Genomic DNA, 57,285 nt, shown 5'->3' on the forward strand with positions numbered 1-57,285 from the left:
GCAGGGTACGGTGCACGAACGTTCGTCGAAAAACCCCCAACTGCCTACTGGCGACATCGAAGTGCGACCCACCAGCATCGAAGTGCTCAATGCCAGCAAAACCCCGCCTTTTACCATCGAGGACAAAAGCGACGGAGGCGATGAGCTGCGCATGAAATACCGCTACCTCGACCTGAGACGCAATCCCTTGCGCCAAAACCTCGAACTGCGCCACCGCCTGGCCTTCGAAACCCGCAGGTATATGGACAGCCAGGGCTTCCTCGAAATCGAAACCCCTTACCTGATCAAATCCACACCCGAAGGCGCACGAGACTTCGTGGTGCCCTCGCGCATGAATCCGGGCGAGTTTTACGCCCTGCCACAGTCGCCACAAACCTTCAAGCAAATCCTCATGGTAGCCGGCTACGACCGCTACTTCCAGATTGTGCGCTGCTTCCGCGACGAAGACCTGCGCGCCGACCGCCAGCCGGAGTTTACACAAATCGACTGCGAGATGGCCTTTGTGACACAGGAAGATGTGCTCAACACCTTCGAAGGCCTTACCCGCCACCTCTTCCGCGAAGTCAAAGGCTTCGACCCCGGCCCGTTCATGCGCATGGACTATGCCACCGCCATGCAACGCTACGGCTCCGATAAACCCGACCTACGCTTCGGCATGCCCTTCGTCGAACTTAACCATCTGGCTAAAGATCAGGGATTTGCCGTGTTCGACCAGGCCGAACTCGTGGTCGGAATCAATGCCGAAGGTTGTGCCGAATTCAGCCGCAAACAGCTCGACGAGCTCACCGAGTTCGTGAAAAAACCCCAGATAGGCGCCAAAGGCCTGGTGTATGTGAAATACAACACCGATGGCACCCTCAAATCGTCGGTTGATAAATTCTTCAGCGAAGCCCAACTGCGCAGCTGGGCCGAAGCCTTCGAAGCCAAACCCGGCGACCTGATGCTTATCCTGTCGGGACAAACACACAAAGTGCGCAAACAACTCAACGAGCTGCGCCTCGAAATGGGCAACCGGCTCGGATTGCGCAATCCGGAACAATATAAACCCCTCTGGGTGACCGATTTCCCCTTGCTCGAATGGGACGAGGAAAGCGGCAGGTTTTTTGCCATGCACCACCCCTTCACCTCGCCAAAACCCGAAGACATCCACCTGCTCGACAGCAACCCGGGGGCCGTCAGAGCCAATGCCTACGACCTGGTCATCAATGGCGTCGAAATTGGCGGCGGATCCATCCGTATCCACGACCGCAGCCTGCAAAACAAAATGTTCGCCCTGCTCGGCTTCAGCCCCGAAGAAGCCCTCAGCCAGTTTGGCTTCCTGCTCAATGCCTTCGAATACGGCGCACCACCTCACGGCGGCATCGCCTTCGGATTCGACCGACTGACTGCATTGATGGCAGGTCACGACTCAATCCGCGACTTCATCGCCTTCCCGAAAAACAATGCCGGACGCGACACCATGATCGACGCGCCCTCGCCCATTGCCCAACACCAACTCGATGAACTGTTCCTGGAAGTAAAACCCTTCAACAAAGAAGCCTGACTTCCTGGTTTCCTGAGCCTTACCTGATCAGTTGATCAGTCAGGACCATAAACTGCTGCACTGAAACAACTGCATATGCTTTGCCGTCCGCAATAGCTATGCCTGCCTCAGCACGGTATCATGTGTTAATTTTTTGAAATTACATCGCAGGCGATATATTTTTAGCTTTCCTTTGTATCGCAAAAGATATAATCTATCACGACATGAAATCAACAAGTCCATTTTACGGGTTCAAGGCCCAAAGCATAGACGGAAAAGAAATTCCGATGCAACAGTTTGAAGGAAAGACCATCCTTGTGGTGAACACTGCCAGCAAGTGCGGACTCACCCCCCAGTTCGAAGGTCTGGAAGCGCTTTACCGCAAATACCGCGACCGTGGCCTGGTCATTCTGGGCTTCCCGTGCAATCAGTTTGCCAACCAGGATCCGGGTTATGAAAAAGAAATCGCGGAGTTCTGCCAGCTGAATTATGGCGTTAGCTTTCCGATGTTTGCCAAGGTGGACGTCAACGGCCCCCAGGCCCATCCGGTATTCAAATACCTGAAAAAAGAACTGCCGGGATTGCTGGGCAGCAAAATAAAGTGGAATTTTACCAAATTCCTGATCGATCCCACAGGGAAGCCGGTGAAGCGCTTTGCTCCCACCACCAAACCTGAGCAGATCGAATCGTACCTGTCAAAATATTTACCTACCAATGCCTCATGAGCATGGAATACGAACAACTTAAGCTGAGCAACCAGATCTGTTTTCCGGTGTATGCAGCTTCGCGGCTCATCATCAGGCAGTACCAGCCCCTGCTGGACGAACTCGGGCTTACCTATCCGCAATATCTGGTGCTGATGGTGCTTTGGGAACATGGTCCGCAAGCCGTGGGCGACATTAGCAAGCGCCTGATACTGAACACCAATACCCTGACTCCTTTGCTCAAAAGGCTCGAAAAACAAGGGTTGATCATCCGCCGGCGCGATGGCAGCGATGAACGCCGTGTGCTTGTTTCGCTCAGCCCGGAGGGCGAGCAGCTCAGGCATGCAGCCGCCCGCATCCCCCAGGCTCTGGTTGGCAGCCTGTCGGAAACCGAACTTGAACCCGAAAAACTCATTGAATTAAAACTTCTGCTGGAAAACCTTATCAGCCAGATAGTGAAGCACCAGCCTGAGGGGGCATAAACAGGAGAATCGCCCCACATTGTTTGCAAGGGCCGAAATTTGTAATTTTGCAGCCCACAGGCCTTCTTAGCTCAGTCGGTAGAGCAGCTCACTCGTAATGAGCAGGTCGCGGGTTCGAGTCCCGTGGAAGGCTCAGACAAAAAAAAACAGCACCGCTCCGGCAGTGCTGTTTTTTGTTTCTGGAGGTCCCGAGCGGATTCGAACCGCTGTAAACGGTTTTGCAGACCGGTGCCTAACCCCTCGGCCACGGGACCATTTGGGTTTGCAAAGGTAAGACATTTCGGTAAACGGGCAACTGATTATTTGCCACATACAGGCATTTAGTCCTGTTTTTCGGGACTGTTGGCAGACGAGCTGCCACTCCTTACATCAGTTTGGCCAAGCGCATGCACCACAGCCTCGAGACAGGCCGGACAAAGGCAGCCAGCCCAGCGTTCCTGCACATATTCAAGCACCTGCGGCGTGGTTTGCACCTCGAAACACCAGCATCGGGCCGATTTGCTGCAGTGAAACTCCTGACCGCACCTCGGGCAAAGGTCAGGCGCCGTTAGTCGTGGCTTTTCCATAGCTGCTCTCGATGGTCAGACTCACAAAATCCATTTTACCACCCAGCGGAGGGTTCATCTTACGCACCTTGACGCGGGCATGACGCACCTGAGGGAAGCTACGGCCCACCGCGTCGAGTATGCGCCTGCCTACGTGCTCGAGCAGTTTGGAGTTGATCTCCATTTCGCGCTTAACCAACTGATACACTTCAAGGTAGTTTACCGTGTCGTGCAGGTTGTCCGAAGCTTCAGCATTTGCTGTATCGGTTTCCAGAAACAGATCCACCACAAACCAGGTGCCTATGAGTTGTTCTTCGGAAAAGCAGCCGTGGTAGGCGTAAAACTCCATGCCTTCGATCGAGATGACTGACATAAAACTTTAGTGTTGCGGGTTATTGTGCTTACTGAGTCTTGCAAGGCCTGTGCGGATGCGGTTAAGGGTTTCTGTTTTGCCAATCAGGGCCATGATATCGGCCAGGTGCGGCCCTTTGGAAGCACCAACCAGCAAAAGCCTGAGGGCATTCATCACCGCACCCGTGTTCAGTCCGTTGGTTTGAATAAACTGTTGCAGGCAGGCGTCGATGCTTGCAATGTCGAATGTTGCGAGGGGTTCCAAAGCGGATGCCAGCGCCTCCATCATGGCTGGGGTATCTTCTTTCCAGCGTTTTTTGACAACCTGTTCGTCGTAGGCATCAGGCGCCTCGAAGAAAAATCGTCCTTCATCAAAGATCTCGTGCACAAAATGCACCCTGTCCTGCATCAGCCTGCAGATTGTGGTAAGCTTCTCTTTATCAACCTGCAAGCCCTTTTGCATAAGCATGGGCGCAAGTTCGTCGGCCAGTTGTTCGTCGCTGCGCCTGTGCAGGTATTGTTGGTTGAACCACCTGGTTTTGCCCGGATCAAACTTTGCGCCCGATTTGCTTACCCTTTCGAGGCTGAAGGCCCGGATGAGCTCTTCCATGCTGAAGATTTCCTGTTCGTTGCCGGGATTCCATCCCAGCAGGGCCAGCATGTTGACGAAAGCTTCGGGATAATAGCCCGATTCGCGGTAACCTGAGGTCTTCTCGCCCGTGAAGGGATCCGTCCAGGCCAGCGGAAACACCGGAAAACCCAGTCTGTCGCCATCACGCTTGCTCAGTTTGCCGTTGCCATCGGGCCTCAGCAGGAGCGGCAAGTGGGCAAACTGTGGCGCCTCCCATCCAAATGCCTGATACAAAAGCACATGCAACGGCAAAGAAGGAAGCCACTCCTCGCCACGAATCACATGCGATATCTCCATCAGATGATCGTCAACCACATTGGCAAGATGATAGGTGGGCATGCCATCCGACTTAAAAAGCACCTTATCGTCGAGCGTTTCGGTTTTGACCACCACTTTTCCCCGGATCAGGTCGTGCATCTCCACTGTGCTGTTTTCCGGAATCTTGAAGCGCACCACATAAGGTACGCCGGAAGCAAGGAGACTACTCACTTCTCCGGCCGGCATATTCAGGCTGTTGCGAAGCGATTTTCTTGTCAGCGGATTGTAAATAAAGTTTTCTTTTCGTGCCTCGGCTTCCTTGCGAAGGGCATCCAGTTCATCAGGCGTATCGAAGGCATAATAGGCATGCCCGCTTTCGATAAGTTGCTGACTATATTGCGCATAGATATGTTTGCGTTCGCTCTGGCGGTAAGGGGAATGAGGTCCGCCTTTTTCCGGGCTTTCGTCGAACTGGATACCACACCAGTTCAGGGCTTCAGCAATGTATTGTTCCGCGCCTGGCACATAGCGGGTCTGGTCGGTATCTTCGATACGCAAAATCATGGTGCCTCTGTGATGACGCGCAAACAAGTAGTTGTAGAGGGCTGTGCGAACCCCGCCCATGTGCAGCGGGCCTGTGGGACTGGGCGCAAATCGCACCCTGACGGCTGATGTCATAACATGCTGTGTTTTGGGCTGCAAAGGTAAGCAATGCCGGCCAAGCCGGCGACAGGGGGCGGCCAATTAGCGCATCAGCCAGGCAATGACATCATTGAAGTTGTACAACCCCATCAGTTGTGCCGAAGTGATCACGATGACAATGATGATCACCCAACGCACAAAGTTCACGCCCTTGCGCACTGCCAGCCTGCTTGCTATGAGCGCTCCGGCAATATTGCCCAGCCCATGCACCAGGCCATACAGCCAATCCACTGCCCCGTTGGCAAGAAAAACCGTGAGCGCCACCGGCGAATACAACAATACAATCCAGACCTTGAGGGCATTGGCTTTGACCAGATCGAGCCCGGCTCCCATGACCAGGGCAGCAAGCAGAAAATAGCCCACCCCAACCTGAATGAAACCGCCATAAAGCCCAATCAGAAAAAAGATGAAGAGGGTAAAAGGTTTCACGGGCTTGTCTTGTTCTTTCGGGCGCCCGTAGAGGTAATGCCTGGGATTTACAAACATGAGCAATCCAACCAACACCAATATCACAGCGAACGCATGTTCGACCATGGCTTTATCAATGTCCACCGCCAGTTGCGCCCCCAGCACCGAACCGATTACGGCAGGAATGGCCAGTTTGTTGGCATAAGAGAAGTTGATGAGCCCGCTGCGCCTGAAAGCCCCGACAGAGGTCAGGTTTTGCAACACAATAGCAATGCGGTTGGTGCCATTGGCTACATCGACGGGCAGACCAAGGAAAAGAAACAACGACAGCGAAATTACCGATCCGCCTCCGGCAAGGGTATTGATAAATCCTACCACAACGCCTGAAACAAGCAGAGCTATGGCTACTGAAACACTCATTGGTGCTCACTTTGAACTTTCGGCAGCTTCCTGCCCAGCAGCCGGATGATAAAAAACAACAGGATGGCTGCCATACCCATAAGCCACCAGGGCGACACAAAGCCATAAGCCGCAGGAATGGTGCCAACAAGCAGCGAAACCACGCCAACAGTGAGCGCATAGGGCATCTGCGTACGCACATGCTCGATGTGGTTGCAACCGCTTGATATAGAGCTGAGGATGGTGGTGTCGGAAATGGGCGAAACATGGTCGCCCAGGATGGATCCGGCCAGAACCGCCGAAACCACGCTATAGAAAATGGTGAGGCCGTGTGCAGTGTCAATCTCGGGATGCGCTTCGGTGAGCATCCAGCTGGCCGGAAGAATAAGCGGATAGAGTATGGCCATGGTGCCCCATGAAGTGCCTGTGCTGAAAGCCACCAGCGCCGCCATAACAAATGTAAATGCCGGAATAAGATAGGGCGAAAACGATATCCGCATCAGGGTGTGGGCAATGAAGTCGGCCGTGTGCAAATGCTCGGCCACCAATGCCACCGACCAGGCCAAGGTTAGTATTAATATGGCCGTGAGCATAATGCGAAAGCCGTCCACAATATGCTCCACTGCTGTCCTGAGGCTCATCAGGCGCTGAATCAGGGTGAGCAGCAAGGCTGTGAACAGCGAAGAAATCGACGACCACAACAGTGCGGTATAGGAATCGCCACGGCCAATGATATCGGACAACTTTTCGAAAGTGCTCAGATCGGTTCGTGCCCACTCTTCGGCGCTCCATCCTGTGTATAACAACCCTCCCAGCGTACCAAAGATAATGACAGCAACCGGAAGAATGGCATTAAGGGCGCGGGGGCTGTGAAATTTTTCAAGGTCTTGCACGGTCTCCTGCGCTGTCGGCAGCTTTAATCGGGCAGCCCGTTCTGCAGCCAGCATGGGGCCATATTCCCTGCCCTGAAAGATGATCATCAGCAGGAAAGCCAGCGTAAGGAAAGGATAGAAGCTGTATGCCAGCGAGTTAAAGAATACACTATAGGCCGACATCTGCAGGCCGATGGCATCGATACCGGCCTGAATATAGCTCAGTTCAGCGCCAATCCAGGTGGTAACAAAGGCAATGGCAGCCACGGGCGCAGCCGTAGAATCGACCAGATAGGCCAGTTTGGCGCGCGAAATACCCAGCCTGTCGGCAACCGGCCGCATGGTATTGCCCACCACAAGGGTGTTGGCATAGTCGTCGAAAAAAATAACCACACCCAGCAGCCAGGTGGTAAACTGTCCCAACCGGGCGTTGCGGGCCAGCCCCGACAGGCGGTTGACCACACCCTGCATGCCCCCGTTTTTTGAGATCAGATGTACCATTCCGCCGATGACCATCGAAAAGACAATGATGGACATATGCCCGCGATCGAGCAGCGAAGCCATGATATAGGTATCTATGACGGACAGAAAACCTTTGCCAAGGGCCGGAAAAAATCCGTTACCCTGGTAAAAGGCCATGATGAATGTGCCGGTAAGTATGCCGGTGAACAAAGCAAAAAACACCTCGCGCAGCAATAGCGCCAACAAAATGGCAACCAGCGGAGGCAATACCGACATCCACAAGGGAATGGGAGTCACATCCTTTTGCCAGACAAACTCACCGGCCTCGATACGCAGCGTTTCGTTGCGCGGAAAATCGTAGGCAAGCACAGCCTTATTGCGCTCGAAAACCACTTCGTACGGTTTACCATTGACCAGGATGGGAACCATCTGATGTTCGAAGCGGCCAAAAGCACTATCGGAAACTATCTGAAGGCTGATCTGCTGCTCAAGCTGTCGCATCACAACCACCGGCAACTCCACTTTCAGGCAACTGCTGCCAAGGCGCTGTTGGGCCTGCGCAGAAAACACCATCAGGCACCAAAGCAGTATGAGCAGGTATCGGTTCAACTGACAGCAGGTTTTGAGGCGGCTAATATAGGAGGAAAAGCAGCACAGATAGCGCTTTCATAAGTTTATCTATGCAGGATAACAACTTATAAGTATGAGGTTTGCTGCTTCGAAAAAAAACCAAATGAATAGATCCCCTTAAGATGAATGAAAAAATCATTCAAATGTTTTGGCTGAAAAATCAGAATTTCTCACCACTGCAATCCCATCCTTACACCGGCCACACCGATTACCCCGCTGTAGTCCTGATCGATGGTTGTGGGTTCGGGGTCGTTGTACAGATAGCCCTTTGGCCTTGAAGTTCCGGCATAGCGGATGCCTAAACCGAGGTATGCATCCAGAAGTATGTGCCTGTCTTCATAGATGTGCCTTCCGGCTGCCACGCGCAAAGCAAAAGCCTGGGTGGTGGTGTTCCAGTAAGACTCATCGTAGCGATAGTACAACATTCCATCCTCAACAAACCCCTCCCAGCGCTCGCCATAGCGCTTCCTTTGGTAAAATGTATAACCGCCACCGGCAATGATGTAGTTGCGCTGCCGGAACTGCCCGTCAGGATACCACTTGAGCCAGCCTTCGGCCGAGAAGCCTTTGCGGCCGTAAATGTTTCTGCTTCCGTATAGCCAGTGGTCAGGACTGTCTTTGTAATAAAGTGTTGGCGAAGCCACAATCCAGAGGTTCTCGTTAAGCTTTTTATCCACCTCGAACCTGAAACCACTGTTGAATAAATACTGCGGCACCCACATGACGCGCGTTTGCACCCCATCGTCCTGCATCTTCTGCGCATGAAGTATTGCAGGCACAACCATGGCTGTCAACAGCAAACAACAATATAGTTTTTTATACATCCCGATTTACTTTTTCCTGATGTTAACACCTATCCTTATCCCAGCAACGAGAGTTACGCCCGAGTATCCGTAGTCAAGTATCATGTCGTTGAAGGTCACGTCTTTGTCTCCGGACAAAAATGCCTGGCGAATGCCAGAGCCTGCAAAAACATCGAAAAAGAATGTGCCTCCTTCAAGTACGAGTCCGACCGTAAGATCGGCGCCCAGCCTGTTGATATTGCTGTGTTTGCGGGTACGTGCATTGCCGTTGTACAAACTGTAGTCGAGCGAGAAATGCTGCACTACAGGCCCCCAGGCCAGGTAAGGCCGCCTGTGTGTAAACGATGGCTCCGGATAGAAACGGTGATAGGCATGCAAGCCCACTCCTCCGAGCTTGTCGGCTGAGTTAACACTCATCTCCACATTGTTTCCGGCATAAAACACCGGTGCCAGCTGAATCCAGTGGTGGTCGCGCAGCGGCAGATCCACATCGAACCTGAAGCCGCTCTGAAATGCATATTGGGGCACCAGCGAAATCATTACCACCGTACGGTCTGTTTGTGCCTGGTCCTGTGCGGATGCCAATACCGGCATCAATCCCAGGAGAATGAAAATGGCCAATCGTTTCATCTGCTGTACATTTTGGGGCCTGTTCCAATCTGACTGAGCAAGGTAAGGCTGTTGTTTTCGTATTTATACTGCACCAGACCCTGTTCGGTGACCACGTAAAGATACGGGTTGTCGGGAATCACGTCTATTGCGGGGATGTTGAACCGCTGAAGCAGCGTCAGGTCGATGCCGTTGCTCACCTGAAACACTTTCAGACCGTCGTCGCACAGAAAGAGCAGATCGCCATCAATGCCCAGGCCCCTGGGGTTGGTCATGGCGTACTCCTTAACGCGCTGCGGATTGTAGAGGTTGCTGATATCGAAAATGTACAGGGCATTCACCCCGCCCATCATTCCTTCACCCGTGCGCAGGGTGACGTAGGCAAAATTGCCTTGCACCACCACCGGATCATAGCTCCGGAAATGCGGGGTAAAACTCTTTTTTTCGGGCCGCTCCGGATTGGCAATGCTGTAGATGTGCATGCCGTTCTGGTCGCCGATAAACAAATGGTTTTCGTGTGGATAAATTGTCTCGATCCCAAAGCCAAGATATTGCAAATTCAGCCGGCTTACATCCTGTGGGTTGTCAATCTTGAACGTGCTGAGTTTTTCGATATCCACGGCATAGAGGTAGTCGCCCTGAACCGTGAACCTGGCCATAGAACCTCCACGGCCTGCTTCGGAGCTATCCGTATCCTTGCGGCAGGCAATGAGGCTCAACACTAGGGCTACCCAGATCGAAATGTGAAGCGATATACTTTTCATGGCCTGGTACTTTTTTTGTTCCATCCCACAACCACTGTGCCTTCGGGCTTTCGGAAACCCCAATACCACATCATGTCGGGCGCCACAGGCTCGGGGAAAACGTCTTCTTCCCTGTCGAGCACCTCTATCTGCGGCAGGCGGCGCATATTGATGGCCACCAGGTCGATGGCGTTGTCGGCAAAGATGACGCTGTCGCGCACGGCCACATCGAGCACCCCGGGTATCAGGATAAATCCGGTTTTTTGCGGGTTGGTGCGGTCGGTGTTGTCAATCAGGTGGATGCCTTTATACAAATCCACAATCATGATGGTGGAACCGTAGATGTAGATCTTTCCCGGACGTTCAAACTCGCGTGCGCCTTGCCAGGCGATGCTGTTGCGCAGGTCGTCCTTGCGCATGAGCACAGGGGCATAGCCTGATGCACTGCGCCAGTCGGGCACCCAGTCGAAGGCCGTGAGCAACACCACCACAATCAGGGCCGATGCTGCCAATGTCCATTTGTACATGTCTTTCGGAATTTTGAAATATCTGGTTCAAAGTTACGCTAAGGCATATAAGACTGCACATGTGAACAAGCCGTTGCAGCTGAGGCAAAATTTATCTAAGGCGCACCGTCCGGTGCGATGTCAGTTTAAACTTATGTCAGGGTTCGCGCGACATCTCGAGCCTCAACCCGCCCTGGCGCAGGAAGAGTTTCCCGTCGCTGAAAGTGATACTCAGCCCGGCAGCATCGAACACAAAGGTGGATTCCGACCTGGCTTCAAATGGAAACTCAGGCTGGCCCGTGCCCTGACCAAACAAGCGGCCGTTGCGGTGGCGGATGGTGAGCTTCAGCGGAAAACCATCGGCAGCGTATGTCCCGACGTACGACTCCAACACCTGCTCACTCACTTCTATCTGATCAAAAACCGGCAGTTGCCACTTTCGCCCGAAAGCATGGCTGAGCATGGCAATCAATATTTCGTTCTGGTTGTAATTCAGCGCATTGCTGCAAATGGCAGCCCCTGTCCGACTTTCGGGAAAATACACTGCCACCGACCTGAAACCGTCGATGCCTCCCGTATGGCCATATCCCCGGAGGTCGTAGAATGGCATGAAAAACAGGCCATAACCGAAATTATCCTGCAAATCAGTCATTTGTGCCAGCGATTGTGCGCTTATCAACCTGCCGCTGAACAGGGCGTGATAAAAAACCAAAAGTTCCTGAGGGGTAGAACAGATGTTGCCCGCACCTCCCGGAATACTCATGTGGGTGGCTTCCTCCAGCTTCCAGGCTTGCCCTTCGGGGCTGTACGATCTGGCAGCTATGCCGTGGTGAGGCGCTTCGGCAAAGGTGTATTTCAAACCCAGAGGTTTGGCTATCCTACGCTGGAGTAGTTCGGCGAACGATAATCCGCTCAGGTCTTCGAGCAGCCACCCGAGCAGGAGGTAATTGGTGTTGCTGTATTCCATCCGGCTTCCCGGTTCGAATTGCAGGCGGTAAGTCGCAATGCGTTCGAGCAGCTGCCGGCGGGAATGGGCTTTGGTGTAAAATTCGGTATAGGCGCTGTCGCTGGTCAGACTGAACAGCCCCGAGCGGTGTCGCAGCATGTGATCAATGGTAATCCGGTCGGCCCCGTCCAGCTGCGGAAAAAACCTTGCCAGTTTGTCGTCGGGCGCCAGAAGTCCGGCTTCCATCATCTGCATTGCCATCACGGCCGTGAACGTTTTGCTCACCGAACCTATCCGGTAAACCGTACCCGAATCTGCCGGCACACTGTCCTCAATATTCGCATAGCCCCATGCGCCATGGTAAATCAGGCTGTCGGAGCGCATGATCGCGGCAGCGCCCATAAATTTCCTGTTATCAGACAGCAGGCGGAACAAACTGTCAATCCGTTGGGTATCCTGACCTCTTACGGACAGAAAGCATATCAAACCGTAGCATAAAATGAGCGGGAGGACAGTTTTTTTCATGGCATCATTATTCTGGTTACATCAATGACAAACTTTGTCAGACATAGTTGCATCCGTCATTCCGAAATTTTTAATTATCTGTATTTCAGTATATAAAATTACATTCACGGATAACAGGATGATTAAAAAGCATTAAAATTGATCCTTTTTTGACAAATGAGGTCTATTTTTGCACCGGTAGTGCACTGTTCAAAAGCTTGTGATGGAGTTCAAGATTTCGGTTTTATCGCTGATTTTTTCAGTATTGCTGATCAACATCAGCCTGAAGGCTACAGGGCAGCATGTTTCGCTTATGCCCGACACCCTTCAGGTGCTGCGATATCTCGAAGAGGCAGTAAAACCTATCCCTCCTGTACGCAACGATGTGGTATATCTGCCCAATGGCCTTCCGCTCGACAGCCTGATCAGCTATTCGCATTCCTACCTTGGGACGCCATACCGTTATGGTGGCCGTACCGAAAGGGGATTCGACTGCTCCGGCTTTGTGCGTCATGTGTATGGAAAGTTTGGCCTGGAACTGCCTCCCTCGAGCCGCTCCCAGGCCCAGGTGGGCGAGCCGGTGCCACTGGAAGCTGTGCGCAAGGGCGACCTGATATTTTTCAAAGGACGCAACCCGCGCAACAAAACCATCGGCCACGTGGGCATTGTGGTTGATGTGGACCCGGAATCGAGAGACATCCTGTTTATTCACAGCGCCACCCATGGGGGCCTTCGCCTCGACTGGCTCAACAAGGAAGAATACTACCGCAAACGTTTTGTGAGCACACGCCGGCCCTTTTCCCTGCCTGACCAGCCCTGATCAGCTCCCCTGCACAATCTGCCTTGCCCGTTCGAGGGCAGCCTGAATGTCGGGGCACACATTATCCGCGCCTACGAGGTTGATAATTCCGCCTTTTTCCAGTGCTTCCATCACTTTTGTATTGGCACCGCTAAGCACTACAACCACATTCTTGCGCTGGTTCATCCGGACAAAGTTGCGCAGGTTGTTCACCCCCGTAGCGTCCATGAAAGGCACCCTCCAAAGGCGGACAATGCGCACCTTAGGGGTACGGGTGAGGTTGCGCTCGGCTTCTTCGAACCGGCTGGCCACCCCAAAGAAAAACGGCCCGTTGACCTCGAACACATCCACACCCTCCGGCACTGCCAGTCGGGGCGCTTCTTCACCAGGCTCGGCACCTTCTTCAAGAATCTCGCGTTCGATGACTTCCACCCCTGTGGTTTCGATAATCCGACGCAGGAACAACAGTACAGCAAGCAGCAAGCCAAACTGGATGGCCACGGTGAGGTCGATGAGTACCGTGAGCAGAAAAGTGACCAGAAGCACGGCCACATCGAATTTATGGTTGCCAAGCAGCGCTTTGAACGAACGCCATTCGCTCATGTTGTAGGCCACCACAACCAGAATGCCTGCCAGGGTGCTCATGGGCACCAGTCTGGCCCACTTGCCGAAAAACAGCATGATCATCAGGAGGGTGAGTGCATGCACGATGCCTGCCACAGGTGTTTTGCCACCATTGCGGATGTTGGTCATGGTGCGGGCAATGGCTCCGGTGGCCGGAATACCGCCAAAAAGCGGGGTAATCACATTGGCAATGCCTTGTCCGATGAGTTCGGTGTTCGAACGGTGACGGCCACCGGTGGCACTGTCGGCCACCATGGCCGACAGCAAAGATTCGATGGCTCCCAGCATGGCAATGGTGAATGCAGGGGCCAGCAAAAGCCGGAAAGTCTCAAAATCAACCACAGGAAACGAGGGGGAGGGAATGCTGGCTTTGATTTCGCCAAACCGGCTTCCGATGGTCTCCACAGGCAGATCGAAAAAGGCAGTTGCAGCCGTGGTGAGCAGCAATGCGATCAGTGTACCGGGAATTTTTTTGTTCACTCTGGGCCAGAATGATATGATGAGGATCGTAACAAGTCCTGTGGCCAGGGCATAGGGGTTAATCACATCCAGGTGTGTGGCATAATAGGCCCATTTTTTAATAAAATCGGCAGGCACAGGTTCGGCGGTATTCATCCCAAGGAAATCGCGGATCTGGCTCGAGAAGATCACTACTGCAATACCACTTGTAAAACCCACTACGATAGGGTAGGGCATGAACTTGATGATTGAACCCAGGCGCAGCAAACCCATGGCTATCAGCATCAATCCGGCCATCAGCGTGGCTACCAGCAGCCCGTCCACTCCGTATTGCTGCACAACGCCATAAACAATCACAATGAAAGCACCTGTGGGGCCACCTATCTGTACCCGGGAACCACCCAGCAGCGAAATGAGAAATCCTGCAATGATGGCTGTGATGAGCCCCTGCTCCGGACTCACGCCCGAGGCAATACCAAAGGCAATGGCCAGAGGCAGGGCCACCACACCCACAATCAATCCTGCGGTCAGATCGCTGACGAATGTGGCGCGGTCGTAATTGCGCAGTGTTGTGATGATTTTTGGATGATATACCTCTTTAATGCTGAGCCTGATCTTTTCGCCGGGAGATATCATGACATTTCCGGTTTTGGGCTGCAAAAGTAGGTAATGCAGCAACAGCACATCCCAGGCATATCGCAAGGCAGCAGAATGAACATTCACCTTACCTTTGCGTTTTTGATGCATCATCAGTTGACAATACATTTTGAATCAATAGGCTCATGAAAAAGAATTTTTTCATATACCTGCCGCTACTCTTTTCGCTGGTCATGGCAGCAGGCATCTATATCGGTTTCAGCATTTCTTCCGGACGCAATCAGGGCGAGATGCCAACCATCCAGCTTGGCGGGTCCAGATCGGGCAAACTTGACCTGATACTCAACTATATCGAACGTGATTATGTGGATACCGTCAACCGGCGGCAACTTGAAAATACAGCCATCACAGGCATGCTCGAGAAGCTCGATCCCCACAGTTCGTACATCAGTCCCGAAATGTTTCACGAGATGAACGACCCATTGCTGGGCAGTTTTGAAGGCATCGGGGTATCGTTTCGCATCGAAAAAGACACCATCATGGTGATCAACCCTGTGAAAGGCGGACCATCGGAGCGGGTGGGCATCATGGCCGGCGATCGCATTGTGATGATCGACGACTCGCTGGTGGCCGGCGTTGGCATCACCAACCACGATGCCATGCGCAAGCTCAAAGGACCTAAAGGAACTCAGGTTAAGGTGAGTGTAAGCCGCAGGGGTGTTAAGGGGCTCAAAGATTTTGTCATCACCCGCGACGTCATCCCTACCTACAGCCTCGACATTGCCTACATGATTGACAATGAAACAGGTTTCGTGCGGCTCAACAAGTTTGCAGCCACCACCTACAAGGAATTTATCGAAGGCGTGCGCAAGCTCCGCCGCCAGGGAATGCAGCGCCTGATCGTGGACCTGAGGGGCAATGCCGGCGGATACCTGAAAGCTGCCACCGACCTGGCAGATGAGTTTTTGCCCGAAGGCAAACTCATCGTTTATACCGAAGGCAAAAACCGGCCCCGTTCGTACACCTTTGCCACACGCACCGGCATGCTCGAAGAGATGCCCGTGATTGTGCTGATCGACGAAGGCTCGGCCAGTGCCAGCGAAATTGTGGCTGGCGCCCTGCAGGACAACGACCGCGGCACCATTGTGGGCCGCAGATCGTTTGGCAAAGGACTGGTACAAGAACAGATGACCCTCCGCGACGGTTCGGCAGTGCGGCTCACCGTAGCACGCTACTACACCCCCACCGGCCGCAGCATCCAACGCCCCTACGATGGCGATTTCTCAAAATATCACCACGAACCCATCGACCGTTTTCTTAACGGTGAGGTAAGCAATCCCGACAGCCTCCACTTTGCCGATACCGTAAAGTTTGTCACTCCGGGGGGTAAGATTGTTTACGGCGGGGGCGGTATCCTGCCCGATATCTATGTGCCCCTGAAGCCCGACAGCAGCCTGGCATTTTTCACCAGACTGGCCAACAGCGGGTTGATTTTTCAATATGCCTTCGAGTATGCCGACGCCAACCGCCAGACCCTGCGCCAGTACAAAGACGTAAGCGACTTTATTGCACGCTTCCGCGTGACCGACGCCATGCTGCAAGCGCTTTACAGGCAGGCAGCCGAACGCGGTATCACAGCCCTTCCGGCCGAGCAAAACAGCAGCGCCAGGCATACGCGAATTCTGTTGAAAGCATACATCGGACGCAACCTTTACGACGACGAAGGGTTTTATCCCATCTATCAGGAAATTGACGAAGTGCTCCAAAAGGCGCTCGAAATCCTGCGCAAACCCAATGCCTAGGTCATGACGAGCATCATACTCATTGCGGCCTCCATGCTGCTCCGGCTGGCCACCTTTGCCGTGGTGATGAACTACTACAAAGACTCGCGCCACCGCTCGGCATGGCTGCTCATTGCCGCCGCAATGGTGCTGCTGGCCCTCGAAAACCTGTTTCAACTGCTGGCCATAGCCGGGGTGTCGAACCTGGCTCAAGGACAACTCATCCCCCACTCTGCCGGATTTGCCGTTTCGGTGCTCATGCTCACCGGAACCGCCATGATCAACACCATCCTGAAGCGACTGGCCGCAGCCGAAAGGCGAAAAGAAAGCATCGAAAAACGCTATCGCCTGCTCTTCGACACCACCAGCGACCTGCTTTTTGTGCTCCAGACCGACGGCCAGATTACCGAAGTAAACCAGGCCACTTGCGACCGACTAAAAATGAGCCGCCAGCAACTGCTCTCGAAACGCTTTGCCGACATCAAAGCCGGCGCCGCTGCCGAAGGCGTGATGGACCATCTGAACGACATCCAGAAAAAAGGCTATCACATCTTTGAAACCGAACTGCTTACCGGTCAGGGCCAGCGTTTTCCGGTGGAACTCAACTGCCGGCTTGTGGACATCGACGAAAACCAGCACATCACCTGCATAGGCCGATCCACAGCTCAGCGCCGCGAACTCGACAAAAAAGTACGCATCGCCATCATCGAAACAGAAGAGCGCGAACGCCGGCGCTTTGCCAAAGAAATACACGACGGCCTCGGACCACTGCTCTCCACCGTAAAACTCTATGTAAACGAGCTCGAAACCACCGCACCCGGCACCGACGAACACACCGAATACATCGGCCAGATCAACCACCTGCTCAACGAAGCCATCGACAATGCCCGCAACATAGCCAACAACATTACCCCACGCGTGCTGTCGGACTATGGCCTGCAAAAAGCCATAGAAAGCTTCGCCGAAACCATCAACAGCACCAAACTGCTCAAAATCAACACCAGGTTTACCAACATCGGACGCAACATCGGCGCCACCCTCGAGCTGATGTGCTACCGCATCATCAGCGAGCTGATCAACAACACCATCAAACACGCCAATGCCAGCACCATCGACATCGCGCTCGAGCTGCGCGATGGCAAACTGCATCTCGATTACCGCGACAACGGTCAGGGTTTCGACCTCCAGGATGCCATCGAAAAAGGCGATAACCACATGGGTGTGAAAAATATCATCAGCAGGGTGCGCTCGCTCAACGGTGTATTCAACTTTCGCAATACCTGGCCGGGCATCGAAATCCAGATCATCCTCGATGTGCAAACTGCCGGCCCACAGAGCTAAGCCTCATTTTCCGGTAAGAAGGCTTTCCACTACCCTTGGAAAGTACTGATATTCAAGCTCGTGAATCCTTCTGGCCAGGCTTTCCGGACTTTCCTCGGGAGGTATTTCCAGGCTCGCCTGAAAAATAATCTCCCCCTGATCGTATTGCTCGTTTACGTAGTGAATGGTGATGCCCGATTGTTTTTCGCCAGCGGCAATCACCGCTTCGTGCACGCGCATGCCATACATCCCCTTGCCACCATAGGCCGGCAACAAGGCCGGATGAATGTTCACAATTTTTCCGCTAAAGGCCCGGATGAGACCGGGAGGCAGCAGCCACAGAAAACCTGCAAGTATCAACATATCTGCCTGTTGCGTTCGCAGTTTTTCGATCAGCAGGTCAGGTTGGGCAAAATCGGCCCTTGTGATCATCAGCACAGGGATGCCAAGTCTTTCGGCCCGGGCAATGGCGCCAGCTGCGGGATTGTTGCACACCACAAGGCGGACGCGTGCCACTGTGGAAGCTGCAAAATATCGGGCAAGATTCTCCATATTGGTGCCTGAGCCCGAAACAAAGACCACAAGGTTTTTCATAAAGCAAAGATACATGCCGCAGCGAACATTGCCCAAATAAGTGCTTTCAGAAGGTTATTGATTATTTTTGCGGCATATGTCCGAATCGCAAGCCAACAACAGCACCAGGCGCAAAGCCCTCGAAATCAACCTGAATCCCACCATCTTCGGAAGTTTTGCCGAAATTGGGGGCGGACAGGAAGTGGCCCGGCATTTCTTTCAGGCCGGAGGGGCTTCGGGCACAGTGGCCAAAACCATCTCGGCTTACGACAAACGTTACAGCGACGCACTCTACTGCCGCGATAAATCGCTCAAGCGCTACGTATCGCGCGAACGACTCGAGCTCATGCTCGACACGGAATATGCCGAGCTCACCGGACTGCTCGCCGAAAATGCCTCGCCTGGCCTGCGCTTTTTTGCCTTTGCCGACACCGTTTCCACCCTCAACTTCCGCAAAGACAACATCGCCCACGGCTGGATGGGCGTGCGCTTCCAGCTCACCGAAGGAGGACGCCCCAACCAAGTGATCCTGCATGTGCGCCTGTTCGAAAACGACAATCTGCTGCAGCAGAACACTTTAGGAGTGCTTGGAGTAAACCTCATCTACGCATGTTTCTACTACTGGCAGCGCCCCAACGCCTTCCTTCAGTCGCTGCTCGACGAACTGGACACCGATAGGCTGGCCATCACCATGATCCACATGAGCGGCCCCGAACTCAGCTATGTGGATAACCGGCTGCTCGGGGTGCAGCTGGTGAAAAACGGCATCGCCCCGGCCATCATGTTCGACCGCAACGGGCAGGTGCAGGAGCCTGAAGACATGCTCTATAAAAAAAACATCCTGGTCTTCAGGGGAAGCTTTCGCCCTGTGACCTATGTGAGCGTGGATATGCTCAAGTCGAGTTTTGCCCTTTTCAAAAAAGACGAGGACTACGACAAGCACAACACCCTGCCCATGTGCGAAATAACCCTGAACAACCTGCTTCAGGAAGGCGAACTGGACGAACGTGACTTCCTCGACCGCGTGGACCTGCTCAACGAAATGGGTCAGAATGTGATGGTGTCGAATTTCAGGGAGTTCTACAAGCTGGTGGAATACCTCTCGCAGTTCCGCATTATCAAAATGCGCGTCGTGATTGGCATCGACACCTTCAAAAAGGTCATGGATCCGCAGTACTACCAAAACCTGAAAGGAGGCATCCTCACCGCATTGGGCAAACTCTTCCCCGACAACATGAAGATGTACATCTACCCTGCCCTGACCGACGACGGCAAAACCCTGTGCACCATCGGCATGCTGAGTTTTCCGGAACAAACCAGATACCTCTTCGAACACCTTCGTGCCAACCGCCTGATCCTCGACATCCCCGGATGCAACCCCAGATATATGCACATACAGGCCCATCAGGTGCTCGAGAAAATCCGCACAGGCAACCCAGGCTGGAAAAACGATGTGCCTGTGTTCATCTCCAAACGCATCATCAGCCGTAAGTTATTCGGATACAGCGAAGCTGGCGTCTGAATCCATATTGCCCCTTCCCGCTCAGCGGAGCAATTTCAGCCCAGTCCATAACGTTCCTGCACCACATACCGTGGCCCCTGCCGCAACAGGAAGCTCTCGTAAAGCACAATTTCGGTGGCCGTACCTTGCAGATAGCTTTGTTGCGGAATGCTGTCCACGATGGTTGAAAACAGCTTCCTGTCCGAAAGCTGGTGGATTCGGCCCAGCGTAAGATGGGGCACAAAGTTCTGTCTGTCACGCTGAAATCCAACACGATCCATGGCATCAATCACCCGTTCGGTCAGGTGGTCAAGCGCCGGGTTGCGCTCCTGCATGCCCAGCCACAACACCCGCGGGCTATGGCGGCTGCCAAACAAACCCGTCTTGTCGAATGTGTATTCAAACCGGCTTGCACCAGCGGTGGCTTCCAGCAAGGCTTGATTGATTTCCTGTAGCCTGAACCCGGGAGTTTCGCCCAGAAACTTTAGTGTAAGATGCATGTTTTCAGGCTTTACCCAATTGATACGCTCGTGGCTGAGCCGCTTTTGCAGGCTGCCAAGCAGGGCAAGCAACTGATCGGAAGGCTCGAGAGGCAGGGCGACAAACAATCGTTTCATGGCAGGCATACACACGAATTTTGCACGAAAATGCACAAAAGCTTGACAGGTTTGAAAAAGAATTGCTACTTTTGCCGCCTCAATGGGGCATTAGCTCAGTTGGCTAGAGCGTTTGACTGGCAGTCAAAAGGTCAGCGGTTCGACTCCGCTATGCTCCACAACCCAAAAAACCGCATCCTTCCCGGATGCGGTTTTTTTTGTGACTGGCAGGTGGATTGATAAGGGTGGTAAGAATGGGGAACTAGTTAGACTTCTGCTGAAATTGTCAAAGCAAGCATTTTACTGTCCGTTTAGCACCAAGTTTCTCAGATGCACTGCACTTGGTTACTATATCTGCCCACAATAAGGTAAAATATGATAAGCTGTTTTTACTTTTAAATTATTTCTTTCAGGTAATCAGTACTCCGTTCCACTTATGTTATACTTTTTAAAATTCTTTCATTCCTATTTGCTACCAAATATAATGTATAGTCTTTGTATTTCTTATACTCGTCAATTGTTTGTGGTAAAGGTGATCTATTGAAGTTGTCAAATTGATATGAATAATTTACAAGGTCTTGTGAATTTAAGAAGTCTTGCAAAAGAAAGAAGTCTATGTATCCTTTGAAGTCAACAAAAAGGACAAAGAAGTCAATATAATTTTTCAATGTTTTTGTCAGAGGGCTTTCTTCGTCCACGTAAAACCTTCTAATACACTCCAAAGTTAAGTCAAACCGATCACATATTTTTTTGTTAACGCCACTGGTTTGATTAATTGTGAACCCATTCCTTTATGTGCAGGAAAAACTATGTGACCACCAATTGTGCGTACTTTGAGTTTGAGTTCTTCTCGTTCATGGTGAGTAAGCCAACCTTGAAATTTATTGTTGTATTTGCTGTCTAAATTCTGACACATTCTAACGCTTGAGAAACTCATACAAATATTGTTTATTAGGAGCAGTCTGTTGTAGCTTCCACTTTAAATTTTTAAATTGACGCTCAACCTGTTTGGAAACATTTTGCTCCACAGCTTCTTATGTGCTTCATGCAATATTGTGCTATCAATATCAGGATCACCTCATTTACTGTCTTGCCGAAAGTCAAAATTTACATCAATTAATTCTGTTTTCTCATCGGTTTAGGATTTGTTCTATTCTGCTGTCCTACCCTTATCCACATCAACTGAGGGTTGCTGGATAGGGCAAGCGGAGCCCTGCTTTCATTATGAGAAATAGCGACTCGCTATGCGCTGCCCTGAACTCCTATCTATTACGGCTCTGATAAGCTATTCCCCTTGTGGCAGCTGGTAATTTTATAGACATTTGTAATTCAACAATTATCAAATTCGGTATTTCAATCAGATTCTTGTCATTAATATCAATTTTAAAATCTGCACGATCGTAAGAACTTTTATAAAATTTATAGTTCGATTTTATTTCTTTTAAATATCTTTTCTTTGTAAAATCGTCCAAATTTTCGATAATCGGGTTTGAGTCTTTGTCGTAAAATGTTAATCGATTCAATATATTTTCACATGAATCATGTATATGAATTGAGTATAACTCTTTATCTTTTTTATGTTTTTTATAAACTTGAAGAAAGGAATATTTTAATCCAGATGGTGTGCCAGAAATAACCGAGTCAATGTTTTTTGAAAACAGTTGATCTAAAACTTTACTAGCCTTTTCTCTGTAGACATTCATAGTTAAACACTCATCTTGAATTCTTTCTATTGGTTTTTTATAGTAATCCTGAATTTCTATATCCAAGTCAAAGAAAGAAAAACCCAAATTTTCTGCCAACATTTTTCCAATTGTTGTTTTCCCAACGCAACTTATACCAACTAAATATAAAATCATAGTTGCTTATAATAAAATTTTAAAACCACTCCAAAACGTCTTTAAACTCCATAAATCCGCTAGAGGCTTGGGTTGCAAAACATTGATTTAGAATGGTTTTCTATTAGGCTTTGGTGATAAAAATGATTATTATTTGCAAATTCTTAATTTTCGTACTGGGCTTAATCTTTGGACCAGCCACCCGTAACCCTTATCCCGCTCCTCATCCCCCAAAGGTCTTCGACATGGTTGGGTAGAGCAGCAGGGAGGTGATGATGTTTTTCAGCTGAACCTTGTCGAGTTGTTCGAACACTTCGTCGAGCCGGCGGCGTTTGTCGTCGGTGGTGCCTGCCCCTTGCAGAATCTGGCGGATGTTGCGCACCTGGCTGCCGGTAAGTTCGTCGGCAATGATGGCTGCCAGCGCTTTGATGGCTTCCGGTGGCAGCTGTTCTTCGGCCAGCCCGAATGCTTCGATCTCGAGCATGGCCGCATCGAGCAGTGCAGCTGCGGTACGTTTTACCCGTTCGGAATATGATCCGCTGCCCGAGGCATCGCGCAGGCTCCACGACGAAAACTCGAATTCGAGCTTTTCCACCTGCGCCGCCTTGTCGTCTTTTTCGCCAAAGATCCGCCTGAGCAGTGTAGCCGTTTGTTTTTTCCAGGGCTCAAGGTCGAAACCGGGCGCAAAGAGTTTTTCGCGTTGCGTCTGTATCAGTTTGATGGCTGCTTCTTTCATAGGGTCAATGTGTTGGGTGGTTCAAAACGTCTTCTCGGACTTTTGGCCCGTAAAGTTATCGCATTAGCACAGATGATGCTAACTTAGCGCTCCCATTTTGCACTATGATACCCCAGCAAACGGTTCGGAGCATACTCGAAACAGCACGCATCGAAGAGGTGGTGTCCGATTTTGTGAAACTCAAGCGCAGGGGCAGCAACCTGATCGGGTTGTGTCCGTTTCACAACGAAAAGACCCCTTCCTTCACCGTGTCGCCGTCAAAAGCCCTGTACAAGTGTTTTGGCTGCGGCAAGGCTGGCGATGTGGCCTCGTTTGTGATGGAGCACGAGCACATGACCTATCCCGAGGCCCTGCGATATCTGGCCAGACGCTACAACATAGAGGTAGAGGAACGTGCCCCCACACCCGACGAGATTCAGGCTCAAAACCTGCGCGAACGTCAGCTCAACCTCAATGCATTTGCCCAGCAGTATTTTGTGCAGCAGTTGTTCGACACCGACGAGGGAAAGGCCATAGGACTGAATTACTTCAGGGAGCGGGGGTTTCGCGAAGCAGCGGTACGAAAGTTTGGACTGGGCTACTCGCCACGGCAGCGCGATGCTTTTGTCAGGCATGCCCGCCAGCACGGCTATACGCCCGATTTGCTGCTGCAAACCGGTTTGGCTGCCGGAGCAGAGGATCGTTTGTTCGACCGTTTCCACGACCGGGTCATCTTCCCCATACACAGCCTCACCGGGCAGGTGATTGGTTTTGGCGGCCGCATCCTCGACAGCGACAAAAGCAAGGCCAAATACCTCAACTCGCCCGAATCGGAGGTATATAACAAGAGTAAGACCCTTTACGGCATCTTTTTTGCCCGCCAGGCCATTGCCCGGCTCGACAACTGTTTGCTCGTCGAAGGCTATACCGACGTGATTTCGATGCACCAGGCCGGCATCGAAAACGTGGTAGCCAGTTCGGGCACCTCGCTCACCACCGATCAGATCCGGCTCATCAAGCGTTACACAAAAAACATCACCATCCTTTACGACGGCGACCCTGCCGGCATCAAGGCATCCATGCGCGGGGTGGATATGATTCTCGAAGAAGGCATGAACGTGCGCGTATTGCTTTTTCCGGAAGGCGACGATCCCGACAGCTATGTGCGCAAACACCCCACAAGCGAGGTGGAAGCTTTCATCAAAACCAAGGCCACCGACTTTATCACCTTCAAAACCAGGATACTGCTCGACGAAACCGGACGCGACCCCATCCGCAGGGCCGAGCTGGTGAACGAAGTGGTGCAAACCATCGCACTGATCCCGGACCCCATTTTCCGCTCGGTGTATGTGAAAGAATGCAGCCGCTTGCTCGAGGTGGACGAAAACGTGCTGATGAATGCCCTGAACAAGTTGCTCAGGCGCAATCTCAGCAAAAAACTTCAGCAACCTCTGCCCGAAACCGAAACGCCTGCACCGGTAAGTCCACCACAGCCTGCGAAGGAAGAATTTCCACCAACTTACTTTCAGGAAAGGGAACTCATCAAAATCCTGCTCCAGTACGGGCAGATGGAACTCAGCGTGGAACTTCAGGACGAGCAGGGTAAGCCCGTTATTTACCGCGAGCCTGCTGCCAGCTACATCCTTTCGGACCTGCAGGCCGACAACCTCAGCTTTGAACATCCCCCACATCAGCGCATGCTCGAAACATTCATCAGGTCGGCCAACGAAGGCGAGATACCCACCGCCAGGCAAATCATGCAGCACGCCGACGAGGAGCTGGTGCAACTGACGGTCGATCTGATTACCAGCCCGTATGAACTGCACAACTGGGAACGAAAAAAAATCTTCGTCAAATCGGAAACCGATGTGCTCAGGCAGGCCGTCACCAACAGCCTCTATCGCTACAAAGACTCCATCCTGAAAGCACGTGCCGACGAAATTACCGAAAAGCTGCGCGAGGTGACCGAGCCCGAGGAGGTGGCCGCTCTGCAGATGGAAAAAATCGAAATCGACCGCATGCGCAGGATGATCAACCAGCAACTTGGCATCGTCATCACTCACTGAGTTTTTGGCTGCCGGAAGACGATTTTCCGTTTGCTTCCGGCGCATGATGCCTCCCACGGTATCGGATCATGTCAGACCGTTAAAAAGCTGCTGTATAGAGGCTGACACCCTGCCGTCTGCCTTAGGGAATTATCTTCCAGATGTTTGGGACTTTGAGTTTTATTGTACATTTGCACCCTGTTTTGAAAAACCTTAACCCAAGGAAGTAAAAGAACTATGGCCGTAATCGGAAAAATCAGACAACGCTCGGGGCTTTTGATCGCAATCATCGGTATTGCCCTGGCAGCATTTGTGCTTGGCGACTTTGCCAAAAGCAGCGGGAAGCGGGAGTTTCACATCGGTACCATTGATGGCGAAAACATCAGCATACAGGATTTCAACCGGAAATTCGAAGACAATGCCGAAGCCACACGTCAGCAGCGCCAGACCGAAAGGTTAAGTCAGGACGAGATGTTCAGCCTGCGCGAATCCACCTGGAACCAGATGGTTCAGCAGATCATCATGGAAAGGGAATACGAACGGCTTGGCCTGGTAGTAAGTGTTGAAGAATTGTTCGACCTGGTGCAGGGTCCCAATCCGCATCCGGCGATCATCTCCAATTTTACCAATCCTGAAACCGGGCAGTTCGACCGCAACCTGGTGCTCAACTACCTGCAAAACCTCGACAATATGCAGCCTGCAGCCAAGGAACAATGGCTCCGGTTTGAGCAATACCTCAAGGAAGACAGGCTGAGCACCAAATATCAGAACCTGATCAACAAGGCATACCACATTCCTTCGCCCATGGCAAAGATGATTTATCACGAAAAGAACGATAAAGCCGATGTGGATTATGTGGGTGTGCGCTATGCCAGCATTGCCGATTCGTTGGTCACCCTCACCGATGCCGACTACAAGGCATACTTCGAAACCCACAAGAAGATGTATGAGCGCGACGCCATGCGCGACATCGAATACGTGGTGTTCGACATCCTGCCATCGCCCGAAGACAACGAAGATGCCCGCAAAACCCTCGAGCGCCTGATCCCCGAGTTTACGACTACCACCAATGTGGAAGCTTTTGTGAATGCCAATTCCGATCAGCGCTACGACAGCACCTGGTTTGGCCGTGGAAAACTCTCGCCCTCCATCGAAGGCCTGATGTTCGATGCCGAACCCGGTTTTGTGTACGGCCCCTATTTCGAAAACGGCGCATACAAGGCAGCCCGGCTGGTTGATGTGTCTTTTAAATCGGACAGCGTACGTGCCAGCCACATCCTGATTGCTTACGAAGGCGCCATGCGCAGCGCTGCATCCCGCAGCAAGGAAGCTGCCAAAACCCTTGCCGACAGCATTCTGGCGGAAGTGAAGAAGAAACCCTCGAAAATGAAAGAACTGGCCATGCAGCTGTCCGACGATGCCAGTGCAGCCACCAATGCCGGCGACCTCGACTGGTTTACCGAGGGCACCATGGTGAAGCCTTTCAACGACTTTGTGATGAACAACAAGGTGGGCACCATTGGCATGGTTGAAACCGAATTCGGATACCACATCATCGAAGTGACCGGCAAAAAAGAACCTTCAAAACGCGTACGCGTGGCAATCATATCGTACCAGGTTAGTCCGAGCACCCGCACCTACCAGGATGTGTTTGCAAAGGCTTCCAAATTTGCCACCGAATCGAAAACCCGCGAACAATTTGATGCCACCACTGAGCGCGAAGGTTTGAGCAAACGACTGGCACCTGCTTTGCGCAAAACCACCAACCGCCTCCCCGGCATCGACAATGCCCGCCAGATCACCCGCTGGGCCTTCGACGAAAAAACCAACGTAAACGACGTATCGAACATCTTCGAGCTCGACAATATGTTTGTCGTTGCCGTGCTGACTAAGAAACTCGAAAAAGGCATCCCCACCCTTGACGAAATCAAGGAAACCATCGAACCTCAGGTGCGTAACCAAAAGAAAGGCGAGTATCTGCTGGCAAAATTCAAAGAAGAAGGTAACGACCTCAACCGTATAGCCTCGAAATACAGCGTGGAACCCATCAACCAGCCCGACCTCACTTTCGACACCCGTTTCCTCCAGAACTACGGTCAGGAAAACAAATTCGTCGGATATGTGTTTGGCGTACAAACCGGAGTGAACACAGCAGTGGCCGGTGCCAACGCAGCCTTTGTGCTCAAGGTGAACAACATTGCCAAAGCCGGCGAACCAAGCAGCTTAGACCAGATTCGTTCGGAACAGCGCATGAGTTTCGAAAGCAATGTGCGCAACAACGGAGCTTTCAGGGCACTCGAAAAGAAAGCCAATATTGTGGACAACCGTCTGCTTTTCTACTAAAAAAAATCATAAAAGCATTGAAAAGGCTGCTATTTGGCAGCCTTTTTGATTTGTGAAACCGTGATTTTTTCTTCCACTTAAAAATCATCACAAATAGGAGCAAAGGTTCACTTATTAATAAAACATAAATAAAAGCCGGCAATCAATAATTTCACCATTTTGCAGTTAGTTATCCGGAAAAAGATCAAACAATGAAAAGTTATCCAATGAGCAAAGGAATTGCCAGAATGATGCTGGTTATGCTGCTCCTTGCGGTTACCCTTGGCAGTACTACATCGTGCAAAAGCAAGAAAAAACTTGCCCGCGAACAGGCTGCAAAGGAGTATGCCATGAAAGTAGAGCAGGCCAAAAAAGACCTTTATGCCATCATTAACGACGAAACCAGCTGGTCGCTCGACGAAAAACAGCGTCGGGTTGACACCATTAAATCATGGCAGCTGGAGGACGAAGAGGTGAAGCGGCTCATCGAACTTGCAGAGCAGAAGCTGGCAGCCGAGCGAAGCCAGGCATTGCGCAAAGCCGAAGAGGAGCGCCTGCGCAAGGAGGAAGAGGAGCGCAGGAAACAGTCTTCGAACAAGTACAGTGTACTTGAGAACCATTTTGTTGCTATCGCCGGAGCACCCAGCTTATCAGCAGCCAACGAACGGATTGCCCAGGCATTGCAGCTCTTTGCCTCGCCCGATGTGCCCGTGCTGATCATTATCAGCCAGGTGGGAGGATTCAACGATTATGACCGGCCCACTACCATACGTCGCTACCTCGACTGGCTCAAAGACCACAAGGTATCGCCCAACCGGGTGGAGCAGGCCAAATACGACAGCAACGGCAAGATAACCGAACTTGAACTGATCAAACGTTAAGCCCATGAAAAGAACCATGCTTATACTGGCTTCGGCACTGATTATGCTGGCAGCCAACAGCCTGAAGGCGCAGGATTACATCAGCCCCGAACGCAAGGCGGCCATCGACAGCCTTGCACTCGAAAAAGTGCGCGACCTGGGCAAATACATCAGCATCATCGGCAACAAATCCACTCCGTGGAGCGAAGCCAACCGTGTGATCGACCGCGCCGAGGAGCTTTTTATGCAGGGTGCCGAGATAGGGGTTTCGTCGCTTTTCCGCAACGAAATTCAATACTTCATGGTGCGCACCTACTTTGAGCGCCTGATGCGGCTCAACTACGACCGAGTAGAAATTGAATGGTACAACATTGAATATGTGAGCGACCTGCAACGCCAGCCCGATGGCACATTTGTAGGCGTGATCACCATCTTTCAGCGCTTTAGCGGCTACGACCGCGAGGGTGGGCTGGTTTATCAGGATGTAACCAAAAAAGACATTACGGTTTATGTGCGCCGCAAAGAAACCCAGATCGGCGGGCGTTTGATCGGTTTCTGGGATGTGTTGCTCGGAGATATCCGTGTTAAAGAAACACGACAGCGCTAAAAGTTTGTTGTTCAGGAATATAAATCTTGCAGCCAAAAACCCCGCCCGGCTTCTTCCGGACGGGGTTTGGTGCTGTTAACATCAATAGGTCTGATACCCATGAACCGGCAGATGATACGTAATATACTGATTGTCATCATACTGATGGCAAACCTCACATCCATTGCCCAGCAAAGGCAGGTGGGCAGTTTTATCATCGACGAAACGGAGCTCTATGCCATGACCAAGCAGATGAGCCAGTTTTTCAGCCGATTCAACAATGAGGAAGACCAGTTTGGCAAAAAATATCACCCTGCCTCGGAACAATGGCGCAACAACGAGATCCGTCGTCGCATCCTGCCACTGCTTTTCGACCAGCAAAACCAGCGAACGGCTGGCACCCTGCGCGAATATTTTTTAGATGACCTCACCGCAGGAAAGGGTCATTTCCTGGAGTTTCTTGGCGGACGCTGGTATGCCGAGGTGTCGGCCACTTTCGAGTTCCAGGGCCGTCAGGTGCCCATCTCGCTCATCCTGATGATCCAGCGTTCGGGACTGGGATCAAAATGGGTGCTCACCAATGTGTATTTTGCACAGTTCAACCGCATGTTTCCGGCAGGCGAAATTGCCGAACGCGAAAAACACTTTCTGCATCCCATGAGCCATGAGCTCGATTTTATGAACATCCACAAAGCATTCCGCCAGCCGGAAGTCATTGAATATTACGCCAGCGACGACTTTCAACCCGATTACCTGAGCATCTTTTTCTATGAAGTCAAGCTCGGGAGAATGAAATTCGTGAGAGTTGAGAGCCTTAAGTTTCACTTTTTCCAGATACCAAACTGGTATTTTGAGGTCTCCTGGTTCAACCGGCCCGGCATGAACAGCGGATGGCTGATTTCGAACCTGATGTTTGTGAAAGAAGACGAAAAGCAACCCTTGCTGAAATTCTACGAACCATGAAAAGATTTTTACTTCTTGCTGTTCTCCTGATAATCCACATCATACTTTGGGCACAGCCAAAACCTGAGGTTACCCTGACGGCCCAGGAAGTGGAGGAATATCGCAACCAGGCACGCATGCTGGTGCAGTATTTTGAGGGCACGCTCAATTTTCTTGGCGACCCCGAATCAACGGTTCATGACAAGGAAATCATCATCAACGAAAGCTGGGACAAGATTTTTGTGAATGAAAATGTGCAGATTGAAGACGACCTCGACGACCGCAGGGATGTGCCCGTGAACAAAGATGTGCGTGCTTACCTCAAAGACGTGGACTTCTTTTTCCGCCATGCGGTGTTTGCCTTCGATATCCTGAGCATTGACCCCATGGTAGGCCAGCAGGGGCAATTTTATTTTCTGGTGAGCCTTAACCGCAGGCTCAACGCGCGCGCCCTCAACGGCGACACCATCCGGTCGATCCGTCCGCGCTTCATCGAAATCAACCTCGATCCTTTCAAGAAAGACCTGCGCATTGCCAGCTACTATACCACAAAACTCAACGAGCGCGAGGAGCTGCGCCATTGGTGGTCGGCCCTGAGCCAGGAGTGGCGCGATTTTTTTGGCGCCAACCTGCTCGTGTTTGATTCCATTCCACTATCGCGGGTCATGTATGTGGATCACGAAAAGGTAGCCATCAGGCGCATCCTTACCCAAAAACGTACCGGTCGTTTTTTTGTGGCCGGCAACGACACCCTGCCCGAAAGCAAACGTCACCTGCTCTATGGCCGAAGGCCAGACACCACTATCGTGGTCAACGATGTGGTGCGCGTGCCCCGCATCGACACCACCAAAACCAACCCCTCGGAAGTGGACAACCGCCTGAGGCAGCTGAGTCAGCGCCGCGAACTGAACATCGACAACCAGATACAACTCAACGACCTTTCTCCGCTCTCGCAGCTGCGTCAGCTCGAAACGGTGAGCTTTGCCAACGTGCCGGCCGTTGACCTGAGCCCCCTGCGCAACCTCAGCCGCCTGAGGACAGTGAACATGCGTGGCTCGCTCATCGGCGACCTGAGTGCATTTACCTATGCCATCAACCTGCGCGAACTCGACTTTTCGCATACCCGGGTAACCGATATTGCGCCTCTGGCACACCTGCGCCAGCTCGAAAAGGTGATGATGAACGATTGTGCGGTAAGCAGCCTCGAGCCACTGGCAACGCTCGACGACCTGATTGTGGTGGAAGCTTCCGGCACCCGCGTGAGCAGCCTGGAACCTCTCGCCAACCTGAAAAATCTTCGTATGCTCAATGTGAGCCGCACCCAGGTAAGCAGCCTGGAACCCTTGCGCAACATAAAGTCGCTGCAGCAGCTCAACGTGGAAAACACCGGTGTGGCTGACCTGCAGCCCATAGCTGGCCTTGCCGAACTCAATACGCTGATGATCAGCAACACCCTGGTTGGCGACCTGAGCCCACTGCAAAACCTCGCAAAACTCCGCCTGGTTTACAGCGACAACAACCAGGTTAGCCTGGCCACAGCCACTGCTTTCATGCGCCTGAGGCCCGATGTGCTGCTGATGTTCAACAGCGAGGAGTTGCAGATTTGGTGGCGCGACCTGCCCATCGCATGGAAAGCGCTGCTGGCCGCCCAGGGCAACATCAGTCAGAATCCGGGCAAAGAAGAGCTGCACAAACTGCTCAACCTTCGCCGCCTCGACCTGACTGCCACCGACCATATCCAGGACATCGAACCGCTGCGCAGATTGTTCAACCTACAGGAGCTTCTGCTCGCAGGCACCAGGGTTACCGGCATTGCGCCGCTCGAAAGCCTGAACAACCTGAGATACCTCGATATCTCAGGCACCGCAATATACGACCTTCAGCCTTTGCACAATTGCTTCCTGCTCGAAGAACTGCATGCCGGCAACACCAGCTTACGATCGCTATCTGCTTTGCACGACCTGAAAAACCTCAGGCTTGTGGTGGCCGACCGCAGCCAGGTTACCAGGGAAGAGGTCGTTGCGCTTCGCGAAAGGAATCCGCGTGCTACTGTGGTGTATCAAACTGATAACCTGAGGGTTTGGTGGAACAACCTTGCTCCCGAATGGCGCGAATTGCTCGCGCAGGACATGCAGTTGCCCGCTCAGCCAACCGGATTGCAATTGCAGACGCTGGTCGATCGCACCGAGCTACGCATTCGCAACACCATCTGGGTTTCGAACCTCGAACCCCTGATGCCGCTGCTGTGGCTTGAGCACCTCGAACTCACAGGCACCCCGGTGAGCGATCTGGGACCGCTTTCGGGCATGACCCGGCTGCGCTCGCTCGACCTGTCGGGCAATCCCGTCACTGACCTCCGACCCCTGTCGAACCTCAAACAACTCGAACAACTGAACCTCGAGGGCAATCCAGTTTCTGACCTCAGCCCGATTGCCCAGCTGCACAATATGCGCAACCTCAACATCTCGGGCACGCAGGTGCGCCACCTCAGGGCATTGGCCGGAATGAGCCGACTGGAGGAGCTGTCGCTCTACAACACCCGCATCCGCAGCCTGGCTCCGGCCGATAAAATTGCATCGCTAAAACATGTCAGGTGCTACAATACCCGCATCCCGCGCAGCGCAATCGAAAAAGTGCGGAAAGCGCGTCCGGACCTGAACATCCTGTATTATTGACCTGGCCTGGGCCTGATAATCAGAGGCGTAACAACTTCGTTGCTGAGGTTTAGCGCCCTGTCGGCCAGCTGGATGCGGTATTGAATGGTGTCGCGGCTTGAGGTGGGATCGTACACATCCAGATCGTATTCGATCACACCTTTAATGGAACGCTTCTGGTTTTTGGGAATCAGGGGCGGAATGCGGGCACTGAAGTTCAGGTCAGTACGTTCAACCAAATTGCCATTCCTGAGCTCAAAAAAACGAAGCTTCAGGTTGTAGTAGAATTCCCCTCCGGGGTGAAAGGGCGGAAGGGTGTCGCTCTGGTCAAGACCGATATCTCCATCCCCATCCTGATAGCTGATAAACAGCCTGCCCTTGCCTGTGAATCCACCATCAGGCAAAACGAGCACCTTAAAATCGGAAAAGGCTATTTGGGGTTCGGGCGGATACTCCTCAAACTTGCGGCACGAAGATATGACCAGCACAGCGGCAATCAGGAAAAGGAAGAAGTGTAATTTTGCCTTTGGCAGCATCGAACCTCAGATTATCAACCCAGCAAAAATAAACCATATCGTGAAGCCGGAGTCTTCGATTGACCAACAGCTGCGCAAAAAACTATTCAGCCTGAGCCGGGATGAGTTCGAAAGTGTGGCTCTGGAGGTTTTCCGTTTTCAGTATGCACATTGCGATGTGTACAACCAGTGGTGCAAAACACTGGGTATCAGGCTGTCGCAAGTCAGGCGGCTCGAAGACATCCCCTTTCTGCCCGTAGAGTTTTTCCGCACACACAGGGTGATGACGCTGCACAACAAGGGAGAGGTAGTGTTTACGAGCTCAGGTACAACCTCGGCCATGACCAGCAGGCACTGGGTGGCCGATGTGTCGCTATATGAAGAAAGCTATCTGAAAGGTTTCAGCAGGTTTTATGGCAGGCCGTCCGATTATGCCATACTTGCCCTGCTGCCCTCCTACCTCGAACGCAGCGGATCGTCGCTGGTGCATATGACGCAGGGCCTCATCCGACTAAGCGGACGGCCACAATCGGGTTTTTATCTGAACGAACTCGAAAACCTTCAACGCATGCTGATCTCGCTCAGGCAGGAAAACATTCCAAGCCTGCTGATCGGCGTGACGTATGCCCTGCTCGACATGGCAGCCGCTTATCCGGTTGATTTTCCCGAACTCATTGTCATGGAAACCGGCGGAATGAAAGGACGAAGGCGCGAGATGGTGCGCGAAGAAGTGCATCAGCACCTCAAACAAGGTTTTGGTGTGCCCACGGTCCACTCGGAATATGGTATGACGGAATTGCTTTCGCAGGCCTATTCGAAGGGCGAAGGACGCTTTGCCTGTCCGCCCTGGATGCGTGTGCTGATACGCGACATGAACGACCCCTTTGCCATCATGCCTGCAGGGCGCAGCGGAGGAATCAACATCATCGACCTGGCCAACCTTTACAGCTGTTCCTTTATTGCGGTTCAGGATGTGGGAAAGCTGCACCCCGACGGAGGTTTCGAAGTGCTCGGACGCTTCGACAACAGCCAGCTGCGCGGCTGCAACCTGATGATCGGATAAAAATCGCACCCCGCCAAGGCATGCAGGCCACTTTTCTTTTGTAATTTCGTCTGAGCATTCACAGCCTTTGCCCATGTCACCCAAAAAGCGCGTACTGCAAGTCCAGGCCTTCGACGACATCGTGGTTATCGGCATAAGCACCACACTCACCGATTACAAACTCACCTGGCACCTGAACCAGTCGCTCGGGCTCGACATGAAAAAACTGCCCGGCCTGCCCGGGCCTCAACCACATGCGGGGCCTTTGTCCTTTTATTATTACAATGCCGGAGAAAATGAAAATGTGTTCAGCATGCTGCAACTGGTCAACGAAGGATATCGTTTGCTTAGCCTGCCCGTGCCGATTGATTATCTTCTGGTTGTGCGCAACAGCATCAAAGACGAAAATCTGGCACATATCCTGACAACCATAAGGGGAATCAAAGACGTGCTGGCGGCCTGGCAGATAGACCCTTCAAAAACCAAAGGTCTGGAAGCTGTACTCGAAGCCCTGGAGTTCCACGAACTAAGCCTGACCCGTCAACCCGCACCAAGGCGCTCCCGTCCCGGACTGCCAAATGATTAAAAATATTCACATGAAAACCAAGATTATTGCTACCATCGGACCAGCCTCCCGGTCAACGGAAATGCTTCACCGAATGGCTGATGCCGGAATGGATGTGGTCAGGCTCAATTTTTCGCATGGCAGCCACGACGAACACCGACAGGTTATTGATGCCATTACAGCGTATAACCAGCTGAATGATAAGAACATAGCTTTGCTGGCCGACCTTCAGGGACCAAAAATTCGTCTGGGTGACCTTCCCGCCGGAGGCATCGCCCTGAAACCGGGCGACCGCATCAGTTTCAGCACCCGCGAGCAAAACACGACCGACGATTGTATCTATATCAGCTACAGCACCTTTGCATCGGATGTGAAACCCGGCGAAACCATCCTGGTGGACGATGGCAAGATTGCGCTTAAAGTGGTGAGCACCAACAAGCAAGACAAGGTATTGCTCGAATCGGTCAACGGAGGCCTACTGCAATCGCGCAAGGGAGTCAACCTGCCGGAAACCAGCATTTCGCTGCCATCGCTCACCCGCAAAGACCTCGACGACCTCGACTTTATCCTCAGCCAGGGCGTACAGTGGGTGGCCCTGTCGTTTGTCAGGTCGGCCATCGACATCCACATCCTGCGCAGCCGCATCGAAGCGCACCCTTCCGAGGCCAAACCGCGCATTGTGGCCAAGATTGAAAAACCTCAGGCTGTCAGAGATATCGAAGCCATAGTGGAAGCTGCGGATGCCGTGATGATTGCCCGTGGCGACCTGGGCGTGGAAATGCCCATGCAAACGGTGCCCATGATACAGAAAAACATCATCCGGCTCTGTCAGAAAGCAGGCAAACCCGTTATCGTTGCCACACAGATGATGGAAGCCATGATCGAGAATATCCGGCCAACCCGGGCCGAGGTGAACGATGTGGCCAACTCGGTGCTCGATGGCGCCGACGCCCTGATGCTCAGTGGCGAAACCTCGGTGGGACGCTATCCGGTGGAAACCATTCAAACCATGCAGCGCATCATCAGCCAGATTGAAGATTACGATGCCATCTATCACGCCCACACCTTAAATCAACCCGTGGCAGGCGAACGGTTTGGCAGCGATGCCGTGCTCTATAATGCCGTGGAAATGGCCAGGCTTACCAAAGCCGCCGCCATTGTGGTCGTTACCCATTCGGGCTATTCGGCCATACGCCTTGCCAGCCACAGGCCCAAAGCCAAACTGCTTGTATTTTCCAACTGCCGCCACATCCTCCAGACCCTCAACATGGTCTGGGGGGTCGAAGGGTTTTATGACAGCGACACCGACAACAGCGACCAGCTCATGCAACGCATTGGCGAACGCCTCATCAGCCAGCAGCTCATCGAAAATGGCGCCTATTACATCCAGGTGCTGAGCACACCCTCGTGGAAAAAAGGCGCTTCGAACACCCTGAGGCTGGGAGTGGCCGGTGAAGAATAGAACAACAGCTTACACAAAAGCCTCAAACTGCCGGAGAAAACGCAGGTCGTTTTCGAAAAACATCCGCAGGTCGTTGATCTGATATTTCATCATGGTGATGCGTTCAATACCCATACCAAAAGCATAGCCCGAATACATCTTGCTGTCGATGCCGCAAGCTTCGAGCACATTCGGATCCACCATACCGCAGCCGAGGATTTCGACCCAACCAGAGTATTTGCATATGTTGCAACCCTTGCCTCCGCAGATGTTGCACGACACGTCCATCTCGGCCGATATTTCGGTGAAAGGAAAATACGATGGCCTGAAGCGGATGCGTGTTTCCGGACCGAAAAACTCGGTGGCAAAATAGTAGAGGGTTTGCTTGAGGTCGGCAAACGAAACATCTTTATCTACATACAACCCCTCAATCTGATGAAAAATGCAGTGTGCCCTGGCCGAGATGGCTTCGTTGCGGAATACCCTGCCCGGCGCAATGATGCGAATGGGCAGTTTACCTTGTTCCATCACCCGCACCTGCACGCTGGAAGTGTGCGTACGCAGGGCCACATCGGGCAATTTCCGCAAAAAGAAAGTGTCCTGCATGTCGCGGGCAGGATGTTCCTCAGGGAAGTTGAGCGCTGTGAAATTGTGGAAATCGTCCTCAATTTCAGGGCCTTCGGCAATCACAAAACCAACGCGCTCGAAAATGCTGTTGATCTGGCGACGCACGATTGATATGGGATGCCGTCCACCGGTTTCGGGAAGCACTGGCAGGCTTGCGTCGAACTGAAGGTTGTTGTCGTTCGCTTCGGCAAAGCGCTCCTGCAGTTGCCTGAGCTTTTCTTCGGCTTCCTGCTTGAGGTTGTTGAGCAGCATGCCCATCTCTTTGCGATGTTCGGCAGCAACCTGCCTGAAATCGGCAAACAAGGCAGGAATCAGCCCCTTTTTACTCAGAAACTTTAGCCTGAACTCTTCCAGTTGCTCCCTGGTTTCGGGGGCAGCTTGCTGCACCTCGCTCAGCAGTTGGGCAATGCGTTCTTTCATGATCAGCGGATTATTCCAGAATTTCAATTTTCATCTTTACTTCGGTGAGCGGACGGTCGCCGGGCCCAGTCTTGACGGCTGCAATCTTGTCGATCACATCCAGGCCGTCGATAACTTCGCCAAAAACAGTATAACCGCCATCCAGGTGTGGCGTGCCGCCAATGGTGGTGTACAGCCTGCGTTGTTCGGGGGTATATTTCATGCCGTTGCGGGCAGCCATGGCGTTGAGGGTGGCATCGTCGAACCGCTGTCCCTGAACGATATAGAACTGCGAACCGGAGGATTTCTTTTCGGGATTCACCTGATCGCCCAGGCGGGCAGCTGCAAGTGCACCTTTCTTGTGTATGTAGTGCGGCCTGAATTCGGCATCAATGGTGTAGCCGGGATCATTCTGCCCATTGGCATTTCCTCCGCCCTGAATCATAAAATTGTTGATCACACGGTGAAAAGGCGAGTCGTTGTACCAACCCTGCTTCACCAGCTTAATGAAGTTGTCGCGGTGTTTTGGGGTATCGTTGTAAAGCTTGGCAGTCATGTTGCCGTATGGCGTTTTGATCAGTACCAGCGTTTCTGGTTTTTGCTGGGCCGATGCCCACCAGCCCATGAGCACGAAGGCCATGACAATGATGTTGCGCATAAGTCAAATAAGTTTTAAAGCCCACAAAATTAAGAAAATTGCCCTTCGACCCTGTTCAGGCTTTACCGGTTCTGGCCTGGTTGTAGCATGCGCGGCACAGTGGTTCGTAGCTTTCGGTTTCGCCAAGCATGACCAATTTTTCGTTTGGCACCTTGCGGAAGGAATAATTGGCCAGGTTTCCGCAACGCATACAAATGGCATGAACCTTTGTAACATACTCAGCCACAGACATTAATGCCGGAATTGGTCCGAACGGATTGCCCAAAAAATCCATATCCAGACCGGCCACAATAACCCGTATGCCCTGATCGGCCAGATGGTTGCACACGCTAAGCAGTTCGCTGTCGAAAAACTGTGCTTCATCAATGCCTATGACGTCGCAGTCGTTGGCGTAAAACAGAATCTGCGAGGCACTTTCCACCGGAATGGAACGGATGGAAGTGGCATCGTGCGAAACAACATCCTCTTCGCTGTAGCGTTTGTCGATATGCGGTTTGAAAATTTCGACCTTCTGGCGGGCAATGCGGGCGCGGTTGAGCCTTCGGATAAGTTCTTCGGTCTTGCCCGAAAACATCGAGCCGCAAATCACTTCGATCCATCCTGCCCTTTGCGGCCCGCGATTCTCTTTTTCATGAAACATGCCCTAAACTTCGATAAGTGTTGCTAATTTTACCTTCGCGCAAATGTAGTCAAACACACCGAAAGGATTTTCATCTCAACGCATATGACTTCACTCAAAAACATTGGTCATTTGGGTCAGGCAGCCCGGCGGGCACGACAAATAGCCGAAATAGCCGAAAAGCTTGCCACCTCCGTCCAGCCCCTGCATCAGGCCGATATCGACCTGCTCAGGATGAACAGCCTGCAACTGTATGAGGAACTATTGATGTTAGGTGCGGAACTAACTGATGTACATTTAGTTAAAGATGCTCCAGAACATAACGTAAAAAAAGAGACTGCCTCACCTGAACCGCCGGCCACTCCACAACCTGAACCGGCAAAGGCAAGCACAGCGAATGCTGAACCCGAGACAATTGCTCCCCGGGTAGAAACAATCCTCTCTCCACCCAAAACTACCCCGGCCAAAGCAACAACTGACACAACTGAAAACCTTCCGCGCCAGAAGCAAACATCCGGCTTTTTGCCCGACCTGTTTTCCGACGGAACCATTCCACTGGCAGATAAAATGGCCGCCCAGCCCGACAACACCCTCGCTGCCAGGCTTGGCAAAAGCCCCATAAGCGACCTGCGCAAAGCCATCGGTATTAACGATAAGTTTCTGTTTATTAACGAATTGTTCGAAGGAAACATTCAGCAATACAACCATGCCATCGACGAACTCGATGGTTTTAAAAGCTACAATGGCGCAAAAACCTATCTGATTGAACTTAGCGTGCTTTATGGCTGGGACCCTGAATCGGCAGCCGCTCAAAAACTCCACGAACTCATCGAACGTAAATTTGAACATGCATGAAAAGAGTAATCCGGGGTCTGACCCTTCTTTTATTGCTGTCGTGCCTTTTGTTTGACCTTTCTGCACAAGACCGTGCATATGTGCATGCGGTGGTAGCCAGGCTGGCTGCACCCGACATGCACGGCAGGGGCTACTTCAAAGACGGCGACCATAAAGCAGCCGACTTTATTGCGGGCGAACTGCACAAGGCCGGAACCATCCCTTTGTGGGATGGTTACAGGCAGCCTTATTCATTCAATATCAATACCTTTCCGGGAAAAGTCTCTGTGTGGGCCGACAGTAAGAAACTCCGTCCGGGCCACGATTTTGTGATCAATCCAGCCAACGGACCGGTTGATGCACGTTTCAAACTGTCCTGGCTTCCTGACAGCCTGAGCAAAAGCGCCTCAGTGTATGCGCTGATCGACACCAACCAGCTCAGCGGCATCATGCCGGTGCTGCCGAAGAAACTTGGCGAAGCCTACCGTGGAGGTCTTTCGGGAGTGCCGGCAGTGGTTCAGTTGGACGACAACATATGGTGGCATGTATCGCGCCGCCAATGGCCTGCCGGGAAAGTGGCCCTGAAGGTTCACCCTGATGCATTGCCAAAGCACATCAGATCGCTTCGCGTGAAGGCCGAAGCCCGCCTGGTCGAAAACCGGCCTGCTTACAATGTGGGAGGCATGGTGCGCGGCCATATTCAGCCCGACAGCTTTGTGGTGTTTGTGGCCCACTACGACCATCTTGGTCGCATGGGGCGCAATGCAATCTTTCCCGGAGCCAGCGACAATGCCAGCGGCACTGCCACCGTGCTCGACCTGGCAAGATATTACGCAGCACATCCCGAAAAAGCCTACTATTCAATGATCTTTCTCCTGGTTTCGGGCGAGGAAGCCGGACTGCTCGGCTCGCGCCATTTTGTCGAACATCCGCCTTACGACCTGACAAAGACACGTTTTGTGATCAACTTCGACATGGTAGGCACAGGAAGTCAGGGGCTTAATGTGTTCAATGCCCAGGCCAACCCCTCGGCCTTCGATGCCCTGAAAAGCATGAACGAAAGCCACGGTTGGTTCGATGAGTTGCGCGCCCGGGGGGCATCGTGCAACAGCGACCATTGTCCCTTTCACCAAAAAGGCATACCCGCCTTTTTCCTCCTCACTTCGGGAAGCGAAAACCGGCACTACCACAATGTTTATGACAAAGCTGAGCTACTGCCATTTACAAAATATGAGGCCCTGTTCCACCTGGTCACCTCGTTTACCGGCGCACTTCCTGGTTCAGCATTTCAAAAACCACTGACTGAATGATCGAAATACTCATGCTAATCTTTGCGGTGATCGTGGTGGTGCTGTTCACCTGGTTATCGTTCTACACCTCCGTCAACAGCGGAGCCGACAGGTTTGAGCAATGGTTGCGCAGGCTAACCGGAAAAAAGCAGTGATGCCATGTCGAAGCTGTACCTGATTCCAACGCCCATAGGCAATCTGGAGGATATCACCCTTCGTGCGCTACGGCTGCTTCGCGAGGAAGTGCAGCTTGTGCTGGCCGAAGACACCCGAAAAACCGGTCAGTTGCTTAAGCATTACGGCATTTCGGTGCCTATGGCAGCGTATCACCAGCACAACGAGCACCGGATCACCGGGCAGTTTGTAAACCGTATGCTGGCCGGAGAGGTGATGGGGCTGATTACCGACGCAGGCACACCGGCCATATCCGACCCGGGCTACCTGTTGGTGCGCGAGTGCATCAAAGCCGGCCTGACTGTAGAATGCCTGCCCGGACCAACCGCTTTTGTGCCTGCACTGGTCAGTTCAGGGCTGCCGGCCGATCGTTTTTTATTTCTGGGATTCCTTCCACACAAAAAGGGCCGGCTCAGCCGCATTGCTGCCCTCAAAGAGGTGGCCTATACCACCGTGCTTTACGAGTCGCCTCATCGTTTGCTGAAAACCCTGGAGCAAATGGCAGAGGTGCTGGGTGGCGACCGCCAGGCCTCCGTATCACGCGAGCTCAGCAAGCTGCACGAAGAAACCCTCAGAGGTAGCCTGAACGAGCTGAAAAATCATTTCTCCGACAAGCCGGCACGTGGCGAAATCGTGATCGTTCTTGCAGCGGCTCAGGCGCATAAGCAATCCGATGAAGCCGACGAAACATATGTCGAAAGCTGAATATCAAACGTTTTCGCCAGCCATGCCATTTGTCATTGATTGGTCAAAAGTTGTATAATTGGAAGTAAATGACTTATTTTTGCAGCCAGTTTTAAACCTAAAACTTTGAAAATTATGTCAGAAGTAAGAGAAAAAGTCATTGCTATCATCGTTGACAAGCTCGGCGTTGAACCTTCGGAAATTACCAACGAAGCCAGCTTCACAGCTGATCTGGGTGCCGACTCGCTCGACACTGTTGAGCTCATCATGGAGTTCGAAAAAGAGTTCAACATTGCCATTCCGGACGATCAGGCCGAGAAGATTGGCACGGTAGGCGATGCCATCAAGTTTATTGAAGAAAAGTTGGGCAAATAATTGGGTTTGATATGGAGCTTAAGCGAGTAGTCGTCACCGGCATAGGTGCCGTAACCCCGATTGGCAACAATGCGCCTGCCTATTGGGAGGGATTGGTCAATGGAGCGAACGGCGCAGCTGAAATCACCCGGTTTGACTCCTCCAAGTTCAAAACCCGTTTTGCCTGCGAAGTAAAAAACTTCGACCCCCTTGCCTATTTCGACCGTAAAGAAGTTCGCAAATATGACCTTTATGCCCTGTTCGGTATTGTGGCTGCCGATGAAGCTCTGGCCGACTCGGGTTTGCTCGAAGGCAATACCGACAGGGACGAGGTAGGCGTTATCTGGTCGTCGGGCATTGGTGGGCTGATCACCTTTTTCGATGAGGTCAGCGCATTTGCCAAAGGCGATGGTACCCCGCGTTTTAATCCCTTCTTCATACCGAAGATGATTGCCGACATTACGGCAGGCCACATCAGCATCAAGCACGGATTGCGCGGACCAAACTTTGCCACAGTATCAGCCTGTGCTTCATCGGCCAACAGCCTGGTTGACGCTTTCAACTACATCAGGCTCGGCAAAGCAGTAGCTTTTGTTGCCGGAGGTTCCGAAGCCTCAATCAACGAAGCCGGGGTGGGCGGCTTCAATGCCATGCATGCCCTATCGACCCGCAACGATGATCCGCTGACCGCCAGCCGGCCGTTCGACAAAGACCGCGACGGTTTTGTCATTGGCGAAGGTGGCGGAGGCATTATCCTCGAAGAACTCGAACACGCACTTGCGCGCGGTGCAAAAATTTATGCCGAAGTGGGCGGTGCCGGACTCTCGGCCGATGCCAACCACATGACCTCACCCCATCCCGAAGGATTGGGCGCCATGCTGAGCATGAAGCGCGCACTGGACGATGCCGGATTGCAAATCACCGATATTCAGCACATTAATACCCACGGCACCTCAACCCCGCTGGGCGATATCGCCGAAACCAAAGCCATCCGCGCCCTGTTTGGTGACCATGCTCCAAGCATTAGCATCAACTCCACCAAGTCGATGACTGGTCACCTGCTTGGAGGCGCAGGCGTAATCGAGGCCATCGCCACCTTGCTGGCAGTTAAAAACGACATCGTTCCCCCCACCATCAACCACTTCACCGACGACCCCGAAATCGACAACACCCTCGATTTTACCTTTGGCAAAGCCAGACATCGCCAGGTGAACGCTGCCCTGACCAACACCTTTGGTTTTGGAGGCCACAACGTATCCATCATCCTGAAAAAATACGTGCCCTGACAATCGTCGCAGGAACTCATCAACACACATTCTGCTTTGGGTTGGAAATTTTTCAGATTCCCCTTCAGGCCGAATAAGGCAAACGAAAGCAGCCTGATAAAAGCTATCAGAAACATTTTCGGGTTCTCACCCGGAAATGTTTTTTTGTATGAGCTGGCTTTCAAGCATAAATCGGCTTCCAATGAGGTGATCAACGGCTACAAAATCAGTAACGAGCGACTGGAATATCTGGGCGATGCGGTGCTGGGTGCAGTTGTTGCCGATTATCTTTTCAAGCGATTCCCCTACAAATCAGAAGGTTTCCTTACCGAAATGCGGTCGCGCCTGGTCAGCCGGCAACAACTCAACAAACTCAGCCAAAAACTCGGCCTCGACCGCCTGGTAGTGCTGCCCGGCAACGGCAAGGCGGTATTCAAATCGGTGAACGGCGATGCCTTTGAGGCCCTGATCGGCGCCATCTTTCTGGACAAAGGTTTCGATTTTACCCGAAAGGTCATCGTAGAACGCATCATCGAACTGCACATCGACATGGATGCCCTGCAACACACCGAAGCCAATTTCAAGAGCCGTCTGCTCGAATGGGGACAGAAAGAAAAGAAAAACGTTGACTTTGTGCTGGCAGGCGAAAAGGGCGAGGGCTACAACAAACAATACATTGTAGAGGTGCGCGTAGATGGCAACGGAATGGCCACCGGCACCGATTTTTCGATCAAAGGTGCAGAACAGCTGGCAGCGGAAAAAGTCTGGAGCCATCTGCACACCAATGCGTTGAAAGTAGGCTGAATTTCCGGTTACAATGCCCGGCAAAAATGGTTTCAGACGAAGCTTTGCTGTGTTTTGGGGCTTCTTGCGTGCGACATTCTGTTGTTAAACTTACTACTACCTACATTCACTGACTCATTTTCCTGAGGTGGGCTTTAGAAGTCTTTTTTTCCTGGCAGGCAAAGCTTTATAAGGGTGATCAAGCAAAAAAAAAGCTCCCGGGCGGGAGCTTCATTCAATTAACCAACACAAAACGGCATGATGCCTTGTCTTTAAAGTTTTTTACCGTATTTACGGGCAATCTCTGCAGTGTTGAACGGAATGTCGTTGATGTCGTCCTCGGCAGGTAGCAGCGCCCTGAGGTCGATACCGGCCTGCTCAGCAATCCTGACGGTATTGAATGGAATATCGTCGATCTCTGCTTCTTCGGCCGGACGCTCAGGCAACATTTCAACCATAACCTTTTCATAATTTCCGGTTGATGCCTGGTTTCGAATCTCCCGGCTATTGAACTCACCTGCACTCAACGAACCAGCAAACATCACAAAAATCAAGGCGAGCGAATACATAGTTTTCATGGCATTAAAATTTTGATCTTTTTATATCAAATAATATGCCAAAGTTTTTATTTCATTGATATAAAAACCATTATACTATACTCCGTTCGTTTCAATCGATTGCAACAACTGTGTGGATGTGCGATTCCGTACACGGAACTGACATGAAGCGGACATCGGTGTCCGGTTGCTGTGCGGTGGTAAAAAGCCCGGCGGTTTACAAAAGGTTGAGGCGGTTGGCGTCGAGGCGGATAAAGACAAAAAGCATCAGTGTGAAGGCCCAAAGACTTGATCCGCCATAACTTACAAACGGAAGCGGGATTCCGATCACAGGCATAAGTCCGATGGTCATGCCAATATTGACCATAAAATGGAAAAACATGACCGACAATACAGCATAGCCATAAACTCTGGCAAATACCGATCGTTGTCGTTCAGCCAGATCAATAAGGCGCACAAAAAGGGCAAGATATAGTCCGATGAGCACAAGCGACCCCAGAAACCCCCATTCTTCACCCACAGTGCAGAAAATGAAATCGGTGCTTTGCTCAGGGACGAAGTTGAACTTTGTCTGGGTGCCCTGAAGGAAGCCCTTACCAAAAAATCCGCCTGATCCAATGGCTATTTTCGACTGATGCACGTTGTACCCAGCGCCTCTCAGGTCTTCTTCCAGGCCGATAAGTACGTTGATGCGGGTGCGCTGATGGGGTTCGAGCACATTATGAAACACAAACTCAACGCTCAGGACAAACAAGACACCTGCCGCAAGCATGCCAAGCAGGGTGAGGATATTCTGAACATCGCGCCGCACGAAGAAGAGTGAGATTATAAAAAGTGCCACAAGCCCCAGAAGCACAGCTGTTTGCGAGGTATAAAGTGTGATCAGAAACAGCACCCCTGCCACCAGGGCAAGGAGCAAGGGCCAGCCGGGAAAGCCCTCCCGGTATAGCACAATCATAAAAGCACCGAACACAATGGCCGAGCCGGTATCGTATTGCAACAGGATGAGCAGGGACGGAAGGAAGATAATGGTCAGCGACAACACACGGGTACGCATCTGGTCGAGGCTGGCATCGATGCGGCCAAGTAAAGAAGCCAGGGCAAGTGCTGTGCTGAATTTGGCAAATTCGGCGGGCTGCAGCCTGAAATCGCCAATTTGAAACCAGCTTTTGCTGCCACTGATGGTAGTGCCGAAAAGCAGCACCAAAATAAGCATGGCTATGGTGGCCAGATAAATAATCAAAGCAAAGGCATTGAAAAATCTGGGGTCGGCCAGAAGCACAAACAGGGCAAGCACAAGCGCCATAGCTATCCATAGCAATTGTTTTCCGTAGCGTTGCGACAAATCAAAGATGCTGTGGTGGGCTTCGTCGTAAACTGCCGCATAGATGCTGATCCAGCCGATAAGCATCAGAGCCAGGCTGATGCCCACGGTTATCCAGTCGATATTGCGGAATATATTTTTTTCCTCGCGCATGGTGTGACAAATCAGTTGAGTACGGCTTCGAGCATACGCTGCTCAAGGTCTTTGCGTTTTACTTCCCCTGTGAGAAACTGTTCCATCATCAGGCTGGCAATGGGAGCAGCCCAGGTGGCACCAAAACCGGCATTTTCGACAACCACAGCAATGGCAATGGTGGGATTATCGAAAGGTGCAAAGGCCATAAAAAGCGAGTGGTCTTTGCCGTGTGGATTCTGCACCGTACCGGTTTTACCAGCTGCCTGAAAATCAGCAATTTTGTACCGCCGTGCCGTTCCACCCCCTCCTTCGAACACATTGAGCATGGCTTCCTTGACGATCTGAAAATATTTTCTGTCAACCCCGGTATGGATTTTTGTGGTAAAACTTGCAGGCAGGCTGTCCGTTCCGTTCCCGATCCGGCGCACCAGATGGGGAGGATAGTACCATCCCTCGTTGCCGATGATGGCTGCCAGGTTGGCAATCTGAAGCGGGGTAAGCAGGATTTCGCCCTGGCCGATGCTCAGAGAGCGCACAGTCATGGCATTCCAGTTGCCCCTGTACACCCTGTCGAAAAAGTTTCGCGACGGAATGTTGCCCGGCAGCTCAAACGGAATATCGGTATCAAACTTATGGCCAAGACCAAAAGCCATCATCTTGTCGTACCAATACTGGTAGGCTTCTTTGTGATTTTTAAAGCGGGAAGCATACAATGTGCTGCGAAACGTATTCCAGAAAAAGGGATTGCACGAATGTTCGATGGCTTCTTTCACAGCGAGCGGTGTAACGTGAGCGTGGGTGCACCGGATGGGCTGGCTGCTTTTGCCCTGACAGGAAAACTGTGTGTGCTCGTTGATGGCACCTGCCTGAAGCGCCACCAAAGCATTGATCATTTTAAAAGTGGAACCAGGCGGATAGGTACCGCTTATGGCTCTGTTAATCAATGGCTTGCGGGGATCGTTGAGCAATTGGTTGAAGTTTGCGCCGCGCTGCCTGCCCACCAACAGATTGGGGTCGTATCCCGGACTGCTCACCAATGCCAGGATTTCGCCGGTGCGGGGGTCAATGGCCACCACACTGCCGGTTTTGTTGGCCATCAGTTGTTCGCCATAAGCCTGCAAACGCAGGTCGAGGCCAAGGTGCAGGGTTTGCCCGTTTTCGGGCAGGGTATCAAAACGACCTTCCTTGTAGCTTCCTTTTTCGCGGTTGTGCACATCAACCATCACCACCCGGATTCCTTTGCGGCCACGGAGATATTGTTCGTAGGAGCGCTCCAGGCCTGATTTGCCAATGTAGTCGCCCATCTTGTAATATGGATTGCGCTCCATCTCGGCCGGACTTACCTCGCCCACATCGCCCAGAATATGCGCACCAATGGCCATGGGATATTTGCGCAACGTACGCGTCTGAAAATAAAAGCCGGGATATTGATAAAGCTTTTCAGAAATATAACCATAATCCTCTTTCGAAATCTGCTCCACAAGCACCGAAGGTTTTACCCTCGAATAATTCCTTGCTTTTTCGATGCGTGTCCGGAGCTGTTGCACATCAATTTTCAGCAGCCGTGCAAACTCGAGGGTGTCGGGAATGCGTGCCTGACGTGGAACGATCATCAGATCGTAGGCTGTTTCGTTGTAAACCAACAGCTCGCCATTCCGGTCGAGCATGGTACCGCGCGGCGGATACAAGGTCACAAAACGTAAAACATTGTTCTGTGAGGAAAACTTGTAGGACTGGTCAATAACCTGCAGCCAAAACAGCCTGAGAAGGTAGATAACCACTACCACCAAAATGCCCAACAGAATATGATACCTGCGGAAAGCAAGCTGCCTGCTCCTCATAAACCTTACAAACTGACCGCAAAATTACTGCTAAATGCGGCACCCGGTCAGTGCACCAACCGGAGAATCACAGGTATTGTTTCTCCTCGACGAGCCTGCCCTGCTCGTCCCACATGTACCAGCTGCCGGTTTTATTGCCATTCAGGTAATTCATCTCATAGCGAAGGGTTCCGTTATCGTCCCAGATGAACCACTTGCCATGCTTCAGGTCGTTGGCATAATTGGCTTCGCCGGTTTTTTTACCGTCGGCGTTAAAAGTAACCCAGGTGCCGTGTTTTTTTCCATTGCTCCAGGCCCTGAGTTCGATAAGCATGCCGGCTTCGTTGTAATACCGCGAAACCCCGTCCTCCAGACCCATGACGAAATTGCGCACCGACTCGGTTTGTCCGTTGGCATGCCTGGTAATGTATTCACCCGTATAGAGTTGACCGTTAAGATAAAACCCATCAGCACCCCTGACAAGTTCCTGTGCCGGCAACTGCATCACCGAATGAAACAGCATGATGAAGGTTATCAGCACCGGATGGTACCATCGCCAGGATTGACTGTGATTATTCGTGATCTTCCTCATTGCACTTAACTTTGAATCTAATTATCAATACCTTACATCAGCATAAAGTCAAATCGCGCTGCTTTGCCGACAGCTTCTTTTAAACCTAACAAATTTAGCACATCAGTCCTGATTTTTTGCGATTTTGTCGTGTCGTCGTGAAAACTTAACACAAAAAAATATCTCCTTTGCTTGAAGGGCAAAAAAAACTCCCGGCGGTGTCCGCCGGGAGTCTGTCGTAAATCTTCAATGTTTTATTTGGCCTGGAGCTTCACTTGCAACACATCCTTTGCTGCCGCAGGTTTAAGGTTTTTCAACTGCACCTCTTCGTAGGATATGTATTTGACCTTGAGGTTGAGTGCATCGTTTGCATCAACGGAAAGGCTGAACCTGCCTTCGAAATCGGTGAAGGTTTTCATGGTTGTGCCTTCCACCTCTACTTGTGCACCAGCCAGGGCCTCGCCCGAGCGGCTATCGGTCACAATGCCGCTCAGCGTAACTGTTTTGGCCGGAGCAAGCGGATGAGAAGGTGCATCAGCAAGAAGTTTTCCTCCAAAACTGAACATCAGGGCGACTATTGTAATGAGTACACTTTTCATGGTTATTTTATTTTCTTGACAAAAGTATGCCGGATCGGAGCTGTGTGTTGTTAACCTGGCCTTAAGATTAGTTTAGCGAATTGTTAAGCCAACATTAAGCAGGTAAGCACTATGCCACCAGGTGGAGTTTGTTTCAATAAAGTGTTGAAGGGTGCAAAAAAACCTGATTTTTTAGTTACTTTTAAACCCTCGTGCCGGATTGGCCGTTTTCAGAAATTCAGAAATCAAAACACCGGAATTTTGTACACTTTAAGGTCAAAGCTCGACGTTGGTTCGGAAGAATTCAGGCAAAACAAGGCAGCTTATCAGGAGCTGATGGCCACCTATTACGAGCGAATGCGTCGTGTGGCTGCCGGCAGCAGTCAGTCTGCCGTGGCCCGTCATAAAGAGCGCGGAAAACTGCTGGTTCGCGAGCGCATCAACATGCTGATCGACCCGGGCACTCCCTTTCTGGAGCTATCGCCACTGGCGGCCTTCGGCCTGTATAAGGACGAATTTCCGTCGGCAGGCATTGTCACCGGCATAGGGTTGATTCAGGGGCGCGAAGCCATGATAATTGCCAACGATGCCACCGCCAAAGGGGGCACCTACATGCAGTACACCATCAAAAAGCACCTTCGTGCCCAGGAAATTGCGATGGAGAACAACCTGCCGTGCGTTTACATAGTCGATTCAGGCGGGGCTTTTCTGCCTGAGCAGGACACGGTTTTCCCCGACCGTGACCACTTTGGCAGGTTTTTTTACAATCAGGCACGCATGTCGGCCATGGGCATACCTCAAATAGCCATCGTGATGGGCTCGTGCACTGCCGGGGGCGCCTATGTGCCGGCCATGAGCGACGAAACCATTATCGTACGCAACCAGGGCACCATTTTTTTGGGTGGCCCGCCCCTGGTCAAGGCGGCCACCGGAGAGGAAGTGACCGCCGAAGAGCTTGGCGGAGCCGAAGTACACACCTCGATATCAGGTGTGGCCGACCATCTGGCCGAAAACGAACCACATGCCCTTGCCATTTGCCGGCATATTTTCGAGACCCTCGAAAAACCCCGGAAACAGACCATCGACATCATCAGCCCCGAAGACCCTCTATACGATCCCGAAGAGCTCTATGGCATTGCTCCCATCGATTTGCGAAGGGTGGTCGATCCGCGCGAAATCATCATGCGCATGGTGGATGGCAGTCGTTTTCAGGAGTTTAAGGCCAAATATGCCACCACAGTGGTCACCGGATTTGCCTACATCATGGGCATGCCTGTGGGCATTGTGGCCAATTTTGGGGTGCTCTTCAGCGAATCGGCGCTGAAAGTCACACACTTTATCGAGCTTTGTTCGATGCGCAACATTCCGCTGGTTTTTTTACAAAACATCACCGGCTTTATGGTTGGCCGTGAATTCGAACGCGGGGGCATAGCCAAAGACGGAGCCAAAATGGTGCACGCCGTGTCGAATACCAATGTGCCTAAGTTTACTGTGATCTTTGGCGGAAGTTTCGGAGCTGGAAACTACGGCATGGCAGGCCGGGCATTCGGACCGAGGCTGCTGTTTATGTGGCCAAATGCCAAAATTTCAGTTATGGGAGGCGAGCAGGCCGCCAACGTGCTGGTCACCGTAAAAAAAGACCAATACCGTGAAAAGGGTCTGCAGATGCCTCCGGAAGAAGAGGAGCAGATGCGCCGCACCATACTCGAAAAATACGAAAGGGAAGGTTCGGCTTATTACAGCACCGCTAGGCTGTGGGACGACGGCATCATCGACCCGGTACAAACCCGTCAGGTGCTGGCCATGGGCATTGCCACTTCGCTGAACAAACCTTTTGACCCACCACAATTTGGCGTTTTCAGAATGTAACCTACGCAAACCGCCGCCACATGCATACCATCAAGTTATACGAAAAGGGCGCTGTTTCCACCGTATGGCTCAACCGGCCCGACAAACACAACGCCATCAATCCGGTCATGATGAAAGAACTCACAGAGGCCTTTGATCAGCTGAGCCGGTTGGCTTCCGTTCGGGTGATCATCCTGCGAGGTCTGGGCCGGTCGTTTTGTGCAGGTGCCGACCTGGCTTATATGCAGCAAATGGCCAGCTACCGCGCTGAGGATAACGAGCGCGATGCGATGGTTCTTGCCAAACTTTTCGAACGCATCTACACCTGCCCGAAACCGGTGATAGCCCTGCTTCACGGTGCGGTGTACGGCGGTGCCAACGGTCTGGCTGCTGCCAGCGACATTGTGCTTGCCGATATTGACACCCGTTTTGCATTTTCCGAAGTCAAGCTGGGCATCACACCGGCTACCATCTCTCCTTATGTGATCGGACGTTGTGGCGAAGCTGCCGCGCGCGACCTCATGCTGACCGGCAGGGTGTTCGACGCACAGGAGGCCAAAGAGTTCAGGCTTGTAAATCAGATATTTACCTCCGAGACAGTAAATCAGGTCCTCGACATGTACACCGGCAACCTGCTGCACGCCGCACCCGGCGCCCTGGCCGAATGTAAACAACTGATCAACGACATCGCCCGCAGGAATATACCTGAAACCGAAGTATTGCCCGACACGGCCCGCCGTATTGCCCGCCAGCGGGCATCGGAGGAAGGGCAGGAAGGGCTGAAGGCATTCCTGGAAAAAAGAAACCCCAACTGGTTGATTGATATCGAATGAGCAGCATTTTATTCCGTAAGGTACTGATCGCCAACCGCGGTGAGATTGCCCTCAGAATCATGCGCACACTCCGGCGCATGGGCATTGCTTCGGTGGCTGTTTTTCACGAACTCGACCGTGAGGCTCCGTTTGTGCGCCGGGCCGACGAATCTTATCTGCTGGGCGATGGCACGCTGGCAGAAACCTACCTCAACCTGGAAAAAATTCTCGACCTGGCTCAGACCTGTGGAGCTGATGCCATCCATCCCGGCTATGGATTCCTGTCGGAAAATCCGGCCTTTCCCGAAGCCTGCGCTGCCAGAGGGATAACGTTCATCGGTCCTGATGCACAGGCGGTCAGGTTGATGGGCAACAAAATAGAAGCGCGCAGGCTGGCCATCGAAAACGGACTGCCCGTGACCAAAGGATATACCGGGACTGCGGAAGAACTGCTTTCGAAAGCCGAACTTCTGCCGTATCCGGTGCTCGTAAAGGCTGCAGCCGGAGGCGGCGGAAAAGGTATGCGGATTGTTGTCAACCAGAGCCAGCTCGAAGATGTGCTGGTAGCCACATCGCGCGAAGCGGCAGCCTATTTTGGGGACGGAACGGTGTATGTGGAGCAATATGTTTCGGAACCGAGGCATGTGGAGATTCAAATTCTGGCAGACCACCATGGCCATGTGGTGCACCTGTTCGAAAGGGAGTGCTCTATCCAGCGGCGCTACCAGAAAATCATCGAAGAATCGCCCTCGCCCGGCCTGAATGCCCAAACACGCAAGGCCATGGGCGAAGCTGCAGTAGCCCTTTGCCGCGCCATAGGCTACCGCAATGCCGGCACCATCGAATTTCTGCTCGACAACAACCAGCAGTTCTATTTCCTCGAGATGAATACCCGGATTCAGGTGGAACACCCTGTAACAGAACTTGTTACAGGTATTGACCTGGTGGAAGAGCAATTGCATATCGCCGGCGGTAAGCCCCTGAGGTTTACGCAAAACGACCTCCGCCAGCAGGGCCATGCCATCGAATGCCGCATCTATGCCGAAGACCCTGAGCAAAATTTCATGCCATCGCCCGGCAGGATAGTGGCTTATGAAGCTCCGGCCGGAGATGGTATTCGTGTGGACAGCGCCATCGAAGGGCCGGCAAACATTTCGAGCATGTTCGATCCGATGATCAGCAAACTGATAGTTTGGGCACCCGATCGCAAGCTGGCCATCGCAAAAACCACACACAGCCTGAAGAACTTTTTCATCGCCGGCATCAGCACAAACATTCCATTTTTGCTGACCATGCTTGGGGAGGATGATTTTCAGCAGAACAGTATCAGCACCGCCTACACCGACCGCAACCTTGCCCGTTTGGCTGAAAAAATGGCCGACGCGCGTCAGCAATCGGACATTGTACCAGCCCTGGCAGCCGGCCTATGCATTTTCCTCTTTTCGCCTGCCGATGGCAACACCCTCTGGCATCGGATTGGCTACTGGCGGTTGCTGCCCGAAATCAGGCTGACACACAACGGCCTCACCCACAAAGCTTACCTCCTTAAACGAAACTCGCAATCGCTTGATATTGAATTGGATGGAAACAGGATGCGGATTGGGCAGATTGCCCTGGATGCAGATGCGGTGAGCTTCGAAATACAGGACCGGCACTACCGCTGTCCTTATTTTCGTCAGGAGCAGAATTCCGTTTTGATCCAATGCGAGGGTTGGCAACACGAGCTTGTCTTTGCTGACATGCTGCCCCCGTCGGTTGATCATGGAGCTGAACTGGAGACATCTGGAGGGCAAGGTTACGTTTCGCCCATGCCTGGTAAGGTGATAAGCATCAACGTGAAGGAAGGTGAGACGGTGAACCGCGGCACCGTGATGATTGTTATAGAAGCCATGAAGATGGAAAACAATATTGTGTCCACAGGCCCGGCCACTGTTAAGAAAATCTTCGTGAAAGTTGGTGATATGGTTGATACCAAAACACAACTTGTTGATATTGAAGAAACAACATAATCCCTTTGTGCAATGAATTTTGATCTTAGCGAAGAACATCAGCTGATCAGGCAAACGGTACGCGACTTTGCCGAGCGCGAGATACGTCCGGTGGCACAGGAACTTGACGAGAAAGAGCAGTTTTCTGTTGAGCTTACCCGCCGCATGGGCGAGCTGGGCTTGTTTGGCATGAACCTGCCTCCGGAATATGGCGGGCAGGGGCTGGATACGCTATCCTATATCATTGCAGTTGAGGAACTTGCACGTGTTGATGGATCTCAGGCAGCAACCCTTGCCGCCCACAACTCGCTGGGAATCGGACCATTGTATTACTATGGTACCGAAGTACAAAAACAGAAATATCTTCCGCAATTGTGCACCGGACAAGCCCTGTGGAGCTTCGGGCTTACCGAACCCGAAGCCGGAAGCGACTCGCGCGGATCGAAGACCACCGCTGTGCTTGATGGCGACACCTGGGTGATCAACGGATCGAAGATATTTATCACCAACGGTTCGTCGGAAATCAATATCGGATGCACCGTGCAGGCAGTTTCGGGTGTGGATGCGCAGGGCAAAAAGATCTTCTCTACCATCCTGGTCGAAAAAGACACACCGGGATTCACCCGCCAGACCATGCACAATAAGATGATGTGGCGGGCAAGCGACACATCGCAGCTTTTTTTCGACAACGTCAGGGTGCCCAAAGAAAACCTGCTGGGCGAAATAGGCCAGGGTTCGAAAATCATGCTGGCAACCCTCGATGCCGGGCGACTCAGCATTGCAGCCATGGGATTGGGTGCAGCCCAGGGTGCTTACGAGATGGCACTCGCCTATGCCAAAGAGCGCAAACAGTTTGGCCAGCCCATATCACGTTTTCAGGCCATTGCATTCAAGCTGGCCGATATGGCATTGAAAATTGAACTCGCACGCAACCTGCTTTACAAAGCCTGCTGGCTGAAAGACCAGGGCCGCCCCTTTGGAATGGAGGCGGCCATGGCCAAGCTGTATTGCAGCGAAATAGCCAAAGAAGTGACCGATGAAGCCATCCAGATTCATGGCGGCTATGGACTGATGAAAGACTACCAGGTGGAGCGTTTCTACCGCGACCAACGCCTGCTTCAGATTGGCGAAGGCACATCTGAAATACAGCGCCTGGTCATCTCGCGCCACATCGGCTGCTAACCAATTGATTTAAAGCATTTTTGCTTAGTGGGGTTCATTACCCTTCTGGCAACAGGCAGGCAGGCGATCGTGCGCCTTCTTGTCGGCCGGCATCTCATCGGCATCATAGCCGATCTTTGTGATGGCTTTCTTCAAACCTTCCTTGCTGTTGCGCCCTTTGCGGTACTCGATCGTGATGATCTTGGTTTCATTGTCCAGGCTTACAGCACGTACCCCCCTTTCAAGAGCCAGATTTTTTTCGAGCCGCTCCTTGCACATCCCACAAACCGCGGAGGTCTGGATGCTTACTGTTTCAAATTTTGATTCCTTTTGAGCAGCCTGCTGGGCACTGAGCGGTAAATGCAATGCTGCAAGACAAACCAAGGCAATTGCCAAAACTTTGATTTTCATTGTTTTATGTTTTTAATGTGATTTTTTATTCCAAAGTATATCTCAAACCTGCGTAGATTTTTGTTCCCATGAGCGGTCCCCAGATGACTGAGGCATCAAAGGCCGGGTCGAAGGGGTCGGAAGACGAGAGGATCGGATGATGCTGTTTGTAGTTGGTAAGGTTTTCGCCACCCAGATAGAAGCTCCACTTCCGGAAATTGCGCGTAAGCTGGCTGTTTGCGGTGAAGAATACCGGCGAGCGGGGATTTCCAAGGTCAGGATCAGGTTGAACAGCCCAGCGCGGCAAAACCGAGGGACCATTCAGCAATCCTGTGAGGTCGAACTGCCAGCGCGCATTGGGTTTATAGGAAAAACTCAACAGTCCCTTGTATTTGCTCAACAGAGGTTTTTCCTGCAGTCCCGACAGGTACTCCACCTTAACGTCGTTTAGGCGGAAAGCTGCTGTGGCATTGAGGGTGGGCAAAATATCGTAGTTAGCCTCAAGCTGAAAGCTGTTCGAGAACGAACGGCCATCGAGCTGATACACCTGCACCTTGTCGGAAGCGCTGAGCCTGTCCACCACAAGCTGGTTGACAAAGCTGGTGCGGTATGCATCCAGGTTGATCACCATTTCGCGGCCTGCAATGTGCACATACTGGCTGATGTTGAAGCCAAAGTTCCAGGCTTGTTCAAGCATACCGGATTGCTCAGGGGTCATGCCGATGAAGACAAAAGGTTTGTACGAAGCCATCAGCGAAAGGTTTTCGGCCAGCAGCCTCGGGCGGCGATAGCCTTTACCGGCCGAGAGGCGAAGGATGGTATGTTCGCTTGCATTGTAACGCAGGTGAAGTCGGGGGGTTACAAAAATTCCATGCGCAGCCTCATGGTCGGCCCGTATGCCTGCGATGAGATTGAGCCGCGCCCCGTCGCTGTAGGTATATTGATAGAAAACACCTGGTGTGATATGGCGTTGGTTCTCTGATCCGGCTTCGCTGCTTCCGCTAAGTTGATCGTACATGAGGCTAAAACCGGTGGTGTAGTTGTGGCGGGTGTCGCGAATGAACGATTGGAAGAGTGCATTGAGGTAATACGATTTTTCCTCGGCATGGTAGAAGCGTGGACCAAAGTCGGCATGCAGGCGGTGCCAGGTGAGCTGCTGCTGTATGCCAAGGCTTGTGGAGGGCCGGTGAAAAATGAATCCGGTTTTCAGGAAACTCTCCAGACGGTCGTTATTGATGCCAATGCCATAAATTCCGGGTTGAACCGTGGCGGGCATGCTGTGATTAAAGGCTTCCTGACCTCCTTTTCTGGTTTCTGAGATGGCACGCACGCCAAACTGAAATTCAAAATGTTCGGCACGATAATCCCATCGGTTGAACAGGTTAATCTGCGTGTAAAGAGGCTCATCCAGAAAACCGTCGTGGTTGCCATCGTGGCTGCGTCCGTTGTGGCTCAGGTGTCCGAGCATCATGGTGCTGAGCCTGTCGGTAACCTTAAACTTAAAGTTGGTGTTTAATTCGGAGCGTCCCGTGTGGTCCTGAAACAGGTTGAGGAAAAAACGCTCGCTATCGTGGGGCTTTTTGTATTCCACATTAATCTGCCCGGTGATGCTCTCGAATCCGTTGAGCACCGAGGAGGTACCTTTCGATACCTGAATGCTCTCCATCCAGCTTCCGGGAACGTAGAGCAGTCCGAAACTGCTGGCAAGACCCCGCATGCCGGGCACGTTTTCGCTCATCATCTGGGTGTAGATGCCAGCCAGCCCGAGCATCTCGATCTGTTTGGCCCCGGTCACGGCGTCGGAGTAGTTGACATTGACACTGGCGCTTGTTTCGAAACTCTCGGAAAGATTGCAGCAAGCTGCCCGCTGCAATTCACCACTGGTTATTTTGACGGTGTTGGTGGTGCTCATACGCGAAACAAATTGGGTCTGTGCCCGGCCGGTAACTTCTACCTCGCTCAGCTCGAGCGCATTGCGCATGATATGTTTGACCCGATCACCCGCTTTTACCTTCAACGTATCGTTAGTGTAACCTACAAAGCTAAAAACCAGATGCTGTGCACGGGGTATGGGTTTAATGCTAAAAAAACCCTTTGAATCAGTTATGGTACCCGTTTGCGAACCAGCCCAATACACATTCACCCCGGGCAGAGGCAGAGTATCATTGGCCGATACTTCCAGCACATACCCTTTAACCTCCTGCGCAATGACCAAGGTGGGAAACATTGCGCACGTCAATAAAATAAATATTGATAAATTTCTGAATTTAAACATATTAACCCTGATTTAATGAGAAACAATAAACCTTTCACTCACTGGGAGCGCGGTTCAGGCTAAGTCAGGGTCGAGACGAAGTTGATGATAAAAAAGAAACTTTTGCACAACACCCACCAAAGGTGGCCCTCCTGGTGGGCTTGCATCTTTGGTTTGAACATCCGCGTTGCTGAATAGCTCTATCGCATTATGCTTCCATGAAACAAATTGCAGGACGTTGATCTGCAGCTGCTTGTGCTGAACCAAACCCTCATCCGGTGCCAGGCGTATCGTCTTATCCACGCAGCA

Annotated in this window: 55 protein-coding genes and 3 tRNA genes (2 of these 58 only partly in view); 29 read left to right on the forward strand and 29 right to left on the reverse strand. The window is 52.0% G+C overall.

What is annotated here, in order from left to right; all coding sequences use genetic code 11:
• From aspS to IPM52_08490, 4 genes are all read left to right on the forward strand, one after another.
• Positions 1-1,543: the 3' portion of an aspartate--tRNA ligase gene (aspS, locus tag IPM52_08475; GenBank protein MBK9291646.1), read on the forward strand. 224 nt of this gene lie to the left of the window's left edge; only the last 1,543 of its 1,767 coding nucleotides appear in the window; its start codon lies beyond the left edge, outside the window; the stop codon is at positions 1,541-1,543.
• Positions 1,544-1,746: 203 nt separating this feature from the next.
• Positions 1,747-2,247, forward strand: coding sequence for a glutathione peroxidase (locus IPM52_08480; protein MBK9291647.1), 501 nt, complete (start codon positions 1,747-1,749; stop codon positions 2,245-2,247).
• 2 nt (positions 2,248-2,249) lie between these two features.
• A complete protein-coding gene (locus IPM52_08485) occupies positions 2,250-2,708 on the forward strand; it encodes a MarR family transcriptional regulator (GenBank protein ID MBK9291648.1) in 459 nt (152 codons plus the stop codon).
• A 60-nt stretch (positions 2,709-2,768) separates the two neighbouring features.
• Positions 2,769-2,841 (forward strand) — tRNA-Thr (locus tag IPM52_08490).
• A 47-nt stretch (positions 2,842-2,888) separates the two neighbouring features.
• On the opposite strand, the gene IPM52_08495 is transcribed toward IPM52_08490, so the two are convergent.
• The 11 genes from IPM52_08495 to IPM52_08545 form a co-directional block, all read right to left on the reverse strand.
• Positions 2,889-2,962, reverse strand: a tRNA-Cys gene (locus IPM52_08495).
• A gap of 66 nt (positions 2,963-3,028) precedes the next feature.
• Positions 3,029-3,274 carry a cysteine-rich CWC family protein gene (locus tag IPM52_08500; protein MBK9291649.1) on the reverse strand — a complete coding sequence of 82 codons (246 nt, stop codon included), beginning with the start codon at positions 3,272-3,274 and terminating at the stop codon, positions 3,029-3,031.
• Entirely contained in the window at positions 3,246-3,626 is a 381-nt protein-coding gene (gene folB / locus IPM52_08505; GenBank protein ID MBK9291650.1) for a dihydroneopterin aldolase, read from the reverse strand. Before folB ends, IPM52_08500 begins: the two co-directional genes overlap by 29 nt.
• A gap of 6 nt (positions 3,627-3,632) precedes the next feature.
• Positions 3,633-5,171: a glutamate--tRNA ligase gene (locus tag IPM52_08510; GenBank protein ID MBK9291651.1), complete on the reverse strand. Its 1,539-nt coding sequence runs from the start codon at positions 5,169-5,171 to the stop codon at positions 3,633-3,635.
• 66 nt (positions 5,172-5,237) lie between these two features.
• A complete protein-coding gene (locus IPM52_08515) occupies positions 5,238-6,023 on the reverse strand; it encodes a sulfite exporter TauE/SafE family protein (protein MBK9291652.1) in 786 nt (261 codons plus the stop codon).
• On the reverse strand, positions 6,020-7,945 hold the full coding sequence (locus IPM52_08520; GenBank protein ID MBK9291653.1) for a Na+/H+ antiporter NhaC family protein: 1,926 nt from the start codon (positions 7,943-7,945) through the stop codon (positions 6,020-6,022). Before IPM52_08520 ends, IPM52_08515 begins: the two co-directional genes overlap by 4 nt.
• Before the next feature lie 191 nt (positions 7,946-8,136).
• The gene (locus tag IPM52_08525; GenBank protein ID MBK9291654.1) at positions 8,137-8,790 is read right to left on the reverse strand and encodes a hypothetical protein; all 654 of its coding nucleotides are present in this window, start codon (positions 8,788-8,790) and stop codon (positions 8,137-8,139) included.
• Between the two features lie 6 nt (positions 8,791-8,796).
• Positions 8,797-9,399, reverse strand: a complete 603-nt coding sequence (locus IPM52_08530) for a hypothetical protein (protein MBK9291655.1) — start codon at positions 9,397-9,399, stop codon at positions 8,797-8,799.
• Positions 9,396-10,142, reverse strand: a complete 747-nt coding sequence (locus IPM52_08535) for a hypothetical protein (protein MBK9291656.1) — start codon at positions 10,140-10,142, stop codon at positions 9,396-9,398. Before IPM52_08535 ends, IPM52_08530 begins: the two co-directional genes overlap by 4 nt.
• A complete protein-coding gene (locus IPM52_08540; protein ID MBK9291657.1) occupies positions 10,139-10,648 on the reverse strand; it encodes a hypothetical protein in 510 nt (169 codons plus the stop codon). Before IPM52_08540 ends, IPM52_08535 begins: the two co-directional genes overlap by 4 nt.
• Before the next feature lie 136 nt (positions 10,649-10,784).
• Positions 10,785-11,975, reverse strand: a complete 1,191-nt coding sequence (locus tag IPM52_08545; protein ID MBK9291658.1) for a serine hydrolase — start codon at positions 11,973-11,975, stop codon at positions 10,785-10,787.
• Positions 11,976-12,300: 325 nt separating this feature from the next.
• On the opposite strand from IPM52_08545, the gene IPM52_08550 reads away from it, so the two are divergent.
• Positions 12,301-12,897, forward strand: coding sequence for a C40 family peptidase (locus tag IPM52_08550; protein ID MBK9291659.1), 597 nt, complete (start codon positions 12,301-12,303; stop codon positions 12,895-12,897).
• Here the strand turns inward: IPM52_08550 and IPM52_08555 are convergent, their stop codons facing one another.
• Positions 12,898-14,595: an STAS domain-containing protein gene (locus IPM52_08555; GenBank protein MBK9291660.1), complete on the reverse strand. Its 1,698-nt coding sequence runs from the start codon at positions 14,593-14,595 to the stop codon at positions 12,898-12,900.
• Between the two features lie 146 nt (positions 14,596-14,741).
• Here IPM52_08555 and IPM52_08560 point away from each other — a divergent pair, with 146 nt between their 5' ends.
• Positions 14,742-16,358: a S41 family peptidase gene (locus IPM52_08560; protein MBK9291661.1), complete on the forward strand. Its 1,617-nt coding sequence runs from the start codon at positions 14,742-14,744 to the stop codon at positions 16,356-16,358.
• Positions 16,359-16,361: 3 nt separating this feature from the next.
• Positions 16,362-17,678, forward strand: coding sequence for a PAS domain S-box protein (locus IPM52_08565; protein MBK9291662.1), 1,317 nt, complete (start codon positions 16,362-16,364; stop codon positions 17,676-17,678).
• Between the two features lie 3 nt (positions 17,679-17,681).
• Here IPM52_08565 and purN read toward each other — a convergent pair whose 3' ends face one another.
• Positions 17,682-18,251: a phosphoribosylglycinamide formyltransferase gene (gene purN, locus IPM52_08570; GenBank protein MBK9291663.1), complete on the reverse strand. Its 570-nt coding sequence runs from the start codon at positions 18,249-18,251 to the stop codon at positions 17,682-17,684.
• A gap of 76 nt (positions 18,252-18,327) precedes the next feature.
• Between purN and IPM52_08575 the strand changes: the two genes are divergently transcribed.
• Complete coding sequence (locus tag IPM52_08575) at positions 18,328-19,752, forward strand: TonB-dependent receptor (GenBank protein ID MBK9291664.1); 1,425 nt, start codon at positions 18,328-18,330, stop codon at positions 19,750-19,752.
• Between the two features lie 35 nt (positions 19,753-19,787).
• On the opposite strand, the gene thpR is transcribed toward IPM52_08575, so the two are convergent.
• Entirely contained in the window at positions 19,788-20,357 is a 570-nt protein-coding gene (gene thpR, locus IPM52_08580; protein ID MBK9291665.1) for an RNA 2',3'-cyclic phosphodiesterase, read from the reverse strand.
• Positions 20,358-20,432: 75 nt separating this feature from the next.
• Here thpR and IPM52_08585 point away from each other — a divergent pair.
• Positions 20,433-20,506, forward strand: a tRNA-Ala gene (locus tag IPM52_08585).
• 545 nt (positions 20,507-21,051) lie between these two features.
• On the opposite strand, the gene IPM52_08590 is transcribed toward IPM52_08585, so the two are convergent.
• The 3 genes from IPM52_08590 to IPM52_08600 form a co-directional block, all read right to left on the reverse strand.
• Positions 21,052-21,264 (reverse strand): hypothetical protein, encoded by a 213-nt coding sequence (locus IPM52_08590; GenBank protein ID MBK9291666.1) that lies wholly within the window; start codon positions 21,262-21,264, stop codon positions 21,052-21,054.
• 325 nt (positions 21,265-21,589) lie between these two features.
• A complete protein-coding gene (locus tag IPM52_08595; GenBank protein MBK9291667.1) occupies positions 21,590-22,186 on the reverse strand; it encodes a hypothetical protein in 597 nt (198 codons plus the stop codon).
• A 202-nt stretch (positions 22,187-22,388) separates the two neighbouring features.
• Positions 22,389-22,901: a hypothetical protein gene (locus IPM52_08600; protein MBK9291668.1), complete on the reverse strand. Its 513-nt coding sequence runs from the start codon at positions 22,899-22,901 to the stop codon at positions 22,389-22,391.
• A 104-nt stretch (positions 22,902-23,005) separates the two neighbouring features.
• Between IPM52_08600 and IPM52_08605 the strand changes: the two genes are divergently transcribed.
• From IPM52_08605 to IPM52_08630, 6 genes are all read left to right on the forward strand, one after another.
• Entirely contained in the window at positions 23,006-24,946 is a 1,941-nt protein-coding gene (locus IPM52_08605; GenBank protein ID MBK9291669.1) for a DNA primase, read from the forward strand.
• 255 nt (positions 24,947-25,201) lie between these two features.
• Positions 25,202-27,268, forward strand: a complete 2,067-nt coding sequence (locus IPM52_08610) for a peptidylprolyl isomerase (GenBank protein ID MBK9291670.1) — start codon at positions 25,202-25,204, stop codon at positions 27,266-27,268.
• A 206-nt stretch (positions 27,269-27,474) separates the two neighbouring features.
• On the forward strand, positions 27,475-28,128 hold the full coding sequence (locus IPM52_08615; GenBank protein ID MBK9291671.1) for a hypothetical protein: 654 nt from the start codon (positions 27,475-27,477) through the stop codon (positions 28,126-28,128).
• Positions 28,129-28,132: 4 nt separating this feature from the next.
• Positions 28,133-28,714 carry a hypothetical protein gene (locus tag IPM52_08620; protein ID MBK9291672.1) on the forward strand — a complete coding sequence of 194 codons (582 nt, stop codon included), beginning with the start codon at positions 28,133-28,135 and terminating at the stop codon, positions 28,712-28,714.
• A gap of 111 nt (positions 28,715-28,825) precedes the next feature.
• The gene (locus tag IPM52_08625; protein ID MBK9291673.1) at positions 28,826-29,656 is read left to right on the forward strand and encodes a hypothetical protein; all 831 of its coding nucleotides are present in this window, start codon (positions 28,826-28,828) and stop codon (positions 29,654-29,656) included.
• Positions 29,653-32,310: a leucine-rich repeat domain-containing protein gene (locus tag IPM52_08630; protein MBK9291674.1), complete on the forward strand. Its 2,658-nt coding sequence runs from the start codon at positions 29,653-29,655 to the stop codon at positions 32,308-32,310. The genes IPM52_08625 and IPM52_08630 overlap by 4 nt, the downstream gene beginning before the upstream one ends.
• On the opposite strand, the gene IPM52_08635 is transcribed toward IPM52_08630, so the two are convergent.
• Positions 32,304-32,825 carry a hypothetical protein gene (locus tag IPM52_08635; GenBank protein MBK9291675.1) on the reverse strand — a complete coding sequence of 174 codons (522 nt, stop codon included), beginning with the start codon at positions 32,823-32,825 and terminating at the stop codon, positions 32,304-32,306. The two genes, IPM52_08630 and IPM52_08635, sit on opposite strands and share 7 nt — an antisense overlap.
• On the opposite strand from IPM52_08635, the gene IPM52_08640 reads away from it, so the two are divergent.
• From IPM52_08640 to pyk, 3 genes are all read left to right on the forward strand, one after another.
• A complete protein-coding gene (locus IPM52_08640; GenBank protein MBK9291676.1) occupies positions 32,767-33,867 on the forward strand; it encodes an acyl transferase in 1,101 nt (366 codons plus the stop codon). The two genes, IPM52_08635 and IPM52_08640, sit on opposite strands and share 59 nt — an antisense overlap.
• Positions 33,868-33,940: 73 nt before the next feature.
• On the forward strand, positions 33,941-34,432 hold the full coding sequence (locus IPM52_08645; protein ID MBK9291677.1) for an IPExxxVDY family protein: 492 nt from the start codon (positions 33,941-33,943) through the stop codon (positions 34,430-34,432).
• Positions 34,428-35,873: a pyruvate kinase gene (pyk, locus tag IPM52_08650; protein MBK9291678.1), complete on the forward strand. Its 1,446-nt coding sequence runs from the start codon at positions 34,428-34,430 to the stop codon at positions 35,871-35,873. The genes IPM52_08645 and pyk overlap by 5 nt, the downstream gene beginning before the upstream one ends.
• 9 nt (positions 35,874-35,882) lie before the next feature.
• Here the strand turns inward: pyk and pheS are convergent, their stop codons facing one another.
• The 3 genes from pheS to IPM52_08665 are packed head-to-tail and all read right to left on the reverse strand — an operon-like array spanning position 35,883 to position 38,176.
• A complete protein-coding gene (gene pheS, locus IPM52_08655; GenBank protein MBK9291679.1) occupies positions 35,883-36,899 on the reverse strand; it encodes a phenylalanine--tRNA ligase subunit alpha in 1,017 nt (338 codons plus the stop codon).
• 10 nt (positions 36,900-36,909) lie between these two features.
• On the reverse strand, positions 36,910-37,536 hold the full coding sequence (locus IPM52_08660) for a peptidylprolyl isomerase (protein ID MBK9291680.1): 627 nt from the start codon (positions 37,534-37,536) through the stop codon (positions 36,910-36,912).
• Positions 37,537-37,591: 55 nt separating this feature from the next.
• Positions 37,592-38,176: a thymidine kinase gene (locus IPM52_08665; protein MBK9291681.1), complete on the reverse strand. Its 585-nt coding sequence runs from the start codon at positions 38,174-38,176 to the stop codon at positions 37,592-37,594.
• An 84-nt stretch (positions 38,177-38,260) separates the two neighbouring features.
• On the opposite strand from IPM52_08665, the gene IPM52_08670 reads away from it, so the two are divergent.
• The 7 genes from IPM52_08670 to rnc all read left to right on the forward strand — a co-directional run bounded on the left by IPM52_08670 (position 38,261) and on the right by rnc (position 43,559).
• Positions 38,261-39,010, forward strand: a complete 750-nt coding sequence (locus IPM52_08670) for a hypothetical protein (protein ID MBK9291682.1) — start codon at positions 38,261-38,263, stop codon at positions 39,008-39,010.
• Positions 39,007-40,299 (forward strand): M28 family peptidase, encoded by a 1,293-nt coding sequence (locus IPM52_08675; GenBank protein ID MBK9291683.1) that lies wholly within the window; start codon positions 39,007-39,009, stop codon positions 40,297-40,299. The genes IPM52_08670 and IPM52_08675 overlap by 4 nt, the downstream gene beginning before the upstream one ends.
• The gene (locus IPM52_08680; GenBank protein MBK9291684.1) at positions 40,296-40,433 is read left to right on the forward strand and encodes a hypothetical protein; all 138 of its coding nucleotides are present in this window, start codon (positions 40,296-40,298) and stop codon (positions 40,431-40,433) included. The genes IPM52_08675 and IPM52_08680 overlap by 4 nt, the downstream gene beginning before the upstream one ends.
• Positions 40,434-40,437: 4 nt before the next feature.
• Positions 40,438-41,157 carry a 16S rRNA (cytidine(1402)-2'-O)-methyltransferase gene (gene rsmI, locus IPM52_08685; GenBank protein MBK9291685.1) on the forward strand — a complete coding sequence of 240 codons (720 nt, stop codon included), beginning with the start codon at positions 40,438-40,440 and terminating at the stop codon, positions 41,155-41,157.
• A gap of 114 nt (positions 41,158-41,271) precedes the next feature.
• Positions 41,272-41,511 carry an acyl carrier protein gene (locus IPM52_08690; GenBank protein MBK9291686.1) on the forward strand — a complete coding sequence of 80 codons (240 nt, stop codon included), beginning with the start codon at positions 41,272-41,274 and terminating at the stop codon, positions 41,509-41,511.
• Positions 41,512-41,522: 11 nt separating this feature from the next.
• The gene (fabF, locus tag IPM52_08695; GenBank protein ID MBK9291687.1) at positions 41,523-42,776 is read left to right on the forward strand and encodes a beta-ketoacyl-ACP synthase II; all 1,254 of its coding nucleotides are present in this window, start codon (positions 41,523-41,525) and stop codon (positions 42,774-42,776) included.
• 36 nt (positions 42,777-42,812) lie between these two features.
• The gene (gene rnc / locus IPM52_08700; GenBank protein MBK9291688.1) at positions 42,813-43,559 is read left to right on the forward strand and encodes a ribonuclease III; all 747 of its coding nucleotides are present in this window, start codon (positions 42,813-42,815) and stop codon (positions 43,557-43,559) included.
• A gap of 251 nt (positions 43,560-43,810) precedes the next feature.
• Here rnc and IPM52_08705 read toward each other — a convergent pair whose 3' ends face one another.
• The 5 genes from IPM52_08705 to IPM52_08725 form a co-directional block, all read right to left on the reverse strand.
• Positions 43,811-44,116 (reverse strand): hypothetical protein, encoded by a 306-nt coding sequence (locus IPM52_08705; protein ID MBK9291689.1) that lies wholly within the window; start codon positions 44,114-44,116, stop codon positions 43,811-43,813.
• Positions 44,117-44,312: 196 nt separating this feature from the next.
• A complete protein-coding gene (gene rodA, locus IPM52_08710; protein MBK9291690.1) occupies positions 44,313-45,572 on the reverse strand; it encodes a rod shape-determining protein RodA in 1,260 nt (419 codons plus the stop codon).
• Positions 45,573-45,583: 11 nt separating this feature from the next.
• Positions 45,584-47,395 carry a penicillin-binding protein 2 gene (gene mrdA, locus IPM52_08715; GenBank protein ID MBK9291691.1) on the reverse strand — a complete coding sequence of 604 codons (1,812 nt, stop codon included), beginning with the start codon at positions 47,393-47,395 and terminating at the stop codon, positions 45,584-45,586.
• A 67-nt stretch (positions 47,396-47,462) separates the two neighbouring features.
• Positions 47,463-47,966, reverse strand: a complete 504-nt coding sequence (locus IPM52_08720) for a toxin-antitoxin system YwqK family antitoxin (protein ID MBK9291692.1) — start codon at positions 47,964-47,966, stop codon at positions 47,463-47,465.
• A gap of 233 nt (positions 47,967-48,199) precedes the next feature.
• On the reverse strand, positions 48,200-48,544 hold the full coding sequence (locus IPM52_08725; GenBank protein MBK9291693.1) for a carboxypeptidase-like regulatory domain-containing protein: 345 nt from the start codon (positions 48,542-48,544) through the stop codon (positions 48,200-48,202).
• Between the two features lie 315 nt (positions 48,545-48,859).
• Here IPM52_08725 and IPM52_08730 point away from each other — a divergent pair, with 315 nt between their 5' ends.
• The 4 genes from IPM52_08730 to IPM52_08745 are packed head-to-tail and all read left to right on the forward strand — an operon-like array spanning position 48,860 to position 54,353.
• Complete coding sequence (locus IPM52_08730; protein ID MBK9291694.1) at positions 48,860-50,392, forward strand: methylcrotonoyl-CoA carboxylase; 1,533 nt, start codon at positions 48,860-48,862, stop codon at positions 50,390-50,392.
• A 20-nt stretch (positions 50,393-50,412) separates the two neighbouring features.
• Positions 50,413-51,204, forward strand: coding sequence for an enoyl-CoA hydratase/isomerase family protein (locus tag IPM52_08735; GenBank protein ID MBK9291695.1), 792 nt, complete (start codon positions 50,413-50,415; stop codon positions 51,202-51,204).
• Entirely contained in the window at positions 51,201-53,192 is a 1,992-nt protein-coding gene (locus IPM52_08740; GenBank protein MBK9291696.1) for an acetyl-CoA carboxylase biotin carboxylase subunit, read from the forward strand. The genes IPM52_08735 and IPM52_08740 overlap by 4 nt, the downstream gene beginning before the upstream one ends.
• Positions 53,193-53,204: 12 nt before the next feature.
• Positions 53,205-54,353 carry an acyl-CoA dehydrogenase family protein gene (locus tag IPM52_08745; GenBank protein ID MBK9291697.1) on the forward strand — a complete coding sequence of 383 codons (1,149 nt, stop codon included), beginning with the start codon at positions 53,205-53,207 and terminating at the stop codon, positions 54,351-54,353.
• A 24-nt stretch (positions 54,354-54,377) separates the two neighbouring features.
• Here IPM52_08745 and IPM52_08750 read toward each other — a convergent pair whose 3' ends face one another.
• The 3 genes from IPM52_08750 to IPM52_08760 all read right to left on the reverse strand — a co-directional run.
• The gene (locus IPM52_08750) at positions 54,378-54,743 is read right to left on the reverse strand and encodes a cation transporter (protein MBK9291698.1); all 366 of its coding nucleotides are present in this window, start codon (positions 54,741-54,743) and stop codon (positions 54,378-54,380) included.
• A gap of 25 nt (positions 54,744-54,768) precedes the next feature.
• Positions 54,769-56,949, reverse strand: a complete 2,181-nt coding sequence (locus tag IPM52_08755; GenBank protein ID MBK9291699.1) for a TonB-dependent receptor — start codon at positions 56,947-56,949, stop codon at positions 54,769-54,771.
• 102 nt (positions 56,950-57,051) lie between these two features.
• Positions 57,052-57,285, reverse strand: partial view of a hypothetical protein gene (locus tag IPM52_08760; protein MBK9291700.1) — the end only. Its footprint extends 267 nt past the window's final position; 234 of the gene's 501 nt are visible here — the last part of the coding sequence; the start codon falls outside the window, past its right edge; its stop codon occupies positions 57,052-57,054.

The organism is Bacteroidota bacterium, assembly GCA_016715945.1.
In the GTDB taxonomy this organism is placed as follows: Bacteria; Bacteroidota; Bacteroidia; order Bacteroidales; family F082; genus JALNZU01.

Excerpts from the sequence above, each read along its gene's own strand:
- IPM52_08480 (MBK9291647.1), top strand. The coding sequence starts at position 1,747 with ATGAAATCAACAAGTCCATTTTACGGGTTCAAGGCCCAAAGCATAGAC.
- IPM52_08485 (MBK9291648.1), top strand. The coding sequence starts at position 2,250 with ATGGAATACGAACAACTTAAGCTGAGCAACCAGATCTGTTTTCCGGTG.
- IPM52_08500 (MBK9291649.1), bottom strand. The coding sequence starts at position 3,274 with ATGGAAAAGCCACGACTAACGGCGCCTGACCTTTGCCCGAGGTGCGGT.
- folB (MBK9291650.1), bottom strand. The coding sequence starts at position 3,626 with ATGTCAGTCATCTCGATCGAAGGCATGGAGTTTTACGCCTACCACGGC.
- IPM52_08510 (MBK9291651.1), bottom strand. The coding sequence starts at position 5,171 with ATGACATCAGCCGTCAGGGTGCGATTTGCGCCCAGTCCCACAGGCCCG.
- IPM52_08515 (MBK9291652.1), bottom strand. The coding sequence starts at position 6,023 with ATGAGTGTTTCAGTAGCCATAGCTCTGCTTGTTTCAGGCGTTGTGGTA.
- IPM52_08525 (MBK9291654.1), bottom strand. The coding sequence starts at position 8,790 with ATGTATAAAAAACTATATTGTTGTTTGCTGTTGACAGCCATGGTTGTG.
- IPM52_08530 (MBK9291655.1), bottom strand. The coding sequence starts at position 9,399 with ATGAAACGATTGGCCATTTTCATTCTCCTGGGATTGATGCCGGTATTG.
- IPM52_08535 (MBK9291656.1), bottom strand. The coding sequence starts at position 10,142 with ATGAAAAGTATATCGCTTCACATTTCGATCTGGGTAGCCCTAGTGTTG.
- IPM52_08540 (MBK9291657.1), bottom strand. The coding sequence starts at position 10,648 with ATGTACAAATGGACATTGGCAGCATCGGCCCTGATTGTGGTGGTGTTG.
- IPM52_08545 (MBK9291658.1), bottom strand. The coding sequence starts at position 11,975 with ATGGGCGCTGCCGCGATCATGCGCTCCGACAGCCTGATTTACCATGGC.
- IPM52_08550 (MBK9291659.1), top strand. The coding sequence starts at position 12,301 with ATGGAGTTCAAGATTTCGGTTTTATCGCTGATTTTTTCAGTATTGCTG.
- IPM52_08555 (MBK9291660.1), bottom strand. The coding sequence starts at position 14,595 with ATGATATCTCCCGGCGAAAAGATCAGGCTCAGCATTAAAGAGGTATAT.
- IPM52_08560 (MBK9291661.1), top strand. The coding sequence starts at position 14,742 with ATGAAAAAGAATTTTTTCATATACCTGCCGCTACTCTTTTCGCTGGTC.
- IPM52_08565 (MBK9291662.1), top strand. The coding sequence starts at position 16,362 with ATGACGAGCATCATACTCATTGCGGCCTCCATGCTGCTCCGGCTGGCC.
- purN (MBK9291663.1), bottom strand. The coding sequence starts at position 18,251 with ATGAAAAACCTTGTGGTCTTTGTTTCGGGCTCAGGCACCAATATGGAG.
- IPM52_08575 (MBK9291664.1), top strand. The coding sequence starts at position 18,328 with ATGTCCGAATCGCAAGCCAACAACAGCACCAGGCGCAAAGCCCTCGAA.
- thpR (MBK9291665.1), bottom strand. The coding sequence starts at position 20,357 with ATGCCTGCCATGAAACGATTGTTTGTCGCCCTGCCTCTCGAGCCTTCC.
- IPM52_08590 (MBK9291666.1), bottom strand. The coding sequence starts at position 21,264 with ATGAGTTTCTCAAGCGTTAGAATGTGTCAGAATTTAGACAGCAAATAC.
- IPM52_08595 (MBK9291667.1), bottom strand. The coding sequence starts at position 22,186 with ATGATTTTATATTTAGTTGGTATAAGTTGCGTTGGGAAAACAACAATT.
- IPM52_08600 (MBK9291668.1), bottom strand. The coding sequence starts at position 22,901 with ATGAAAGAAGCAGCCATCAAACTGATACAGACGCAACGCGAAAAACTC.
- IPM52_08605 (MBK9291669.1), top strand. The coding sequence starts at position 23,006 with ATGATACCCCAGCAAACGGTTCGGAGCATACTCGAAACAGCACGCATC.
- IPM52_08615 (MBK9291671.1), top strand. The coding sequence starts at position 27,475 with ATGAGCAAAGGAATTGCCAGAATGATGCTGGTTATGCTGCTCCTTGCG.
- IPM52_08620 (MBK9291672.1), top strand. The coding sequence starts at position 28,133 with ATGAAAAGAACCATGCTTATACTGGCTTCGGCACTGATTATGCTGGCA.
- IPM52_08625 (MBK9291673.1), top strand. The coding sequence starts at position 28,826 with ATGATACGTAATATACTGATTGTCATCATACTGATGGCAAACCTCACA.
- IPM52_08630 (MBK9291674.1), top strand. The coding sequence starts at position 29,653 with ATGAAAAGATTTTTACTTCTTGCTGTTCTCCTGATAATCCACATCATA.
- IPM52_08640 (MBK9291676.1), top strand. The coding sequence starts at position 32,767 with ATGACCAGCACAGCGGCAATCAGGAAAAGGAAGAAGTGTAATTTTGCC.
- IPM52_08635 (MBK9291675.1), bottom strand. The coding sequence starts at position 32,825 with ATGCTGCCAAAGGCAAAATTACACTTCTTCCTTTTCCTGATTGCCGCT.
- IPM52_08645 (MBK9291677.1), top strand. The coding sequence starts at position 33,941 with ATGTCACCCAAAAAGCGCGTACTGCAAGTCCAGGCCTTCGACGACATC.
- pheS (MBK9291679.1), bottom strand. The coding sequence starts at position 36,899 with ATGAAAGAACGCATTGCCCAACTGCTGAGCGAGGTGCAGCAAGCTGCC.
- IPM52_08660 (MBK9291680.1), bottom strand. The coding sequence starts at position 37,536 with ATGCGCAACATCATTGTCATGGCCTTCGTGCTCATGGGCTGGTGGGCA.
- IPM52_08665 (MBK9291681.1), bottom strand. The coding sequence starts at position 38,176 with ATGTTTCATGAAAAAGAGAATCGCGGGCCGCAAAGGGCAGGATGGATC.
- IPM52_08670 (MBK9291682.1), top strand. The coding sequence starts at position 38,261 with ATGACTTCACTCAAAAACATTGGTCATTTGGGTCAGGCAGCCCGGCGG.
- IPM52_08675 (MBK9291683.1), top strand. The coding sequence starts at position 39,007 with ATGAAAAGAGTAATCCGGGGTCTGACCCTTCTTTTATTGCTGTCGTGC.
- IPM52_08680 (MBK9291684.1), top strand. The coding sequence starts at position 40,296 with ATGATCGAAATACTCATGCTAATCTTTGCGGTGATCGTGGTGGTGCTG.
- rsmI (MBK9291685.1), top strand. The coding sequence starts at position 40,438 with ATGTCGAAGCTGTACCTGATTCCAACGCCCATAGGCAATCTGGAGGAT.
- IPM52_08690 (MBK9291686.1), top strand. The coding sequence starts at position 41,272 with ATGTCAGAAGTAAGAGAAAAAGTCATTGCTATCATCGTTGACAAGCTC.
- fabF (MBK9291687.1), top strand. The coding sequence starts at position 41,523 with ATGGAGCTTAAGCGAGTAGTCGTCACCGGCATAGGTGCCGTAACCCCG.
- IPM52_08705 (MBK9291689.1), bottom strand. The coding sequence starts at position 44,116 with ATGAAAACTATGTATTCGCTCGCCTTGATTTTTGTGATGTTTGCTGGT.
- rodA (MBK9291690.1), bottom strand. The coding sequence starts at position 45,572 with ATGCGCGAGGAAAAAAATATATTCCGCAATATCGACTGGATAACCGTG.
- mrdA (MBK9291691.1), bottom strand. The coding sequence starts at position 47,395 with ATGAGGAGCAGGCAGCTTGCTTTCCGCAGGTATCATATTCTGTTGGGC.
- IPM52_08720 (MBK9291692.1), bottom strand. The coding sequence starts at position 47,966 with ATGAGGAAGATCACGAATAATCACAGTCAATCCTGGCGATGGTACCAT.
- IPM52_08725 (MBK9291693.1), bottom strand. The coding sequence starts at position 48,544 with ATGAAAAGTGTACTCATTACAATAGTCGCCCTGATGTTCAGTTTTGGA.
- IPM52_08730 (MBK9291694.1), top strand. The coding sequence starts at position 48,860 with ATGGCCACCTATTACGAGCGAATGCGTCGTGTGGCTGCCGGCAGCAGT.
- IPM52_08735 (MBK9291695.1), top strand. The coding sequence starts at position 50,413 with ATGCATACCATCAAGTTATACGAAAAGGGCGCTGTTTCCACCGTATGG.
- IPM52_08740 (MBK9291696.1), top strand. The coding sequence starts at position 51,201 with ATGAGCAGCATTTTATTCCGTAAGGTACTGATCGCCAACCGCGGTGAG.
- IPM52_08745 (MBK9291697.1), top strand. The coding sequence starts at position 53,205 with ATGAATTTTGATCTTAGCGAAGAACATCAGCTGATCAGGCAAACGGTA.
- IPM52_08750 (MBK9291698.1), bottom strand. The coding sequence starts at position 54,743 with ATGAAAATCAAAGTTTTGGCAATTGCCTTGGTTTGTCTTGCAGCATTG.
- IPM52_08755 (MBK9291699.1), bottom strand. The coding sequence starts at position 56,949 with ATGTTTCCCACCTTGGTCATTGCGCAGGAGGTTAAAGGGTATGTGCTG.